At 71.4% G+C, this 51,137-nt stretch carries 46 protein-coding genes; 16 read left to right on the forward strand and 30 right to left on the reverse strand.

Annotated elements, in window-relative coordinates:
• Positions 1–196: 196 nt before the first annotated feature.
• The 5 genes from GRC12_RS08065 to GRC12_RS08085 all read left to right on the forward strand — a co-directional run bounded on the left by GRC12_RS08065 (position 197) and on the right by GRC12_RS08085 (position 5,014).
• On the forward strand, positions 197–1,720 hold the full coding sequence (locus tag GRC12_RS08065) for a helix-turn-helix domain-containing protein (RefSeq protein WP_208778484.1): 1,524 nt from the start codon (positions 197–199) through the stop codon (positions 1,718–1,720).
• Positions 1,721–2,000: 280 nt separating this feature from the next.
• Positions 2,001–3,350: a transaminase gene (locus tag GRC12_RS08070; protein ID WP_208778485.1), complete on the forward strand. Its 1,350-nt coding sequence runs from the start codon at positions 2,001–2,003 to the stop codon at positions 3,348–3,350.
• Between the two features lie 13 nt (positions 3,351–3,363).
• Positions 3,364–3,804 (forward strand): Lrp/AsnC family transcriptional regulator, encoded by a 441-nt coding sequence (locus GRC12_RS08075; protein ID WP_208778486.1) that lies wholly within the window; start codon positions 3,364–3,366, stop codon positions 3,802–3,804.
• Between the two features lie 62 nt (positions 3,805–3,866).
• On the forward strand, positions 3,867–4,103 hold the full coding sequence (locus GRC12_RS08080) for a hypothetical protein (RefSeq protein ID WP_133042569.1): 237 nt from the start codon (positions 3,867–3,869) through the stop codon (positions 4,101–4,103).
• A 134-nt stretch (positions 4,104–4,237) separates the two neighbouring features.
• Positions 4,238–5,014 (forward strand): alpha/beta fold hydrolase, encoded by a 777-nt coding sequence (locus tag GRC12_RS08085; protein ID WP_208778487.1) that lies wholly within the window; start codon positions 4,238–4,240, stop codon positions 5,012–5,014.
• A 5-nt stretch (positions 5,015–5,019) separates the two neighbouring features.
• On the opposite strand, the gene GRC12_RS08090 is transcribed toward GRC12_RS08085, so the two are convergent.
• Positions 5,020–5,553 carry a DoxX family protein gene (locus GRC12_RS08090; RefSeq protein ID WP_208778488.1) on the reverse strand — a complete coding sequence of 178 codons (534 nt, stop codon included), beginning with the start codon at positions 5,551–5,553 and terminating at the stop codon, positions 5,020–5,022.
• A gap of 172 nt (positions 5,554–5,725) precedes the next feature.
• Here GRC12_RS08090 and GRC12_RS08095 point away from each other — a divergent pair, with 172 nt between their 5' ends.
• Complete coding sequence (locus GRC12_RS08095) at positions 5,726–6,256, forward strand: hypothetical protein (protein ID WP_208778489.1); 531 nt, start codon at positions 5,726–5,728, stop codon at positions 6,254–6,256.
• A gap of 626 nt (positions 6,257–6,882) precedes the next feature.
• Here GRC12_RS08095 and GRC12_RS08100 read toward each other — a convergent pair.
• Both GRC12_RS08100 and GRC12_RS08105 read right to left on the reverse strand, forming a co-directional pair.
• On the reverse strand, positions 6,883–8,121 hold the full coding sequence (locus tag GRC12_RS08100; RefSeq protein ID WP_208778490.1) for an MFS transporter: 1,239 nt from the start codon (positions 8,119–8,121) through the stop codon (positions 6,883–6,885).
• A 350-nt stretch (positions 8,122–8,471) separates the two neighbouring features.
• Entirely contained in the window at positions 8,472–9,038 is a 567-nt protein-coding gene (locus tag GRC12_RS08105; RefSeq protein ID WP_208778491.1) for a hemerythrin domain-containing protein, read from the reverse strand.
• A gap of 177 nt (positions 9,039–9,215) precedes the next feature.
• On the opposite strand from GRC12_RS08105, the gene GRC12_RS08110 reads away from it, so the two are divergent.
• Entirely contained in the window at positions 9,216–10,412 is a 1,197-nt protein-coding gene (locus tag GRC12_RS08110; protein ID WP_208778492.1) for an amidohydrolase, read from the forward strand.
• Here GRC12_RS08110 and GRC12_RS08115 read toward each other — a convergent pair.
• The 7 genes from GRC12_RS08115 to GRC12_RS08145 form a co-directional block, all read right to left on the reverse strand.
• Positions 10,396–11,490: a M23 family metallopeptidase gene (locus GRC12_RS08115; protein WP_439959873.1), complete on the reverse strand. Its 1,095-nt coding sequence runs from the start codon at positions 11,488–11,490 to the stop codon at positions 10,396–10,398. The two genes, GRC12_RS08110 and GRC12_RS08115, sit on opposite strands and share 17 nt — an antisense overlap.
• A gap of 104 nt (positions 11,491–11,594) precedes the next feature.
• Positions 11,595–12,488 carry a peptidoglycan-binding domain-containing protein gene (locus GRC12_RS08120; protein ID WP_308286496.1) on the reverse strand — a complete coding sequence of 298 codons (894 nt, stop codon included), beginning with the start codon at positions 12,486–12,488 and terminating at the stop codon, positions 11,595–11,597.
• 109 nt (positions 12,489–12,597) lie between these two features.
• On the reverse strand, positions 12,598–13,491 hold the full coding sequence (locus GRC12_RS08125) for an oxygenase MpaB family protein (protein WP_308286497.1): 894 nt from the start codon (positions 13,489–13,491) through the stop codon (positions 12,598–12,600).
• Between the two features lie 101 nt (positions 13,492–13,592).
• Entirely contained in the window at positions 13,593–13,763 is a 171-nt protein-coding gene (locus tag GRC12_RS08130) for a hydrophobic protein (RefSeq protein ID WP_133042561.1), read from the reverse strand.
• A gap of 116 nt (positions 13,764–13,879) precedes the next feature.
• Positions 13,880–14,437, reverse strand: coding sequence for a Dps family protein (locus GRC12_RS08135; RefSeq protein ID WP_208778494.1), 558 nt, complete (start codon positions 14,435–14,437; stop codon positions 13,880–13,882).
• Positions 14,438–14,643: 206 nt separating this feature from the next.
• The gene (locus tag GRC12_RS08140) at positions 14,644–17,148 is read right to left on the reverse strand and encodes a SpoIIE family protein phosphatase (RefSeq protein ID WP_208778495.1); all 2,505 of its coding nucleotides are present in this window, start codon (positions 17,146–17,148) and stop codon (positions 14,644–14,646) included.
• Between the two features lie 76 nt (positions 17,149–17,224).
• Positions 17,225–21,496, reverse strand: a complete 4,272-nt coding sequence (locus tag GRC12_RS08145) for a HAMP domain-containing protein (protein WP_208778496.1) — start codon at positions 21,494–21,496, stop codon at positions 17,225–17,227.
• A gap of 398 nt (positions 21,497–21,894) precedes the next feature.
• On the opposite strand from GRC12_RS08145, the gene GRC12_RS08150 reads away from it, so the two are divergent.
• Positions 21,895–22,734, forward strand: coding sequence for a SigB/SigF/SigG family RNA polymerase sigma factor (locus GRC12_RS08150; protein ID WP_208778497.1), 840 nt, complete (start codon positions 21,895–21,897; stop codon positions 22,732–22,734).
• A gap of 571 nt (positions 22,735–23,305) precedes the next feature.
• Positions 23,306–24,667, forward strand: coding sequence for an alpha-lytic protease prodomain-containing protein (locus tag GRC12_RS08155; protein WP_208778498.1), 1,362 nt, complete (start codon positions 23,306–23,308; stop codon positions 24,665–24,667).
• A 58-nt stretch (positions 24,668–24,725) separates the two neighbouring features.
• On the opposite strand, the gene GRC12_RS08160 is transcribed toward GRC12_RS08155, so the two are convergent.
• The 8 genes from GRC12_RS08160 to GRC12_RS08195 all read right to left on the reverse strand — a co-directional run bounded on the left by GRC12_RS08160 (position 24,726) and on the right by GRC12_RS08195 (position 31,285).
• Complete coding sequence (locus GRC12_RS08160; RefSeq protein WP_208778499.1) at positions 24,726–25,799, reverse strand: serine hydrolase domain-containing protein; 1,074 nt, start codon at positions 25,797–25,799, stop codon at positions 24,726–24,728.
• Positions 25,796–26,713: a DUF6895 family protein gene (locus tag GRC12_RS08165; RefSeq protein WP_208778500.1), complete on the reverse strand. Its 918-nt coding sequence runs from the start codon at positions 26,711–26,713 to the stop codon at positions 25,796–25,798. The genes GRC12_RS08160 and GRC12_RS08165 overlap by 4 nt, the downstream gene beginning before the upstream one ends.
• Positions 26,710–27,609 carry a DUF6895 family protein gene (locus tag GRC12_RS08170; protein ID WP_208778501.1) on the reverse strand — a complete coding sequence of 300 codons (900 nt, stop codon included), beginning with the start codon at positions 27,607–27,609 and terminating at the stop codon, positions 26,710–26,712. Before GRC12_RS08170 ends, GRC12_RS08165 begins: the two co-directional genes overlap by 4 nt.
• A complete protein-coding gene (locus tag GRC12_RS08175; RefSeq protein WP_208778502.1) occupies positions 27,606–28,289 on the reverse strand; it encodes a hypothetical protein in 684 nt (227 codons plus the stop codon). The genes GRC12_RS08170 and GRC12_RS08175 overlap by 4 nt, the downstream gene beginning before the upstream one ends.
• Positions 28,290–28,311: 22 nt before the next feature.
• Positions 28,312–28,497 carry a hypothetical protein gene (locus GRC12_RS08180; RefSeq protein WP_208778503.1) on the reverse strand — a complete coding sequence of 62 codons (186 nt, stop codon included), beginning with the start codon at positions 28,495–28,497 and terminating at the stop codon, positions 28,312–28,314.
• 114 nt (positions 28,498–28,611) lie between these two features.
• Positions 28,612–29,730 carry an alpha/beta hydrolase family protein gene (locus tag GRC12_RS08185; protein ID WP_208778504.1) on the reverse strand — a complete coding sequence of 373 codons (1,119 nt, stop codon included), beginning with the start codon at positions 29,728–29,730 and terminating at the stop codon, positions 28,612–28,614.
• A 136-nt stretch (positions 29,731–29,866) separates the two neighbouring features.
• Complete coding sequence (locus GRC12_RS08190) at positions 29,867–30,757, reverse strand: SDR family oxidoreductase (RefSeq protein WP_208778505.1); 891 nt, start codon at positions 30,755–30,757, stop codon at positions 29,867–29,869.
• A gap of 99 nt (positions 30,758–30,856) precedes the next feature.
• Positions 30,857–31,285, reverse strand: coding sequence for an ANTAR domain-containing protein (locus GRC12_RS08195; protein ID WP_208778506.1), 429 nt, complete (start codon positions 31,283–31,285; stop codon positions 30,857–30,859).
• Between the two features lie 247 nt (positions 31,286–31,532).
• Between GRC12_RS08195 and GRC12_RS46675 the strand changes: the two genes are divergently transcribed.
• On the forward strand, positions 31,533–32,489 hold the full coding sequence (locus GRC12_RS46675) for a helix-turn-helix transcriptional regulator (RefSeq protein ID WP_208778507.1): 957 nt from the start codon (positions 31,533–31,535) through the stop codon (positions 32,487–32,489).
• A 34-nt stretch (positions 32,490–32,523) separates the two neighbouring features.
• Here GRC12_RS46675 and GRC12_RS08205 read toward each other — a convergent pair whose 3' ends face one another.
• Genes GRC12_RS08205 through GRC12_RS08215 form a run of 3 tightly spaced genes read right to left on the reverse strand, consistent with a single transcriptional unit; the run spans position 32,524 to position 34,058 of the window.
• On the reverse strand, positions 32,524–33,489 hold the full coding sequence (locus GRC12_RS08205; protein ID WP_208778508.1) for a YihY/virulence factor BrkB family protein: 966 nt from the start codon (positions 33,487–33,489) through the stop codon (positions 32,524–32,526).
• 14 nt (positions 33,490–33,503) lie between these two features.
• On the reverse strand, positions 33,504–33,677 hold the full coding sequence (locus tag GRC12_RS08210; RefSeq protein ID WP_165954784.1) for a hypothetical protein: 174 nt from the start codon (positions 33,675–33,677) through the stop codon (positions 33,504–33,506).
• Positions 33,678–33,701: 24 nt separating this feature from the next.
• On the reverse strand, positions 33,702–34,058 hold the full coding sequence (locus tag GRC12_RS08215; protein ID WP_208778525.1) for a PRC-barrel domain-containing protein: 357 nt from the start codon (positions 34,056–34,058) through the stop codon (positions 33,702–33,704).
• Positions 34,059–34,317: 259 nt separating this feature from the next.
• Here GRC12_RS08215 and msrA point away from each other — a divergent pair, with 259 nt between their 5' ends.
• Entirely contained in the window at positions 34,318–34,830 is a 513-nt protein-coding gene (gene msrA / locus GRC12_RS08220) for a peptide-methionine (S)-S-oxide reductase MsrA (RefSeq protein WP_208778509.1), read from the forward strand.
• 87 nt (positions 34,831–34,917) lie between these two features.
• Here the strand turns inward: msrA and GRC12_RS08225 are convergent, their stop codons facing one another.
• Both GRC12_RS08225 and GRC12_RS08230 read right to left on the reverse strand, forming a co-directional pair.
• The gene (locus GRC12_RS08225; protein WP_208778510.1) at positions 34,918–36,024 is read right to left on the reverse strand and encodes an epoxide hydrolase family protein; all 1,107 of its coding nucleotides are present in this window, start codon (positions 36,022–36,024) and stop codon (positions 34,918–34,920) included.
• Between the two features lie 120 nt (positions 36,025–36,144).
• Positions 36,145–37,011 carry an SCO6745 family protein gene (locus GRC12_RS08230; protein ID WP_208778511.1) on the reverse strand — a complete coding sequence of 289 codons (867 nt, stop codon included), beginning with the start codon at positions 37,009–37,011 and terminating at the stop codon, positions 36,145–36,147.
• Positions 37,012–37,215: 204 nt separating this feature from the next.
• On the opposite strand from GRC12_RS08230, the gene GRC12_RS08235 reads away from it, so the two are divergent.
• From GRC12_RS08235 to GRC12_RS08245, 3 genes are all read left to right on the forward strand, one after another.
• Positions 37,216–39,564: a glycosyl hydrolase family 95 catalytic domain-containing protein gene (locus GRC12_RS08235; RefSeq protein ID WP_208778512.1), complete on the forward strand. Its 2,349-nt coding sequence runs from the start codon at positions 37,216–37,218 to the stop codon at positions 39,562–39,564.
• A gap of 135 nt (positions 39,565–39,699) precedes the next feature.
• A complete protein-coding gene (locus tag GRC12_RS08240; protein ID WP_208778513.1) occupies positions 39,700–39,906 on the forward strand; it encodes a hypothetical protein in 207 nt (68 codons plus the stop codon).
• 101 nt (positions 39,907–40,007) lie between these two features.
• Positions 40,008–40,433, forward strand: coding sequence for a DUF6003 family protein (locus tag GRC12_RS08245; RefSeq protein WP_208778514.1), 426 nt, complete (start codon positions 40,008–40,010; stop codon positions 40,431–40,433).
• Positions 40,434–40,452: 19 nt separating this feature from the next.
• Here GRC12_RS08245 and GRC12_RS08250 read toward each other — a convergent pair whose 3' ends face one another.
• Together GRC12_RS08250 and GRC12_RS08255 are read right to left on the reverse strand one after the other, a co-directional pair.
• Positions 40,453–41,985, reverse strand: a complete 1,533-nt coding sequence (locus GRC12_RS08250; protein WP_208778526.1) for an MFS transporter — start codon at positions 41,983–41,985, stop codon at positions 40,453–40,455.
• 145 nt (positions 41,986–42,130) lie between these two features.
• Positions 42,131–42,985 carry a DMT family transporter gene (locus tag GRC12_RS08255; RefSeq protein ID WP_208778515.1) on the reverse strand — a complete coding sequence of 285 codons (855 nt, stop codon included), beginning with the start codon at positions 42,983–42,985 and terminating at the stop codon, positions 42,131–42,133.
• A gap of 149 nt (positions 42,986–43,134) precedes the next feature.
• Here GRC12_RS08255 and GRC12_RS08260 point away from each other — a divergent pair, with 149 nt between their 5' ends.
• Together GRC12_RS08260 and GRC12_RS08265 are read left to right on the forward strand one after the other, a co-directional pair.
• Positions 43,135–43,674, forward strand: a complete 540-nt coding sequence (locus GRC12_RS08260; protein WP_208778516.1) for an isochorismatase family cysteine hydrolase — start codon at positions 43,135–43,137, stop codon at positions 43,672–43,674.
• A gap of 254 nt (positions 43,675–43,928) precedes the next feature.
• On the forward strand, positions 43,929–45,848 hold the full coding sequence (locus GRC12_RS08265; protein ID WP_208778517.1) for an N-acetylmuramoyl-L-alanine amidase: 1,920 nt from the start codon (positions 43,929–43,931) through the stop codon (positions 45,846–45,848).
• 118 nt (positions 45,849–45,966) lie between these two features.
• Here the strand turns inward: GRC12_RS08265 and GRC12_RS08270 are convergent, their stop codons facing one another.
• From GRC12_RS08270 to GRC12_RS08290, 5 genes are all read right to left on the reverse strand, one after another.
• Entirely contained in the window at positions 45,967–46,980 is a 1,014-nt protein-coding gene (locus GRC12_RS08270; protein ID WP_208778518.1) for a Gfo/Idh/MocA family protein, read from the reverse strand.
• Positions 46,977–47,981 carry a Gfo/Idh/MocA family protein gene (locus GRC12_RS08275; RefSeq protein WP_208778519.1) on the reverse strand — a complete coding sequence of 335 codons (1,005 nt, stop codon included), beginning with the start codon at positions 47,979–47,981 and terminating at the stop codon, positions 46,977–46,979. The genes GRC12_RS08270 and GRC12_RS08275 overlap by 4 nt, the downstream gene beginning before the upstream one ends.
• Positions 47,982–47,995: 14 nt before the next feature.
• Complete coding sequence (locus GRC12_RS08280; RefSeq protein WP_208778520.1) at positions 47,996–48,823, reverse strand: carbohydrate ABC transporter permease; 828 nt, start codon at positions 48,821–48,823, stop codon at positions 47,996–47,998.
• The gene (locus GRC12_RS08285; RefSeq protein WP_208778521.1) at positions 48,820–49,764 is read right to left on the reverse strand and encodes a carbohydrate ABC transporter permease; all 945 of its coding nucleotides are present in this window, start codon (positions 49,762–49,764) and stop codon (positions 48,820–48,822) included. The genes GRC12_RS08280 and GRC12_RS08285 overlap by 4 nt, the downstream gene beginning before the upstream one ends.
• The coding region (locus tag GRC12_RS08290) for an ABC transporter substrate-binding protein (RefSeq protein WP_208778522.1) at positions 49,764–51,137 on the reverse strand (1,374 nt) is incomplete at its 5' end. The genes GRC12_RS08285 and GRC12_RS08290, both read right to left, overlap by 1 nt.

Raw genomic sequence — 51,137 nt, forward strand, 5'->3', positions numbered from 1 at the left:
CCTCCACCCCGACGGCCCCACCCACCGCCTCATCGCCGAGCGCTTCACGGAACTGGCCTTCGCGGCGGAAGGCCCGTTCACGGCCCGCTCCTGATGTCACGTCAGTCCGATCGTGTTCCTGCGGTCGCTGGGCACTCGTGGGGTAACGTCCCCGCGATACGCCGAGGCAGAAGCGACGCACGAGGAGAAGGGCGACATGGCAGGCCGAAGGGACGGAGGCCGTCCCGCGCAGACGACGGGTGCCGACGACGCGCTGTGGGCGCGACAACTGCTCGAACAGCTACGGCAGACCGGGCGCGACGTGCACCGGGTCGTCTCCTGGCTCGCCGGAGCCGTCCACGGTTCGGCCTGTCTGCAAGGCGCCGACGGCAGCCTCCTCGCCGGAACGCCTGTGGCGCTTGACGCCGGTCTGGTCGCGGACATCGCCGCCGGACGCATCTCCTCCGCCGCCTGGGACGACACGGGCCGCCATCTGCGGCTGGTCGGAGTGGAGCGGCCCGGGTCCGCGACGGCCTGCGTGCTCGCGGTCAGCCGTGAAACGCCCTTCGACCGGCGCGCCTCCGACATCGTCGGTCACACCGCCCAGGTCCTCGAACTGCTACTGCGGGCCAACGGGTCCACCGAGGCCGCCCACCGCCTGAAACGCGCGACCTCCGATCTGCGCCTGGCGATCCTGCAGTTGCTGATGGTGGAGGACACCGTCGCCGCGCGCCGGGTCGCCGCCGGACTGTGGCCCGGCCTGCTGGACACCGACACCGCCTGCGTCTACGTCCTGGAAGGGTGCCCGCAGGACCGTGACCGCATCGCCGAGGACTGCCTGGACGTGACACGGGAACAGGCGCTGGTCGTGCGCTGCCCGGCGGTCGACGCGCACGTCATCGTCGTGGCACCGCGGGACACCGCCGCCGTACAACTGCGCGACCTCGTCGGCCGGCGGCCCGGCATCCTGCTCGGCGGCAGCGCCCCGCAGAGCCTGGCCAGCACCGCGACCGCCTACGGACAGGCCGTCAGCGCCCTCGCCGTCGCCCGGTTCCGCCCGGACAAGCAGGCCGTGTACGCCGAACGCACCCATCCCGAGCGCCTGATGGACCCGGCCGCACTGCACGCCTGGACCGCCCGGCTGCTGCGCCCGCTCGACACCCTGGCCCATCACACCCGCGGCGAACTCCTCGCCACCACCCGCCTCGGCCTGGAGTTCACCGCCGTCAGCGCCGCGAAGATCCTCGGCGTCAGCCGCAACACCGTGCGCGCCCGCATGGAACGCGTGGAGGCCCTGCTCCGCGCCGATTTCTCCGACCTCACCGTCCGCGCCGTCGTCCATCTCGCCCTCAACACCCAGGTCGGCCTGGCCGTCGACGCCGGTGAGCCCACCACACCGCATGCCCCGCTCGCCGACCTGCTGACCGGCCCCGCGCTGGGCACCTGGGCCCAGGACCTCATCGGCCGGCTGGACTCCGACACGCGCGACCTGCGCCGCACCCTGCGCACCTGGATCGCCGCCGGAGGCAACGCCGAACGCGCCGCGCAGAGCCTGGGCATGCACCCGCAGACCGTCCGTGACCACGTCCGTAGCGCGGAACCGGTCCTCGAACGGCAACTCCTGGCCGCCGGCAGCGACCTCTACGAGGTCGTCCTCGCGCACCTCGCCCTCGGTGACCTGCGGACACCCGTCTTCCACGGGGCGAAACCGGACCATCCGGACTCACCTGTGCACGGGTGAGTCCTTCGGCCATGGCAGCGGGCATCGACGCGGTACCGAACCCCTCGGCAGGCACGTAAGTTCGACCCTCCTAGGGGCGCGACCGGAGCGGGGGACCGGTCGGGCCCCTTTTGTTTTCTCACGGTGCGAGTGGCTTCCACGGTCCGAGCCGCGTCGAGCGCGCTCGAATCGATCGCCAGGACACTCGATTCTGTCGCGAACTCTTGATGTCGCCGTTATTTCCGTCGTACCGTCCCCCTGTTCGCCCGCCACCACCCGGATCGACGCACAGAGGTGAGCCATGGACCGCCCCCGGCTTCAGGAGCTGCTGGCTCGCGAGAGCGCGGAGGCCGCGCGTCGCTGCCCGCGCTCGCGGGACGCCTACGCCCGCGCCGACCACCTCTTCGGCCGGGTGCCGATGACCTGGATGAACAAGACGGCGGGCCCCTTCCCGCGCTATCTGTCCACTGCCCGCGGGGCACGCGTCACGGACATCGACGGGCACGAGTACGTCGACTTCTGCCTCGGTGACACCGGAGCGATGACCGGCCACTCGCCGGCGGCCGTGGCCGAGACGGTCAACCGGCGCTTCACCGAGCTGGGCGGTTCCACCGCGATGCTGCCGACGGAGGACGCCGAATGGGTCGGCGCCGAGCTGACCCGGCGCTTCGGTCTGGCCCGCTGGAGCTTCTCGCTGACCGCGACGGACGCCAACCGGTGGGCGATCCGGCTCGCGCGGGCCGTCACCGGTCGCTCGAAGATCCTCTTCAACAGCTACAGCTATCACGGCAGCGTGGACGAATCCCTCATCGTGGTCGGACCGGACGGCCAGGGAGTGGCCCGGCCCGGCAACGTCGGCGCCCCCTGCGACGTGACACTGACCAGCCGGGTCGCCGAGTTCAACGACCTGCAGCAGCTGGAGCGCGAACTCGCCCACGGCGACGTGGCCGCCGTCCTGATGGAACCGGCGCTCACCAACATCGGCATCGTGCTGCCCGAACCCGCCTACCTGGAGGGCGTACGCGAGCTGACCCGCCGTCACGGCACCCTGCTCATCAACGACGAGACCCACACCTTCTCGGCCGGCCCCGGCGGCTGCACCGCCGCCTGGGACCTGGAGCCCGACCTGCTCACCATCGGCAAGGCGATCGGCGGCGGCATCCCGGCCGGCGCCTACGGCCTGTCCGCCGATCTCGCCGACCGGCTCCTGGACCGCGCCGACCTCGATCTGGTCGACATGGGCGGCGTCGGCGGCACCCTCGCCGGCAACGCCCTCTCGGTCGCCGCCATGCGCGCCACCCTCGAACACGTCCTGACCGACGAGGCGTTCGCCCACATGGCCAAGCTCTCGGAACGCTTCGAGGCCGGCGTCCGCGCAGGCATCGACGCCCACGCCCTGCCCTGGTCCGTCAGCCGCCTGGGTGCCCGCACCGAATACCGCTTCGCCTCCCCGGCCCCGCGCACCGGCACCGAGTCGGCGGCCGCCGCCGACACCGAGCTGGAGGACTTCCTGCATCTGTACCTGGCCAACCGGGGCATCCTGCTGACCCCCTTCCACAACATGGCCCTGATGTGCCCCGACACCACCGAGCAGGACGTCGACCTGCACACCGAGGTCTTCGCCGCCGCACTGTCCGAACTGACCGCCTGAACCGGGGGCACCCGTGGACGAGATCGACCGGGCCATCCTGCGCGAACTGCAGGCCGACGGCCGGATCGCCTACGCCGACCTCGGCCCCAAGGTCGGGCTGTCCGCCTCGGCGGCACGCCAGCGTCTGCAGCGGCTGCTGGACTCCAGGGCCGTCCAGGTCGTCGGCGTCACCGACCCGATGGCCATGGGCGGCCAGGCCATGGCCCTGCTCGGCATCACCGTCGACGGTGACGTGCGCACGGTCGCCGACGAACTGGCCCGGCACCCGGAGGTCGTCTACGCGGTGCTGACCTCCGGCGGCTTCGACCTCTTCGCCGAGGTGGTCGCACCCGGCCCGCGCGAACTCCTCGACTTCGTCAACGACGTCGTACGCCCGGTCGACGGGGTCGAGCGGATCCAGTCGTTCCCGTATTTCGGCATCCACACCCACCGCTTCCTCTGGGATGTCGGCTGATTGCCCAGCGTGAGACGGGTACTCGTACGACTCCGGAACGACAACCGCTGGAGGAGGCCCGCATGACCAGCAGCACGGAGACCGGCGGCGTGACCGGTACGCCGGACAAGGACTACAACCTGATCTGGTACGTCGAGGCGTGTCTGAACAACGCCCTGCGCCTGGAGTCCTACATCCAGGACGCGGAGCGCGAGAAGGACTCCGAGGTCGCGGACCTTTTCCGCAAGGCCCAGGCGGACAGCCGCAAGGGCGCGGAACTGGGCAAGGACCTCCTGAGGGCACGTCTCAACGGCGGCTGAGTACCGCTCACGCCGGGGCCCGGCACCGTGCACGCCACGGTGCCGGGCTTTTCGACGTCCGCGGACCCGGTGACGGCAGGCTCGCCTCCCGCTACCCTACTCGCCAGTAACCGGAGTGCATCCAGGAGGCGACCATGCCGCAGCTCGACGTCGACGGCGCGACCCTGACCTACGACGACGAGGGCCCCCGCGACGGCGAGCCCACGCCCCTGGTGCTCGTGCACGGCTGGACGGCGAACCGGCACCGCTGGGACCACCAGATGACCCACTTCGCCGACGCACGCCGGGTGATCCGCCTCGACCTGCGCGGCCACGGAGAAAGCACCGGGGGAGGCGTACGGACGATCGCGGAGCTGGCCCGGGACGTCCTGGCGCTGCTGGACCACCTCAAGGTCCAGCGGGCCGTCCTCGTCGGCCACTCGATGGGCGGCATGATCGCCCAGACCATCGCCCTGGACCACCCCGAGCGCGTCGAACGCCTGGTCCTGGTCAACTCCATCGGACGCATGGCCTACAGCCGGGGCCGGGGACTGCTGATGGCGGCCTCCACCCTCGTGCCCTTCAAGCTGTTCGTCGCCGCCAACATCCAGCGCGCCTTCGCCCCGGGACACCCCCGCGAAGAGATCCGCGCCCACGTCAGGGCCTCGGCGGATACCCCGCGCGAAGTCGTCATGACCCTCTACAACGCCATGCGTGCCTTCGACGTCCTGGACCGGGCCGGCGAGATCCAGGTGCCGACCCTGATGATCCACGGCTACCACGACATCCAGCTGCCCGTGCGGCAGATGCTGCGCATGGCCAAGGCCTACCCTGACGCGGTGGTCCGCATCATCGACGCCGGCCACGAACTGCCCGTCGAGCGGCCCGCCGAACTCACCACCGCCCTCGACCGGTTCCTGACCGCCGCCTGAGGTGATCAGCGCGCCAGCTTGGCCCTGACCCCGCCCGCCGCCACCGCCGGGCGCGCCGTCGCCCGCACCGAGCGCCGCACCAGATGTGCCTCCCGCCGCAGGTCATGGGCGGCGTGCCGGCCACGCCACACCAGGGAGGGGGACCCGGCGGTGTCGTCGGCCGCGATCAGCAGTCCGCCCAGCATCGAGAGGTTCTTCAGAAAGTGGATGCGCTGCTGGGCCCGCTCATCGGGATCCTGCGCCTCCCAGAAGCGGTGTCCCGCCAGCGTGGTGGGCACCAGCGTGCCCGCGATGGCGAGCGCGGCCAGTCGCGGCACTCGGCCGGTGCCCAGCAGCAGGCCCGCGGCCACCTGTACGGCACCGCTGAGCCGTACGGCCTGTTCGGTGCGGTCCGGCAGGGCGTCGACGCGTTCCGTGATCGGCTGGACGACGGGTTCGGCCGCGGGCGCGACCTTCTCCGGAGCGCGCAGGGAGTTCAGTCCGCCGGCCAGGAACATCGAGGCGAGCATGGGGCGGCCGACCAGTCGCAGGACACTCATTACTGTCTCCAAAAAGGGTGAGGACACGGGTACGGAGACCGACCGGGTTCCCGCGCTCATGTGGTCGATGCCACGCCCTGTGACCGGTCGCAGGCATGTTCACCGGCCATCGCCGCCCGCTACCGTTTTCCGCACATTCCCTGTCACACCCCGCAGTACGGACGGCCCCGCAGTGCTCACAGATCTCTCCCCGCTCATCGCGGCGACCGCCCAGTGGCTGACCCGCGCCTACCCCTCCGGTGGCGGCGCGCTGGCCTCGGTCCTGTGCGAGGTGCAGGCACGCCAGGCCGTGACGGTCGCGGCGTGGCTGCGCTACCCGACCCCGATGGACGCCGCGCTCGTCGGCATCGCGGGCCCCGGCGGATCAGCCCGGCTGGACTGGATCACCGGCGCGGAACCCGCCGACGACCCGGACGACGAGGACGCCCACGCCTGGCGCACCTGGGTCGACGAGGTCGTGGCGAGCTGGGCGGCCGCCCTGCTGAGCGACCCCGGCCTGGCCGCGACGGCGGTCGCCGCCCTCGCCACCGGCAGCCACACGACCGGTACGCCCGTCGAGTTCCGCCGCCTGCTCGCCCCCGACGACGCCGACCGCCGCGCCGCCGCCCTCCTGCGCCACCCCGACCTGCTCGCCCCCGTGGCGACACTCCACCAGGCCCAACTCCTGAACCGCCTCGACCCGGGCCAGGCCCTGACCGCCTGAGCGACGACCGAGCCGCTGTTCACCCAGACCGCCGGTCGACCTGCCGACGTCCTGAGCCTGCCCGCCCCTCGGGCCACCTCCGCCGGGGCCGGGCTCTCATCGCCACAGTGGCGACCGGACCGCCGTTCACCCATACCGCCGGTCGGCCTGCCGACGCCCTGAGCCTGCCCGCCCCTCGGGCCACCTCCGCCGGGGGCCGGGCTCTCATCGCCACAGCGGCGACCGGACCGCTGTTCACCCAGGCCGCCGGTCGGCCTGCCGACGCCCTGAGCCTGCCCGCCCCTCGGGCCACCTAGGCCGGGGGCCGGGCTCTCATCGCCACAGCGGCGACCGGACCGCCGTTCAGCCAGGCCGCCGGTTGGTCTGTCGGCGTCCTGAATCTGCTCGCCGCTCGGGCGACCTTCGGCCGGGGCCGGGCTTTCATCGCCTCAGGGGCGGCTGGGCTGCTGTTCAGCCAGGTCGCAGGTTCGCCTGGAGGCCTCCTCTGAGCAGGGTCGCTTTTCTCGTAGCGCTCGGGACCGGCTCCGGCCAGCCCCGGCCTCACCGCTTCAGCGAGGTGGTTCGCCGACAGGCCTGGTGCGTCTGCTCGGACCGGCTCGGGCCGGGCTCGGGTGTCGTTCGGACGCTCAGGCTGCCGTGCTCAGCGCGTCACGGTCGGTGACGTCGCCCTCCTCCTCGCGCACCATGACCGGCTGCGGAACCCGGCGTGTGCGGAGCAGGATGCCGGCCGCGATGGTGCCGGTGATGAGCAGGCCTCCGGCGATCAGGGCGCCGCGGACCCCGGCCAGTTCCATCAGCAGGCCCAGCGCGGGCGGTCCGCCCAGGCTCCACACCGTGCCGATGCTGCCCCACACGCCCAGCACCCGGCCGCGCAGATGGACGGGCGGGTCGGTCTGCAGTACGGCGGTGCCCGCGGTGTCGGAGACGGACTCCACCACGGCCATCGGCAGCACCAGGACCAGCAGCATCCCCAGCGACGGCGACAGCCCAGCCGCCACCTGCAGCAGCCCCCCGGCGGCGGCCAGCACGCCCACCAGCCGCACCGACGGCCGGCGTAGCCGCCCACCGAGTACGGCCCCCACGATGCCGCCCACGGCGAGCACCGTGGACACCGTGCCGAACGCCCCGGCCCCGCCCGCGAGCGGCCCGGTGACCAGCACCGCCAGCGTCAGCCCGTAGTTGCGGCCGAAGACCGCGCTGACGGCCGTGACACCGGCCAGCGCCACCAGCCGCGGTCGCCGGGCGAAGTAGCCCAGTCCCTCCCGGACCGTCATCGCGGAAGGCTCACCCGCGGGCCCCCCGACGACACGGTCGGCCCCGCGCACGGGACGCAGGAAGGGGATCACCGAGGCGACGAACAGGAACGACAGCCCGTTCGCCGCGTAGGCGGAGGCCGTGCCGAGGAAGCCGATGGCGACCCCGGCCAGGGCGGCGCCCACCAGCCGGCCCGCGCTGTGCACGAGGGCGCCCACCCCGATGGCGGAGGGAACGTCCTCGGCCGGGACGAGGTCGTTGCCCAGCAGGGCGCAGGCGGGCCCGTCGACCGTGGCGACGACGCCGGTCACGGCGGCCAGCACCATCAGCACCGTCATGTCGAGCCGGTCCAGGGCCACCAGCACGGCCATCACGAAGGCGACGGCACCGAGCAGCGCCTGGCTGACGGCGGCCGTCAGCTTCCGCGGCCAGCGGTCCACCGCCGCTCCGCCCAGCAGGCTCATCAGCAGGGCCGGCGCGGCCTGCACGGACATGGACAGTCCGGTCGCGGCGGCGGACCCGGTGATCTGCAGGACCAGCAGGTTCTGCACGGTCAGCTGCATCCACGTGCCGGCGTTGGACACGAAGTTGGCGACGGACCACCAGCGCATGCTCCGGTAGCGGAGCGAGCGCCAGGGCGAGCGCGAAGGAGTGATGGAGGAAGACACAGTGCGGTACTCGAAGAGGAGTCGGACGACTCAGCGAACGGACGACGAGGGAGTACCTTGCTGCGCTGCACGGGTCTCCATGAGCCGGGATACGGCGCGGCCCATGGTGGCAGAAGAGATGAGCGGGTCGGTGCGGAAGGCATCGCCCCGGGCGAGCGGTGTCGATCAAGTCAGATGGCGTGCAGGGGACTTGATGCCCGGAGTGCCGTTGCTCACAGATGCGCTGGTGGGGACGTGCGGGAGCCCGCCGCCTGAGGGCGACGGGCTCCTGTGTACCGGGGGGTCGGCTCGGCTCAGTCGTCCATCTTGCCGCGGCCGCTGAGCGCGTCCCGCAGCCGGTCGACCAGCCCGGCCCCGGGCGCCAGCATCTTGTTGGCCGGAGGCTTGTCCGGCGCGGAGGGGTGCGGCCGGGTCGGCGCCATCTTCTTCGCCTGGCGCACCTTGTCGCCCAGCTTGTCCAGCGCCTCCGGGGAACACGCCGCACGCAGCCGGGGGAAGAGGTTCTCCTCCTCGTCGGCGATGTGCGAGCGGATCTCCGTCATCAGCAGGCCGATGAGCCGGTCGAACTCCATGTGGTGCGCGTCGCAGCTTTCCAGATCCTTCATGATCTGCTCTGCCTTGGCGTGGTCCTCGAGTTCCCTGTCCGCGATGGCGTCCCCGCCGGTGACGTGCTCACGCACCGCCGGGTAGAGATAGGCCTCCTCGGCTACCGAGTGCCGTACCAGTTCCATCGTGGCCTGGTCCGCGTACACCTTGCGGTTCTTGTCGCCGGGCGGCAGTGCCTCGATCCGGCCGAAGATCTCCTCGACCTCTCGGTGATCGGTCATCAACTCGTCAATGACGTTCCCACCGTGTCCCATGCTCCTCACCTCCAGCCAGGAAGCGGCGTCTCCCCGTCCGGATCCGCCACGCACTCCGAGTGCCCTGGCCTTCGGCTCGCTAACGCCCCGCCCCTCCCGCGGCCCACGGGGTGTACGACGCGTGCTCATTGGAACTCGCCTCCGTGAACACCGACAGGACTGACCGGGGAGGCCGAGGTGTCCGATGCCGTCGACGAGGTGCTCGGGAGGGTGGGCGGCGAGGTGGCCGTCCGGGCGGAGCGACTGTGGCAGACGGCGCTGGCGCTGCACGCGGACCCGGAATGCTCGTTCGCGGAACACCACGCGGCCGAGCTGCTGAGCGGGGAGCTGGAACGCGAGGGCTTCACCGTCGAACGCGACCTCGCCGGACTCCCCACCGCCTTCGCCGCCAGGGCGGGCACGGGCGGCCCGCGTCCCGCGGTGGCCCTGCTGCTCGAGTACGACGCCCTGCCGGGCCTGGGTCACGCCTGCGGCCACAACCTGATCGCCGCGGCCGGACTCGGCGCCGCCCTCGCCGCGCGGGCCGCGCTGGGCGACGCACCCGGGACCGTGTGGGCCGTGGGGACGCCGGCCGAGGAGGGCGGCGGCGGGAAGGTCATCGAGACCGAGGCCGGCGTCTTCGACGACCTCGACGCCGCGCTCATGTTCCACCCCGGGGTCCACGACTGGCAGTGGGCGCCGCTGACCGCGCAGACCCAGTACCGCGTCGGCTTCCATGGCCGCGCCGCGCACCCCACCGGGAACCCCACCGAGGGCATCGACGCGCTGGCCGCCCTCATCCAGTTGTTCAACACCCTCGCTGTCGTCGAGCGGCGGCTGCCGGCCGGCTCGCACATCCAGGGCATCGTCACCGACGGGGGGCGGGCGACGAACATCGTTCCTGAGTACGCCGAAGGCCTCTTCGGCCTGCGCGCGGCGACCACCGTCGGTCTGGAGGACCTGGCCGGCGAGCTGCTGACCTGCGCCCATGGCGTCGCCCGGGCGACGGACACGACCGTGACGGTCGAGCGCGCCACACCCCGCTACGAGCACTTCCGTGACAGCCGTGTGCTGTCCGCACGCTTCGCCCACCATCTGGCCCATGCGGGCATCGAGCTCACCCCGCCCGAACCGGGTGTGTTCCTGGGCTCCTCCGACATCGGCAACGTCAGCGGCCGCGTACCCGCCATCCACCCCTTCGTGGCGATCATGACGTCGGAAGGTTCCGATCACACCCCCGAGTTCGCCACCGCGGCCTCCTCCGAGCGCGGTCGCCGGGTGATGCTCGCGGCGACGGAGGCCCTGGCCCGCACGACGGTGGAGACGCTGCTGTCGGCCGACCTGAGGGACCGTGCGTGGAGCGAGCACGAGCTCAACGTCAGTGTGCGGGCGTGAGCCAGGGCAGGGGATCGGTGTACTGCCCGTCGATCAGCACCTCGAAGTGCAGATGCGGCCCGGTCGACAGCCCCGTGGAGCCCACGAGCCCGACCGGGGTGCCCGTCGTGACGCTCTGTCCGACGGTGACCCGCAGCGCGGAGAGATGACTGTACGTCGTCTCCAGCCGCTTGCCCCCGATGGTGCCGTGGTCGATCACGACCCGGTTGCCGTACGCCGTGGTCGTTCCGGCGAACTCCACCCGCCCTTCCCGTGCGGCGGACACCTGCGCTCCCTGCGGCGCACCGAAGTCGACCCCGGTGTGCAGCTTCGTCACCCCGGTCAGCGGGTGCTTGCGGGAGCCGAAGGGTGAGGTGACGGTGAGCGTGGTGACCGGTGGGGCCAGGACGGCGGTCGGTGCCTGGTTCGCGTTCTGCTCGGGGTTCTGCCGTACGAGCGCCTCGTACTGCGGCAGCCTGGCCTTGACCTGGTGCACGAAGTCCTCGGCCGCTGCGGGCACACGCCCCGCCTTCTCCACCGCGCCGGTGCTGGCCCGGTAGGCGGCGAGGGTGAGATCGACCAGGTCACCGTTGACGGTTCCCTTGGTCCTCAGCGTGGTCACCTGGCGCACGAGGGAACAGTCCTGCCGCCCCAGCGCCATGATCGCGTCCACCGCGTCGTGCGGGGAGGAGTGCCCGTTGCCGTCCTCGTCGCGCCCCCAGGTGCGCCACTGGGCGGCGGTGAAGCGGGCGATGCCCTGCTGGGACAGGCTCGCGGTGTCGTCGCTCCATCCGGACAGCTGATCGATCTGCGCGGCGAGCACGGACGGGGTGACGACGGTGCAGGAGTGGGTCGCCTTGCGGAGCCACGGCACGTAGGAGCCGTCGACCTTGCTCGTGGCGGAGTCGGCCGCGTCCGACCCCTGGGGCAGTACGGAGGACAGCCCTCCGGTGGAGGCCAGGAACACCGAGACCCCGGTCATCGCGACCAGCCCGGGCATGACGATCAGCAGGAAAGGACCGGGCCCCTTCCGCGGTGGACGGCCTTTCACACTCGTGCTGTCCTGAACGACCGGAGTGTCCTGCGTCTGCTGGGGCACGCGACTCACGCTCGCAGGCTAGCCATCCCCTGACATGACGTCACCGGACTCCGGGTCAAAGGGAGTTGCCCGAAAGGGCAGGCCTGCCGCGGGACATGCGCGGATCAGGGTTTCTTGGTCTCCGACTCCAGCGAGGCTCGGGTCGCCCTGCCGTACACGCCCGATTCGTCCTGCAGGATGAGACGGGTGAACTGGTAACTGCGGACCGCGCTCTGCACGTCGCTGTCGTAGACGCCGTCGGCGTCCTGGCTGTACAGGCCCACCTGGCGCAGCCGCAGCTGGAGTTCGACGACTTCCGGGCCGGTGTCGCCCAGCCGCAGGACGGGCGGCTGTCCGCTGGAGGCGCTGGGGGAGGGGGTCGCCGAGGCGGTGGCGGACGGGGTGCCTTCCGTGGGCGCCGGGTCCGTCGGGGTAGCCGTCCGGCTGGGCGTCGCGCCGGCCGACTCCGACGGCGTCGGTGACGGCGAGGCGGACGACGCGCTCGCGGACGGCCGTACGGCTGCCGTGCTCGTGGAGGTGCCGGGATCCGGCAGGGGTGCCCGGATGCCGTCGGACCGCGAGGTGTCGTGGGAGGGCCCCTCGTACAACAGCCCGCCCACCGTGCCCCCCACGGCGAGGACGGCGACGGCGGCTCCCGCGAACAGGAGCCCGACGCGGCGACGGGGCGCGACCGGCTCGGCGACGGACGGGAAGGGTGTCGCCGGGGTGTCGTCCTCGGGCGGTGTCGAGGCGTCCGGGGTGTTCGCGGTCGGTGTGAGGATGTCATCAACGGCTGTCACCGCGACAGGAGTTGTGGAGTCGGCGGAATCGCCCTCGTCCTCCAGTTCCACGAAGGGCCGGATCCGCACCGGGTCGAAATCCTCGGCGGCCGCGGCCGCCGCCGTACGGCTGTGGCGGTGGGCGGCGGAGACACGTCGTCCGCAGGCGCAGGACGGAGTGCCGTCCTCTGCCCTGGGAGCGCCGCATAACGGGCAGACATGGGGGGTGTGTTCAGTCACGCCGGATCCCTCTCCGTGAAGAATCCAGAGTTTATTCATATGTTCAACACGCAATCTCCCGTGGTGGGAGATTGCGTGTGTCGTTCCTTTTGTCGGGAGGCGGGACCCCTCAGCTCGCGGTCGGCGCGGTGCCCGGGCGGGACGGGGCCAGGACCCAGCGCACCGCCGACGTCATGGCGGACCCCAGGGGCCGTACACACCACTCGTCGACCACCGGCAGCCGGGGCAGGCGCAGTTCGCGGGCGGCCCAGGAGGGCAGGAGGGAGACCGCGTTGGCGGCGAGCACGCCGTAGGGGAGCCGGGCGGCCAGCGGCACGGGGGGATTGAGCAGCAGGAAGCGTGCGGCCTCGCGTGCCTGCGCCGAGGCGCGCAGCTCGGGACGGTAGGCCTCGAGGACCCGCGCGAGCTCCTCGCGATTGGTGGGCGGGTCGATGACGCCGAGTTCGGCGGCGATCCGCGCGGCGTCGGCGACGTACGCGTCACAGCCGTCCTCCGGCAGCGGCCGCGCGCCGTAGCGCTGGTGCGCGCGCAGGAAGCTGTCGACCTCGGCGGCGTGCACCCAGGCGAGCAGGTGCGGGTCGGCGGCGTGGTAGCTCTCGCCCTCGGGGGTCCTGCCGCGCACCCGCTCGTGCACCGCCCGAACCTGGGCGCACGCCTCCTGGGCGTGGGCTGCGGTGCCGAACGTGGTGGTGGCCAGGAAGGTGCTCGTGCGCTGCAGCCGGCCCCAGGGGTCCCCGCGGTAACCGGAGTGCGCCGCCACGGCCGCCATGGCCAGCGGGTGCAGGGACTGCAGGAGCAGCGCCGACAGACCGCCGATGAACATCGAGGCGTCCGAGTGCACCCGGCGTATCGGGCGGTCGGGGCCGAACCAGCGCGGGCCGGGAGTGCCGTGGATCCGGGCCCGGTTGCGCGGGCCGTCCGGGCCGGCGACACGGGCGATGAGGCCTTTGCCCAGTTGCTCACGCAGACCGAGTGCGCCGGATCCGGCGATTTTCGTCAGCACCTGGTCCTCCTCCCGATCACCTGATCACGGCTGTGACCACGTGTACGCGAACAGGTCCCGTCGGCTTCCTGCCCACGGGACCCGCTCATCACCCCGATGTCCTACCAGCGATACCAGCGGCCCCTGCGGCCACCATGCCCGGCGGGCCGCGCCACGAATCCCAGCAGCCACAGCACCAGAACCGCGATGGCGACCCACCACAGCGCCTTCAGCGCGAATCCGGCACCGAAAAGAACAACAGCCAGCAGCAGTACGAGAAGCAAGGGAACCATGTTTGTCTACCTCCGCAGTTTCTGGTGCCCCGGGAAAAGCGCGTCACGCACGTCAATTTCCCTTTGTTTGTTTCCGTCGGGAGCGGGAATTCGGTCCGCTTCGCGAAACGCCTGGCTCAGCTCTTGGCGGCCTTCGCCGCTTCCGCCTCCGTGTCGGCGCGGGACGTCGAAAGGGTGCCGCCCGCGTTCTCCAGATGGGCGCGGACGAACCACTGGAACTGCTCGAGGTCCCGCAGCTGCTCGATGAGCAGGTCCTCCGTCGCCGGGTCGATCTCCCCGACGGTCTTGACGGCGGCGCGTACGTCCTCGATGAGGCCGGTGTAGACGACGTCGAGCGCTCCCAGGTGCGCGATGGCGTCCTCGCGGCCGATCGAGTAGTCGTCCCAGGTGCGCTCCTTGACCAGGGAGCCGGGCGTGCCCTGGGCGACTCCGCCGAGGGCCGCGATGCGCTCGGCGACGTCGTCGGCCATGTCGCGTACGCGGTCGACCTGGGGGTCGATCATCTGGTGCACGGCGATGAAATGCGGTCCCACGACGTTCCAGTGCACGTGCTTGAGGGTGAGGTGGAGATCGTTGAGGGCGTGCAGGCGCAGCCGCAGGACGTCGATGAGCCGGCCGGCCGCCTCGCGCTCGATGCCCGGGACCGTGTACTTGGGGGTGAAAGCCTTCGCCATCTCGAAACTCCTTTGTCCGTGGGGTGACGGTAGAAGTCCGGATGCCCCGCCATCGAGTTCCCAGGCCGTTCAGGCCGGCGCTGTCGAGGTATGGAGGCGGCGTTGCAGAAGAGGGTGAGGGCCGGGCCCCAGGTCATCCACCTGGAGAATCGCGACGACAGTTCCATCGCGACCCTCTCGGCGGATGCGCCGCCCTCGAAACGACGCTAGGCCACCCGGACGCCCACGATGCACGTGTCGTCGTCGGTGTCGGACCGGCTGTAGGTCAGCAGCCGGTCCAACTGCTGGTCGAGCGTCGGCGGGACCGTGCGGGCCGCCGTCAGCAGCTGCGCCAGGGACTCCTCCACGGAGCGGTCGCGGCGCTCGATCAGACCGTCGGTGTACATCAGCAGGGTGTCGTCCACCGCCAGCTGGACCTCGTGCTCCTCATACCCCGCTTCGGGTACGGCACCCAGCAGCATCCCCTTGACCAGGGGCAGCGGAGCGGCCTCGCCGGCGCGCACCAGGACGGGCGGCAGATGACCCGCCCGGGCCCAGCGCAGGGTGCGCCGCTCGGGATCGTAGAGACCGCAGACCGCGGTGGCGGTGACGGCGCCGTTGAGATGGTGGGCCACCATGTTCAGCCAGGACAGCAGCTGTCCCGGCCCGGCGCCCGTCACGGCCAGTCCGCGCAGCGCGTTGCGCAGGACGACCATGCTGGTGGCCGCCTCGATGCCGTGTCCGGCGACATCGCCCACGCACAGCAGTACCAGCCCGGAGGGCAGCACGACCGCGTCGTACCAGTCGCCGCCGACGAGGTTCTGCGTCTCGGCTGGGCGATAGCGCACGGCCACCCGCAGGCCGGGAGCCTCCAGCGGCGCCTGCGCGGGCGGCATGATCGCGTGCTGCAGCTGGAGGGTGAGCCGGGCGCGTTCGCTGGCCTGCTGCTCGGTGTGGACGAGCTGGTCGCGGGTGGCGGCCAGGGCGACCTCCGTCCAGTGCTGGGCGGAGATGTCCTGGTAGGCGCCCCGGACGACGAACAGGCGGCCGTCGGAGTCCAGCACCGGCTCGGCCACCACGCGGATGTGCCGGGTGACGCCGTCGGGCCGCTGCAGCCGGAACGCGGTGGACGCCGGCCGGCGGTGGTGCAGCAGGGTGCGCAGGAACCGGCCGATGGCGACGGCGTCGTCGGGGTGGGCGTGGACGGGCAGGTCCTCCAGGGGGACCGGGCCGCTGGAGTCGGGCTTGCCGTAGAGGCTGTAGAGCTGGCCGTTCCAGGTGATCTCACCGGTGAGGAGGTTCTCCTCGAAGCCGCCGATGCGGCCGAGCCGCTGGGCGTGCTGGAGCAGGCTCGCCAGCCGGGCCGTCTCGTCCTCTATGCGCCAGATCAGCAGGACGCTGCCACCGTGCCGGGTGATGTTGATGTCGGCGACGGCGGCCAGCGGGACGTCGTCCACCAGCGCGGTCAGCCGCATGCGATGGGTGCGGTACGGCTCACCGGTGGCGTAGACCCGTTCCACCTGCTCGAACAGCTCGCTCTGGCCGGCGGCCATGGGGTAGGCCTCCAGCAGCAGCGCACCGCTGACGACGCCCCGCGGCCGGCCGGCGGGGTCGAGGAAACGGCTGTTGACGTGCTGGATGCGGAAGTCTACGAGGTCGCCGCCGGCGTCCAGGTACGGCACGAGGACCAGGGCCGGGTCGTGCAGTCCGTCGGCCAGGTCCATCAGTTCGGCCACGTCCGGCAGGATCCGGGGTTTGTGCTCGTCCTCCGGGTGCTGGTGGGCGTAGGTCTCCAGGGTGTGCGCGCACAGTTCGCCGAGCGCCTCGATCTGCCGGACGATCTGCGGCGGCTGCGGCTCCAGCGGCGTCGGCCAGACGATCTCCAGTACGCCGTGGATCCGGCCGCCGGCTCCGGCGGGTACGGCGACGCGGCCGCCGTCCGGGTACTGGTGCTGGCCGAGGGAGGGCAGGCCGGTCTTGGACAGGGAGCCGATCCACTGGTCCTCGCGGTCGCCGAGCCCGCGCCGGGCCACCGTCGCCACCCCCGGCGGCACGTACCGCCAGCGTTCCGCCTCGGTGGCGGAGAAGCCGGCGCTGCCGGCCAGGGTGAGCGCGCCGTCGGGGCTCAGCGCCCAGATGGCCACCGCCACCGCGCCCAGCGGCACGAGGGCGTGGTCCAGCAGGGAGTCGGCCACGGCCTGGGCGTCGCGGGCGGCCAGAGCGCCGCTCTCGGCGGCCCGCAGCCGTACGGCGGAGGAACCCTCGCCCTCCGCGCGGCCGGTCGCCGCGGCCAGGAAGGCCGTGGTGACCTCGGACAGCCGGTCGCGCGATGCCTGGTTGATGACGTCCACGGCGAACTCCAGCGGGGTCACGCCCGCCTGTTCGGCCAGTTCCTCCAGCTGCCGCGCCGCCTGTGTGGGCCCGCAGCCCAGCCGTTCCACCAGGATGCCCTTGGCCAGTTCGATCAGGGCGCGCCCGTCCGCCTCGGCCTGGGCGGCCCGCACTTCCTGCCGCAGCCTTTCCACGGTCGCGGCCAGCCGTCCGACGGGGGAGGTGTGCCCGTCCTCCCCGGTCGTCGTCGTGCCGGGCGCCTCCTCGCCGGTGCGGGCGGCGGGCGCCACGGCCCCCGGATCGGCGCCGGCGAGGTCGATGCCCGGTGCGGAGGGTGCCGGCTGGCCGTCCGTGCCGGAGGCGCTGCCGTCCGGCTCGGGCGGCTGGTGGAGATTGCTCACGGTTGACCTGTTCCTCGGCTCGGGCGTCCAGGGACGCCGCACGATCGGCGGATGGGCACGCTGGTGGGGGTACCCCTCACTCCGCCAGCCAGTGTCGGACGCGGCCGATGAGGTCGTTGGTGTCGACGGGCTTGGTGACGTAGTCGTTGGCGCCCGAGGCGAGGCTCTTCTCCTGGTCGCCCGGCATCGCCTTGGCGGTGACGGCGATGATGGGCAGCTGCGCGTACTGGGGCATGGCCCGGATCTCGGCGGTGGCGGCGTAGCCGTCCATCTCCGGCATCATCACGTCCATCAGGACCAGCGCGATGTCGGGGTGGGCGAGCAGCATCTCGATGCCCTTGCGGCCGTTGTCGGCGTGCAGGACCTGGAAGCCGTGCAGCTCCAGCACCCCGCTGAGGGCGAAGAGGTTGCGCGCGTCGTCGTCGACGACCAGCAGCGTACGGCCGACGAAGGCGTCGTCCACGACATGGGCGGCCGGACGGTGCGGTTCCTCGGAGCGGACCAGCGACAGTACGTCTCCCGGCTCCTCGGCGGACAGGTGCAGGGTGATGCGTTCGCGCAGCTCGTCGAGGCTGGAGAGGAAGTCCAGCGGCCGGCCGTCCGCGCCGGCGCGCAGCCGCTGCTCGTGGGCCAGGTCGACCCGGTGCCCGGTGTGCACCAGCACCGGCACGCTGGCCAGTGCCGAGTCGCCCCGCATGGCCTCCAGCAGGCGGGCGCCCTCGTCGTCGGGCATGCCGAGTTCCAGGACGACGCAGTGGCAGGGCTCGGCGGCCAGTGTGCTCGCCGCCTCCTGCGCCCCGACCGCCGTGATGATGTCGATCGGCCCGTGAGGGTCGTCGGGATCGGGCGCGAGGTCGGCGACCGCCCGCTCGGCGACGAGGGTCAGCAGCCCGCGGGGACGCTCCTCGACCACCAACAGGCGCCTGCGGCGCTGCTCGGGTCCCTGGGCAACGGGGGTTTCCGTCCCCTGCGCCGGCGGAAGCTCCGCGGTGGTCGTGGCGTGGGGCTGCTCCAGCGGCCTGCCGCCGTCCAGCAGATCCTCGAAGTCGTCACGGGCGACGGGCAGATACAGCGTGAAGGTGCTGCCCTGACCGGGCGTGCTGTCGACGGTGACGGCGCCGCCGAGCAGATGGGCGATCTCCCGGGTGATGGACAGGCCCAGGCCGGTGCCGCCGTACTTGCGGCTGGTGGTGCCGTCCGCCTGCTGGAACGCCCCGAAGATCGTCTCCAGTTGCTGCTGGGGGATGCCGATGCCGGTGTCCTTCACGCGGAAGGCCACCACCGGGCCGCCGCGGTGGACGCCCGCGGGCACCTCCCGGTCCGCGGCGGGCTCGATGCGCAGCTCCACGCCGCCCTGCTCGGTGAACTTCACCGCGTTCGACAGCAGGTTGCGCAGGATCTGCCGCAGCCGGGAGTCGTCGGTGAGCAGGTCGGCGGGGGTGCCCGGGGCGGTGGCCACCGTGAACTCCAGGCTCTTCTGTGTCGTCATCGGCCGGAACGTCGCCTCGACGTACTCCAGCAGCTGGCGCAGCGGGACCCGCTCGGGAGCGACGTCCATCTTGCCGGCCTCGACCTTCGACAGGTCCAGGATGTCGTTGATCAGCTGGAGCAGGTCCGAGCCGGCGGAGTGGATGATGCCCGCGTACTCGACCTGCTTGGGGGTGAGGTTGCGGGAGGGGTTCTGTGCCAGCAACTGGGCGAGGATCAGCAGGCTGTTGAGCGGGGTGCGCAGCTCGTGGCTCATGTTGGCCAGGAACTCCGACTTGTACTTGGAGGCCAGCGCCAGCTCCTGGGCGCGGGTCTCGAGTTCCTGGCGCGCCTGCTCGATCTGCAGGTTCTTCGCCTCGATGTCGCGGTTCTGCGAGGCCAGCAGGGACGCCTTCTCCTCCAGCTCGGCGTTGGAGCGCTGCAGTTCGTCCTGCTGGACCTGCAACTCCTCCGAGCGGGCCTGGAGTTCGGCGGTCAGCCGCTGGGACTCGTCCAGCAGCTCGTCGGTGCGGGCGTTGGCGACGATGGTGTTGAGGTTGACGCCGATGGTCGGCATCAGCTGGCTGAGGAAGTCCTGGTGGATCTTTGTGAAGCGAGTGACGGAGGCCAGTTCGATGACGCCGAGAACCTGGTCCTCCACGACGATCGGGAGCACGACCAGGGCGCTGGGCACGGTGTGCCCGAGTCCGGAGGAGATGGTGACGTAGCCCGGCGGCAGTTCCTCGACGCTGATGGGCTTGTGGTTGCGCGCGGCCTGTCCGACCAGTGAGCGTCCGACGGGGATGCGCTCGGGCCGGTCGGTGTCGTCGGGGTAGCCGTAGGAGCCCACCAGCCGCAGTTCGTGGCCGCGTGCGCTCTCCTCCGCCAGGTAGAAGGCGCCGAACTGGGCGCTGACCAGCGGCGTGAGCTCGTCCATGATGAGCTCGGCGACCACGGGCAGGTCGCGGTGGCCCTGCATCAGGCCGGAGATGCGGGCGAGATTGGTCTTGAGCCAGTCCTGTTCCTGGTTGGCCCGGGTGGTCTGCCGCAGGGACTCCACCATGGAGTTGATGTTGTCCTTGAGCTCGGCGACCTCGCCGGAGGCCTCCACCGTGATCGAGCGGGTCAGGTCGCCCTCGGCGACGGCGCTGGCGACCTCGGCGATCGCACGGACCTGCCGGGTGAGGTTGCCGGCCAGTTCGTTGACGTTCTCCGTCAGCCGCTTCCAGGTGCCCTCGACGCCCTCGACCTCGGCCTGTCCGCCGAGCCGGCCCTCGCTGCCGACCTCGCGGGCCACGCGGGTGACCTCGGCCGCGAACGACGACAGCTGGTCGACCATCGTGTTGATGGTCGTCTTCAGCTCCAGGATCTCGCCGCGGGCGTCGACGTCGATCTTCTTCGACAGGTCACCGTTGGCCACGGCGGTCGTCACCAGGGCGATGTTGCGCACCTGCCCGGTGAGGTTGTTGGCCATGGAGTTGACGTTGTCGGTGAGGTCCTTCCAGGTGCCGGCCACGTTCGGCACGTGCGCCTGTCCGCCCAGGCGGCCCTCGGTCCCGACCTCGCGGGCGACGCGGGTGACCTCGTCGGCGAACGCGGACAGCGTGTCGACCATGGTGTTGATGACGTCCGCGAGGGCGGCGACCTCGCCCTTGGCCTCCACGGTGATCTTCTGCGAGAGGTCACCGCGGGCGACGGCCGTGGCGACCTGGGCGATCGAGCGGACCTGACCCGTCAGGTTCGACGCCATCACGTTGACGTTGTCGGTGAGGTCCTTCCAGGTGCCCGACACGCCCCGCACGATGGCCTGTCCACCCAGGTTGCCCTCGGTGCCGACCTCGCGGGCGACGCGGGTGACCTCGTCGGCGAAGGCGGAGAGCTGGTCGACCATCGTGTTGATGGTGTTCTTCAGTTCGAGGATCTCACCGCGGGCGTCCACGGTGATCTTCTGGGACAGGTCGCCCTGCGCCACCGCGGTGGCCACCTGGGCGACGTTGCGGACCTGCGCGGTGAGGTTGCCCGCCATGAAGTTCACGGAGTCCGTCAGGTCGCGCCAGGTGCCCTTGACGCCCTTGACGTCCGCCTGACCGCCGAGCCGCCCCTCGGTGCCGACCTCGCGGGCGACGCGGGTGACCTCGTCGCCGAAGGCGGAGAGCTGGTCGACCATCGTGTTGATGGTGTTCTTCAGTTCGAGGATCTCGCCACGGGCGTCCACGGTGATCTTCTGGGACAGGTCGCCCTGTGCCACGGCGGTCGTCACCTGGGCGATGTTGCGGACCTGGGAGGTGAGGTTGCCCGCCATGAAGTTGACCGAGTCGGTCAGGTCACGCCAGACCCCGCCGACCCCGGGCACCTGGGCCTGTCCGCCGAGCCGGCCCTCGCTGCCGACCTCGCGGGCGACGCGGGTGACCTCGTCGGCGAAGGCGGAGAGCTGGTCGACCATCGTGTTGACGGTCTCTTTGAGCTGCAGGATCTCGCCGCGCGCGGGCACGTCGATCTTCTGCGACAGATCGCCCTTGGCGACCGCCGTGGCCACCTGGGCGATGTCGCGCACCTGCGTGGTCAGATTGCCCGCCATGGCGTTGACCGAGTCGGTCAGATCGGCCCAGGTTCCCGAGACGCCCGGCACCTCCGCCTGACCGCCCAGTGTGCCCTCGGTGCCCACCTCGCGCGCCACCCGCGTCACTTCGGACGTGAACACCGACAGCTGGTCCACCATGCCGTTGAAGACCGTGGCGATGTCGCCCAGCAGGCCCTCGCCGTCCGACGGCAGGCGGGTGCCGAAGTCACCGTCCCGCACGGCGGTCAGCCCGGCCAGCAGCTGCCGCAGCTCCTGCTCACCCGGGGCCCGCTCGACGGCCTCGGTCGTCCTGCTCGCCATGCGCACCCCTTGTTCCGCTCCCCAAGAGCCCTCACCCCGAGGACCCGGAACCGCGCCGAGGCCGCGTACGACCCCGCCTCACCGTCCGCGTTTACGCAGTTCACGGAGCGGCTCGATGAGAAAATCCGGTGAAGATTAACGCAGTTGTCGTGCGACAACCAAAGCCTCAGAAGAACATCGCAGGCTGCTCGAAATTCCGCGACCCGAGGTGCATGAAGGGTGTCTTCCCGGGTACACGGGCAGATTTGCCGACGGGGTCGCACCGGGCCGGGCGAGGGATCAAAATCGGCCACTTGTCCGTCCGTGGCGCAAGAATGTGGTGAGAAGCAGAATCCGGGGTATCCGCCAGCCCGAGCGGCTGGCAGGCCGCGAGTCGATACGAGGGAGAGGCATCCATCATGACGGCGGCGTTGACGACCGAAGCCGGGACGGACCAGCTGCCGGAGGTAGCCGACCCCATCAACGTCACCCCTCGCGACGCCCGCGAGCTGACCCGGCACTTCCTGGCCCGGCTGGCGGAGCTGGAAGAGGGCACCCCGGAATACCAGTACGCGCGCAACACGCTGATCGAGATGAACATCTCACTGGTGCGCTACGCCGCCGCGCGGTTCCGCAGCCGCGGCCCGGCGGAGATGGAGGACATCGTCCAGGTCGGCGTGATCGGCCTGATCAAGGCGATCGACCGGTTCGAGGTCTCCCGCGAGGTGGAGTTCACCTCCTTCTCCATCCCCTACATCGTCGGCGAGATCAAGCGGTTCTTCCGCGACACCTCCTGGGCCGTCCACGTGCCCCGCCGACTGCAGGAGGCCCGGGTCCAGCTGGCCCACGCCACCGAGGAGCTCAGCAGCCGCCTGGGCCGCACGCCCACGGTCTCGGAGCTGTCGCAGCTGATGAGCCTGTCGGAGGAGGAGGTCATCGAGGCCCGCGTCGCCTCCAACGGCTACAACTCCTCCTCGCTCGACGCCGCCGTCTCCACCGGTGAGGACGGCGAGGGCGTGCTCGCGGACTTCATCGGCACCGAGGACGCCGCTCTGGAGCTGGTGGAGGACTTCCACTCCCTGGCGCCCCTGATCGCCGAACTCGACGAGCGGGAGCGGTTGATCCTGCACATGCGCTTCGTGGAGGAGTGCACGCAGGCCGAGATCGGCAAGCGTCTGGGCATCTCGCAGATGCATGTCTCCCGCCTGCTCAACCGTCTTCTGGCCCGGCTGCGAGCGGCCCTGCTCACCACGGGCTGAGCCGCAGGCGGCCAGCGCATCCCGGCGGCCCGAAGTCGGCCAGACATCGCAGATCCTCGGGCACGCCGGGAAACAGCTCGCCGTAGTCTGTGCCCCCCGCTCCCTGGAGGGGGTGGCCCTGGGGCGATCACCAGGCAGTGATCGCCCCAGGGCCGCAGCTCGATCGCGATCCGGGCCGTGCCCAGGGGCCCGGCGTGCGCCTCCAGCTCGAGCCGTGTCCTCCTCGCAGTACCGCACGACGGTCTCGTCGGCCAGCCGCAGCGGCCCCGACCTTGGTGCCGTCGGCGAGTACCGCCCACACGGCGCTGGGGCTCACCTTGATCAGACGATGGCCAACGGCCACCCAGGCCTCCCGCGCTCGCGGCCGATATGATCATCAGCCCCCGCCGAGTGTCCCGCACGACGAAGCCCAACCCGAACGATGGTTCACCCGCCGGGCCGCTACTGCACATGCTCTCCCGGGTGTCCCCCGAACTGTGCAAAAGGGCGGCGGTTGACATCTCCCACGCCAGGGGCGGCTAGGCCTTTGGGGCTACCCGAACCCGCGCCCCACCGTAGGAGGTACGCCCCCATGGCAGGCAGATCCCGTGCGCTCGCCCGCAACGCCGCCCTGGTCACGCTCGGCACACTCGTCCTGACCGCGCTCCACCCGGCCGCGTCGGCCCAGCCGCCGTCCGGCCCCGCCCCCAGTGCCGCCCAGACCCTCGGCGCCGACAAGCCGTCCGCCCAGGTCCTGCGCGCGCTCGAGCGAGATCTGCGCCTGACGCCGACTCAGGCGTCCGCCCGCCTGGTCAACGAGGCGGAGGCCGGAACCCGGGCCGGCGTCCTGCACAACGCCCTGGGCACCCGCTTCGCCGGCGCCTGGGTCAAGGGCGCGACCTCCACCCAGCTGAGCGTCGCCACCACCTCCCGTGCCGACTTCCCGGCCATCCGGGCCCAGGGCGCCAAACCGGCCCTCGTCCGCTGGACCCTGAACGACCTGCGCACGGCCCAGAGCAAGCTGGACAAGGCGGCCGCCCACCGGATCACCGCGAACACCCCCGTGTGGTACACGGACGCCCGCACCAACCGGGTGGTCGTGGAGGCCAGAAGCCGTTCGGCGGCGGCCGCGTTCGTCAAGGCCGCCGGCGTCGGGGCCGACCGCATCCGCGTTCGCGTCACGGCCGACCGCCCGCGCCTGCTGAAGGACCTCGTCGGCGGGGACCCCTACTACATCGACGCCACCGCCCGCTGCTCCATCGGATTCTCCGTCACCAAGGGAACGCAGCAGGGCTTCGCCACCGCCGGCCACTGCGGCAGGCCCGGGGCGAAGACCACCGGTTTCGACCAGACCGACCAGGGCACCTTCCAGGCCTCCACCTTCCCCGGCAAGGACATGGCCTGGGTGGGCGTCAACGCCAACTGGACCGCCACCCCCGACGTCAAGGCGGACAACGGGCAGACGGTGCAGGTCGCCGGCTCGGCCGAGGCACTGGTCGGCGCGTCCGTGTGCCGCTCCGGTTCCACCAGCGGCTGGCACTGCGGCACCATCCAGCAGACGGACGCGACCGTCAACTACGCCGAGGGCACCGTCAACGGCCTGACCCAGACGAACGTGTGCGCCGAACCCGGTGACTCCGGCGGCCCCTACATCTCCGGCGCGCAGGCGCAGGGCACCACCTCGGGCGGCTCCGGCGACTGCACCAGGGGCGGCACCACCTTCTTCCAGCCCATCAACGCGACGCTCGGCGACTTCGGTCTCACCCTCAAGACCACCGGCCAGACCGCCGCCTCGCAGACCCCCGGCACGACCGACGCGTGGAGCGCGGGACGCGTCTACCGGGTGGGCACCACGGTGACGCACGGACTGGCCCGCTACCGCTGCCTGCAGACCCACCAGGCGCAGACCGCCTGGGCCCCCGACGCCACGCCGGCCCTCTGGCAGCGTCTGTGACACCCGCTCTCCGCCCGGGCACGGCACCACGTTGCGCCCGGGCGGAGCCGGTACGGCGCTAAGCGTCCGCCAGCAGTCCGTACGCGGTCGCCACGAACGGGTCGTTGGCGCGGAACCGCCGCGTGCACACCGCCACCAGCGCGGTGGCGGTGTCCGGTCGAAACCCCAGGAACGCCTGTTGGCCGAGCGTGGCCCCGCTGTGGAAGTACAGCGGCCCACCAGCGGTCGGATGCCGGAACCAGCCCACCGTGTGCACATGCCGGTGCCCCAGCCCGCGCCGCAGCACGGGACGCCGTACCGCACCGAGAGCGCCCTCCAACGGCGAACCGGCGGGCCGGAGGTGGGCTTCGAGGAAGGTGAGCAGGTCCTGCGGGGTGGCGCGCACGGCACCCGCGGCCTGGAAGCCGCCCGCGTCGAAGGCCAGAGTCGGCGTACAGCCGTCCTTGCGGTGCCCCACCGCGTCGGCGCCCGGCTCGTCCGGCCGCATGGCCGTCTCGCCGAGGCCGAGGGGACGCAGCAGCCGCGTGGACAGCAGGTCCTCCCACGAGGTGTTCGTGGCCGTGGCGAGCGCGTGCCCGAGGACGGCCACCCCGAAGTTGGAGTAGTGCCAACGCGTTCCGGGGCGGTGTCGGCCGCGATGCCGCAGGAACGCCTCCACGACCCGCCCGGAGGGATACCGGCCGTAGGGGTTGGTGTGCCAGGCGGGCAGGGCACGTACGTAGAAGTCCGACGGCAGCGCGGGCAGCCCGGCCGTGTGGGTGACGAGGTGCGCCAGAGTGACGGGCGACCTCGGAGCCGGCCGTCCCGGGGCCAGGAGCTCGCCCGCCGGCTCGGCTCCGGTCACGACACCTCGCTGGATCAGTTCGGTCAGCAGCAAGGCGGTGAACGTCTTGGTGGCCGAGCCGATTTCGTACCGCAGCTCCTCGCGGGGGCGCGCGGGGGGAGGGGCGGTGCCGCCGCAGCGCACCAGGCGCTGCCCGCGCCGGGACGCCGCGAAGACGACATCGGGTGCGTCGACCGCTTCGACGGCCGCCGCCAACTGTCCGCCGAGGTCTCCATCGTCGGCTGCCTCGGCCGAGGGCGGACCGAGGTCGAGGTCCTGGCCCGGCCACAACACCGTACGGCCGCTCATGACGCCTGCGCGAGCGCGGTCAGGGAGCGGGAGGTGGCCAGTGCGGAGGCGAAGGCGGCGACCAGTGTCGGGTGGTAGACGAGGTCGAACAGTTCGTCGCCGTCGGCGGCCGGCGTCTCGCGTACCGCGGGCATGGCACCGTCCGCCCGCTGCGCGGCGGCGAAAGCCGCCCAGGCGCGTCCGTCCAGCGTGGGAGCGGGCAGACAGGCGTCCACGACGAGGAGTTCGCCCAGCAGGTCCCAGCGGCGCAGATCCAGCCAGTCGTCGATCCAGACCGGCAGCCATGCTGCGAGGTAGTCGGCGAGGCGGGGCGGCAGCCCCTCCGGGCTCTCGCCCCAGTCGGTGAGATGGAACACGGCGTGGGTGACGTCGTAGGCGATGTGCCCCTCCACCGTCCACGGCTCGGGCGTCCGGGCCAGCCATGTCGCCGCCAGCGCCTCGCCTTCGGGCGGGCGCGGATCCAGTCCGAAGCGGCGCTGGAAGGCGGAGAGGCCGAGCCTTCGGGTCGGGGTGGTCTCGAACGCCGTCCAGCTGTGCAGACGATGGTTGAGTACGGCGGCCTCCTCCACCTCTGGCCGGCTGTAGCCCAGTTCGCGGAAGGGCAGGTACACCTCGAAGGGGATCGGCGAGATCGGTTCGGTGCGCTGGCCGCGGACCAGCATCCGTCCGCCGTCCAGCGTCTCGCGCCAGACGTGGTCGAGCAGTCGGCGGGCGAGCTCGGCCTGCCGTGAGCCGGCCACGCCTTCACGGAACAACACCTTGCAGACCAGGGCGAGTTCCCCGATCGGTTTGAACCGTTCGAGGAAACCGATCTCCGGATCCACCTCCGGCTCGAGCCGGAAGCCGTCACGGTGGGCCCACAGCCATTCCATGGCGCGAACTCCCACGGTGTGCAGCAGACGCGTGTCGGTCATCCATATTCTCCTTGCCCGCGGTGCGCCGTGAGACCGGCCGCGAAGGCGGCCATCAGGGTGGAGTGGTAGGTGTGGGCGAAGTCGCCGGCACCGGACGCTTCTTCCGGCAGGCCTCCGGAGGGCAGCTGCGCGGCGGCGATCCGCGTCCAGCCCTCGTGCGTCGTCGCTTCGTCGGGCGGATGCGGCAGGCTTGCCGCCACGGCCAGCAACTCGCAGCTCAGATCCCACATCCCGGCCTCCAGACAGGTGGCCAGCCAGGCCGGCAGCCAGTCCCTCACGTATTCCGCCAGTTCGGCCGGCAGACCCGGTCCGCCGCGCCCCCAGTCGGTGAGGTGGAAGACGACGTGGGTGAGGGCGTAGCCGGAGTGGCGCTCGAACGTCCACGGCTCGGGCAGTCCGCCCAGCCACGTCCGTTCCACCACCCGCTCCAGCGGTGCGCGGCCGGGAATGCCGCTGTGCCGTTCGGCCAGTACGACGCCGAGGCGCCGGGTGGGGTCCTGTTCGGCGAGCTGCCAGCCTCGGGTGCGGGCGACGGTGGCCGCCCGCGGTTCGTAGTCGGGATGACGTAGTCCCGCCGCGGCGAACGCGGCGTAGACCTCCAGCGGGTAGGTGGCGAACGGCTCGGCCTGCTGCAGGCGTACGAACAGTGCGCCGTCGTCGGTCTGGTGCCAGGCGAAGGTGAGGAGGTCCTGCACGCGCGCGTGGAGCGGGTCGGAGGGCGGGGTGTGCAGGGAGAGAGTGGCGCACACCTGTGCCAGTTCGCCCAGGGGTTTCCAACTGGCGTTGACCGGGCCCTCGGGGGAGAGGGCGTCGGCGCCCAGGGCGAAGTGGTGCTGATGCTCGGTCAGCCAGCTCAGCGCGGTCTCCTCCACCCGCCTGACCGGGTGCGCGGTCACACGAGTACTCCCGTGCCCAGCAGCCGCGCGGCACGCACCTGAAGCAGCACGCGCGCGTCGCTGCCGCCCATCAGCTCCACGAAGTCGAGCCCGGTGCCCAGTCCCAGGGTGTCGGGCACCTTCTCCAGCGTGGCCAGCCAGCGTCCCGCTCCGGCCGCCTGCAGCCAGTCGCGGCGGCGGACGGCCCGTACGAATCCGCGGGCGACGTCGAGTGTCCTGTCGCGTGCCGCTCTGGTCACCGCGCACTCCAGCCCCGGTAGTGCGAGGGGTGCCAGGACGGCGAGTTGGTGGGTCAGAAAGGGCCAGGGAACGCCGTCGATCCAGGCGGCGTCGGGTGCTTCCGGTGCGGCGCCGGACACGTCGATGAGCCCCGCCGCGCGGGCCATCGCCCAATGGCTCCACAGGACGGTGGGCGCGGCCTGCGGACGTGGCGGAAAGGCGTCCAGTGTGCCGGTGACGAGGCCGATCCGGTCCTGGGTGAGCGGCGCGCGGTGCAGCAGGGCCGGCATCAGCAGGTCCGCGCCGAGGACGCGGGCCGCGGCGAGCTCCAGGTCGCGGCCGGGGCCGCCCGCCGGGTCGGCCGGCGGGGCGTGGCCTCCGCCGTGAAGGTCGGAGACCACGCTCGAAGCGAGGTCCTGCACCGCGCCCTGCAGGAGGGCGGTAGTACCTGACTGCTTCATGGGGTTGCTCCCGTCGCTGTGCTCAGCCCTTCTTGGGCCGCGGCGTCGGCGGCGACAGCAGGAGGGATGTCGTGCCGGACGAGAGCGCCAGTGCGGCGCATTCCCTGCTGTCCCGGTACACGCCGTCCGGCTCGGTGGGGTCGAGCACCGCCTCAAGGTCGACGTCACGCACGCGGACCTCGTCGGTGATCTTCTGTGGCGAAGCCATACCACCATCTCCTCATGTGGTTGTGGGTTCGGCTCACACCCCTAGTGTCCCATTCGCCCCATATGACACGGAAAGAATGGAAAAATAGCACTTCCATGTTCAACTTCCAGCGAGTCAGCGACCGCCGACCGGTCGCACCACGCGCGTCGTGGAGACCGCGCCCGGCAACGCTTGCCGGCCCGTGAGCAGGCCCTCGCCGGAAGGATCGCCCTCGAGGTGCTTGTCGAAGAAGGCGAGGGCGTAGGCGGTCAGCGCGTCCTGCTGTGTCCGGGGGCCGAGTTCGTGGTCGGCGCACGTGCTGTCGTCCTCACCCAAGGGGGCGGGAGGGGTCCACTGCGTGTTGAAGAAGTTGTGGTTGCCGTCGCGCAGGGAGACGGAGTAGGCCGGTTGACCGGTGAGGCCCTCCACGTCGTCCAGGTACTGCTGCCCGCGCTCCCCGACGGCGCCGTCACACCCGGAGGTCACCACGGCGACCGGAGTCCGCGTGATGAGCGTGTCGCTGTTGTCCCCCTCCGGGACGTCGAACTTCACCGGCGCCAGGGCCAGTACGGCGCCGATGCGCACACCGCCGGGAACCTCGCTCCGGTGCTTGTCCGAGGCCTCCCACATCACGCCCTTGCCGGCGCGCGAATGCCCCAGCGTCCCGACCCGCTTCATGTCCAGATGCCCGCGCAGCACGGGGAGTTGCCGGGCCAGCGGACCGCCGCCCAGGTCGAGTCGCCGTAGCAGGCGCAGATGCTCGTTGATCAGACGCGCCCGGTCCCCGTAGTCGAACGACGTCATGTTGATGCCGTCGGCGCTCAGGGAGACGACGACGAAACCGCGCGCCGCGAGCGCCTGCCCGAGATAGTCGTAGCCCCGGTAACTGGGGTACGGCTCACCCTTCTCGCACGGCCAGCTCTGGGCGCCGGTGTCCGTGCACGCGGACCAGGAGCCGTGCGACATCACCACCACCGGCAGCCGCCCCCGCAGCCGGCCCGGATAGTGCACCACGGCGCGTACCTCGCTGACCGTGCCGCTCTGCGGATCGGTGAAGGCGCTGTCGCCCAGGTCGTACGAGGCCGTCAGCACCCGCGTGCCGGCGTCCGCGTCGACGGCGGCCGGCGCCGCCACGGCGTTCGCGGCGGCCGCCGTGGCCGAGGACGTGAGCCCGGCCAGCAGCAGCACGGCGGCCATCAGTGCCCCGCCCACCGGCAGACGTAATCCGGCGGGCCTGCTCGCTCGTCTCGTCATCTTCGTGACTCCTTGTCGTCCAGCCGCACAGGGAGGCGCCCCAGTGCTCGTCCCGCGGCGCCTGCTTGCCGCCGCACTTCTGGAGACGAACCAGGAGCCTCATGGGTTGGACCGACTTCCTTGCGTCACACGGGAGTTACGGCAGCGGTGTGCCGCCGGTCGCGTTGAGGATCTCCGCGGTGATGAAGCTCGCTTCCTGGGAGGCGAGATAGACGTACGCCGGGGCCAGTTCGGCGGGCTGCGCGGGACGGCCCATGGGGGCCTGTTTGCCGAACTCCGCCGTGTCCGGCATCGTGGCCGGGATCAACGGTGTCCAAACCGGCCCGGGCGCAACGGCGTTGACGCGGATGCCGCGCTCCGCGACCATCTGGGCCAGCCCCTGCGTGAAGGTGACGATCGCGCCCTTGGTCATCGCGTAGTCCAGCAGATGCGGACTGGGCTTGTACGCCTGTACGGACGTGGAGTTGATGACGCTGCCGCCTTCCGGGATGTGCGGCAGGGCGAACTTGGTCAGCCAGAACATCCCGTACAGGTTCGTTCGCATGACGCGGTCGAACTGCTCGGTGGTGATGGCCTCGATGCCGTCGGGCTGCGACATCTGGAAGGCCGCGTTGTTCACCAGGACGTCGATGTGCCCGAACTCCGCGACGGCCCGGTCGATCAGCCCCCGGCAGTTGTCCTCCTCGCGGATGTCGCACGCGACGGCGACCGCCTTGCGGCCCGCGTCCTCCACCAGCCGCGCCGTCTCCCGCGCGTCGTCCGCTTCCTCCTCCAGATGCGTGAACAGTACGTCCGCACCCTCACGCGCGAAGGCCAGGGCCACGGCCCGTCCGATACCGGAGTCCCCGCCGGTGATCACCGTCTTGCGGCCGGACAGACGGCCGGTGCCGCGGTAGGACTCCTCACCGTGGTCGGGCGGCGGGTCCATCGGCCCGGTCCAGCCCGGATGCGGCTGGTCCTGGGAGGGGAACTCGGGCTGGGGATGCTGGGTGGTCGGGTCCTGCTGCGTGTTCTGCTCGTCGCTCATGCCGGCCTCCTGTTCGTCCGGGCGGTACGCACAGGCCACTGGGTTCCCGGATCCCCGGCCCCGAAAAGCCGCCCGGCCGCCTACGACCGCCCAGGCCGGCTACCCGCCGCAGTCGCAGATCTCGGCGGTCCCGCCGGACCACAACGAGGTGCCCCTGCGCGAGTCGGCAGCCGAACGCGGGCGGTGCCGTCCGCCTCTCCCGCCCTGCCCGGAACGGGAAGAGGGCCGCAGCCGCTGCCGCCGGGTCCTGATCACCGCGGTGTGAAGGGTGGTACGGACCGTGTCGGGAAGCTCACCGTCCTCGGCCCACCGCAGGACGTGCTGGGCGATCTCCCTGAGCTTGATGTTGGTGTGCTGAGAGACGAACTGCAGTACCTCCCAGCCCTCCTGGGAACGCAGACGCGCCGCGGCCATCAGCACCCCGATCGCCTGGTCGACGGCGGCGTGCGAGACCAGCGCCTGCCGCAGCTGGTCGACCTCCTCCTGCAGCGCGGCGATCTTGTCGGCCGCATCATCTGCTGGGGCCATGTGAGGCTGCCTTCCCGTTCCCTGCTCACAGAGCCGCACCGGCGGCGAACGTCAGCACTGAGTCACTCCTGTCCACCCTCTGTTGCACTGATCACGGGTGCCAGCCGTATAACGAAGACTCGCGGGGGCAGTAGCCAGAAAACGAAACCTGCCCGCCGCCGTCGGTGCACGGACGGCGCAGGCGCCCCGCGAAACCGTCCTGACCTGCGGTGACGGGTCGTTCAACCAGTGAGGGGAGAAGGCCGACGTGCAGACGCTCACCTTCGACAGCGACGACCTCGCCCGGACCGAGGAGTTCCTCAGCCGCGCCTACGCGAAAATGCGCATCGGCAACGGCAGCCAGGACAGAAGCCGCGCCCGGATCAGCCGCGGCACCCTCGGCCCCGTCACGGTCGACGAACTCGACCTCGACTTCGACATGAGCTACTCGGTCACCCCGCTGGGCCGGATCTGCCTCTGCCTGGTCCACGAGGGCACCATCCAGGACCACCGCTACCAGGGCGTCGAGGACGCCTTCGGCCCCGGTGACGTGGTGTCCTTCGCCCCGCCCGAGCTGCCGTACGCCGGACGCATCTGCAGCGCCCGCTACAACATCACGATGCTCGATCCGGACGTGCTGTCGCAGGTGGCCGCCGGCGGCGGGTCCGGTGGTGCGCCGGTACGGCTGACCGGTCACCGGCCGTACTCCCCGGCCGCCGCGCAGCGGCTCGCGCACACGATCGCCTACCTGCGCGACCACGTCCTGGCGGACTCCGGGGACGGCGAGCATCCGCTGATCGTCTCCACGGCCGCACAACACCTGGCAGCGACGGTGCTGGCCACCTTCCCCAACACCGCCGTCACCGATCCGACCCCCTCCGACCGCCTGGACGCCCACCCGGTGGCCCTGCGCCGGGCGCTGTCCTACATGGACGACCACGCGGACGAGCCCCTCACGGTCGCCGACATCGCCGCCGCCGCCCATGTCACCGTCCGCGCGCTCCAGTACGCCTTCCGCCGCCACCTGGACACCACCCCCCTGGCCCACCTGCGCCGGATCCGCCTCGCCCACGCCCACCAGGAGCTCACCGACGCCGACCCCACCCGCGGAGCCACGGTCACCGACGTCGCCGCCCGCTGGGGCTTCCACCACCCCGGCCGCTTCGCGACCCTGTACCGCCAGGCCTACGGCCGCTCGCCGCAGCGGACGCTGCGGGACGGGTGACGCCTGAAGGGCCGGGGTCGGCCGACCGGCGAGGTCAGGGTCCGGGCCCCGGGTCGGGGTGCACGGCCGACTTGATCCCGGCGCGCGCCGCTTCCAGCTGGGCGGCGAAGGCGATACCGAGAAACAGGGCGATCCCGGTGACGTTCGCCCACAGCAGCAGGGCGATGAACGCGGTCAACGGGCCGTACACGGCGCCGAACGCCGCGCTCTCGCCGATGTACAGGGACAGCAGCAGGGTGGCCGCGACCCACAGCACGAGATGGACAGCGCTGCCGAAGGCGAGCCACGTGTAGCCCGGCTGCCTGCGCCGCGGCGACCATCGGAAGATCACCGCCGACGCGATCCACGCGAGCGCCAGCCCCACCGGTATCTCCAGTACGTCCCACCACCGGCCGCTCGCCCCCGGTGCGCCCAGGACCTCGGCGACGGCCTCTCCGACCGCCTCGCCCGCCACGAGCACCACGAACCCGAGCACCAACGGCAGGCCGGCAGCCACAGAAAGCAGCAGGGCACGGCCGTACTTGCGCGGGAAGGGGCGGTCGCGTTCGATGCCGTAGATGCGGTTGGCGCCCCGCTCGATCTGCCCCATCGCCGAGGTGAGGTTCAGCAGGGCGAAGGCCAGTCCCAGCCACAGCGCGAGGGTGCTCCAGACACCGCCGTGCGCGGTGCGCCGCGTTCCGGCGAACGCCTCGTGCAGCACCTGGGCGCCGGTACCGGGCACGATGTCACCGAGGGCACGTTCGACGACCCGGCCCACGGCGTCGGTGTGCACGGACGTGGCCAGACCTACGAGGGCCAGCGTGAGGGGGACCAGTCCCAGCACGATCTGGAAGGCCAACGCCCGGGCGTTGGTGAAACCGTCGGCATAGCGGAACCGGGCGAAGGAGTCCAGCAGCAGGCGATGACCGCCGTAGTGCCGCAGCGCGGTCAGCGCCTCGTCACCGGAGAGCTCCTCCCCGATCATGTCCTTCGTCTGGGGGACATGGACGGCGGTTCCCATCGCGCACAGACTCGTCAGCGGGCGATGCGGTGCCTGCGTCCTCCGCGGCGGAAGCGCATGGCCCCGTACGCGAGGTCGGCGAGCAGCAGGACGGCGCCGATGATCAGCAGGTAGAAGAGGCCATGCGCGGCGAATCCGATGATGCCCAGAACGAGGGCCACGAGGATGAGGAGCAGGAACAGACTCATCGGCGCTCCCGGCGCTTTCAGGGGTCAGCGGCGGGCGAGACGGCGTTCGCCGCCCGCCCCGGTCGAGTAGTCGAGCTCGTAGTGCGCGAAGATGTCCGGCTCGTCGGTGGCCGGCAGTTCGCCGTCGGTGTCGATGGTGGGGGCCTTCTTCACCACGTCCTTGGAATAGGTGATCTTGAGGTACCCCGGGCCGACGGTCGCGCCGGACAACGGAACGAACACCAGGCGGCGGCGGGTGGGCAGACCCACGGTGACCGTCGCGAAGAAGGGTAGGTCGGTCCCGGTGTCCACGTAGACCGCTTCCAGCGTGCCGATCTTGTGGCCACCGGGGTCGACCACGTCGTGTCCGCGCCATTCGCGGATGTCGCCTGCCTCGAACATCATCAGCCTCCGAAGCTGGGGGTACCCCCGATCGTGGCATTGATGTCTGCGCGCCACCGCCCCGGAAAGGCCGTCAGCGCATCACCCGCGGGCCCTGTTCGCCGGCCGGCGCCTCGGGTCCTGCGGCTCGCGCGGTCGCCACAGCCCGCGAGGAATTGTTCACGCCCTCCGTGCGCTGTTGTATGCGCAAGGACGGGACGCCGACGGCATGGGCGATCAGCGCGAGTGACCGAGGCGACAGACAATGGGAGGAGCCGACATGGCGGCACAGACGCAGCGGGCCGTGCTGGCGGGCGGATGCTTCTGGGGAATGCAGGACCTGATCCGCCGGCTCCCGGGCGTGACCGCGACCCGGGTCGGATACACCGGGGGAGACGTGCCGAACGCGACGTACCGCAACCACGGCACCCACGCGGAGGCCATCGAGATCCTCTACGACCCCGAGGTGACCGACTACCGCACGCTCCTGGAGTTCTTCTTCCAGATCCACGACCCGAGCACCAAGAACCGCCAGGGCAACGACATCGGCCTCAGCTACCGCTCCGCGATCTACTACGTCGACGACGAGCAGAAGCGCATCGCCGAGGACACCATCGCCGACGTGGACGCCTCCGGCCTGTGGCCGGGCAAGGTCGTCACCGAGGTCGAGCCGGTCGGCCCCTTCTGGGAGGCCGAGCCCGAGCACCAGGACTACCTGGAGCGCTACCCCGACGGCTACACCTGCCACTTCCCCCGCCCGGGTTGGCGCCTGCCCGCCCGCACCGAAGGCTGAGCCCTCCGCCCCGGTCGTCGGGCGGGCCCCGTAGGACGGACTGGCCATCAGCGGTGCACGCACCCGCTGTGGCCAGTCCACGCGGGTTCAGCGGCCGCCGGAGAGATCAATGGCTGTGCGTACGCCCGCGGCGTACCGTCCGGGCAGTTCCCATGCCGCGAAGTGACCGCCCACGGGCTCCTCGCTCCAGGAGCGGACGTCGAAGAAGCGGGCCGCGAACTCGCGGGGGGCGTTGACGAGGTCCCGCGGGAAGATCGTGAAGGCGGTCGGGACCTCGATACGGCGGGTCGCCCTCGGCCCGCTGTCGACGTACGGCGTGAAGGAGGTGCCGATCGCGCCGCTGACCCAGTACGCCGTGATCCAGGTGAGCAGTTCGTCCCGGGTGAACACCTTCTCCACGTCGCCGTCGCAGTCCGTCCAGGAGCGCAGCTTCTCGAGGATCCAGGCGGCCAGGCCGGCCGGGGAGTCGCCCAGGGCGACGGCCAGGGTGTGGGGCTTGGTCGCCTGCACGTGCATGTAGCCGCCCTCCGCCCGCAGCCACGCGTGCCCGCGGGCGACGTAGGCCCGCTCGGTGGCGGACAGATCCTGCGGAGGATCGTCCCGATACCGGTGCTGGGACACGTCGGTCAGATGCAGGGCCGCGACCCGGTCGGGGTACTCGGTGGCCAGCACGTCGGCGACGTCACAGCCGACGTCACCGGCCGAGACGACGTACCGCTCATATCCGAACTCGGACATGGCGTGCGCGACCGCATCGGCCATGCGTGCCGAGGAGATGCCCCGCTCCGCGACGGGCGCGGCGAACGGGAAACCGGGCAGGGCCGGGACGACCACATGGACGTCCGGCAGTAGCGGCAGGACCTTTTCGAACCGCAGGACCGAGTCGGGCCAGCCGTGCAACAGCAGGACTGCGACGGCGTCGTCGCGCGCCGCACGCCGGTGAACCGCCCGCACGGGAGCGAGGTCGTGCTCGGCCAGTGCCCAGGGCTGGGCGAGCAGCCGGGCTTCGTGCTCCCGCCAGTCATAGCCGTCGGCCCAGTGGGCGAGCAGGGAGTCGAGGTAGTCGGGGTCCACACCGCGCTGCCACCCGTGGCCCTCGGGCACGTCGACGCGCCGGCGGGCACGCAGGCGCGCGCGGAGGTCGTCCAGCAGGGATTGCTCGACGGGTGGGGGAGCGGCCGTGACGCCGGTCATTCCTGATCCTTCCTGCCGGTTACGACTCGTGCGGTCCTCCCTCGCGACTACCGCGCTTCCCTCCAGCCACACCTGCGCTCCTGACCGGAACGCCGAGAGCGACGTGACCGGTCGCCCGCCTCAGACGGTGGTGTCGGTGAGCCCGACCGGATTGCCGGAAGGCAGCAGTCCCGACGTCCGTACGGCTGCGGCCAACGGAGTGAGCAACTCGGCGAGACGCGCGGTGTCTTCCCGGCCGAGGGCCTGCCAGGGCTGTTCGGCGAGGGAATCGGTCTGCGCCTCGACGGCGTCATGGGCGGCGAGGCCTTCCGCGGTCAGCGCCCCGTCTTCCGTGAGCAGGCCGCGCTCCCGCAGCTCCGCCTCGGCCGCCGCCCAGTCACTCACATCCCACTTGCGGCCCTCGCGCAGCAGCGCGGCGTCGGAATCGCCCGTCGCCGCCTTCAGGGCCATGGCTGTGACGGGGGAGAGGCGATGGGCGACGAGCGTGGCGACGTGTCCGTCACCGCGGTGTTCGCGCAAGGTGGTCAGGGCCTGCCAAAGGCGGGTGTGCGGCTGCCGGGGGCGGTCGAGGGCCTGGTTGGCGGCGGCCAGCGGTCGTCCGGCGGTGTCGGCGGCTTCCGCGGCGTTCCACGCCAGGTCCGCGGCCTCGGCCATGTCCGCCGAGGTGATGACTTCGGGGCCGAACAGGCGCGTCATGGCCGCCTCCATGGCGCGTTCGCGCGCCGCCAGGACGTCGGGTGGGGCGGCGTACCGCCAGGCGTCCGGGAGCGCCCGTGCCACGCGGTCGGGGTGGAAGACGTAGAAGCACGCGGTGACGACGGAGGCGGGTACGGCGCCGAGCGGAGCCGCCCGCAGGGCGAAGTAACCCATCCAGAACCCGCGCATCCCGAGCTCGTCGGCGGCCCGGCGGGCTTCGGGCGCGAAGTAGACGAGATCGTGAACCGGTTCAAGCCGTTCCCACATCGCCCGTGCCGTGCTCGTCCCCATGCCGCATACTCCTGCCGGTCGATCCGGACACGCGTCCCTCAGTGCGCTGCCGACAGCAAGCATGGGTTATGACCGCGGTCATAACAAGCTCCGCGGCCCCTTCAATACATCGGGCCTCTCCCGCTCTGTTGACACCCTCCAGTCGCAACCCTATGTTCCATCGCGAGATAGATCCGATGAATCACAGAGCCGTCTGGAGGCGCCGTGTCCCATCCCTCCGTGCCCGATCCGTCCAGACGCTCCGTCCTCGCCACCGGATCAGCCCTGAGCGGCGCGCTACTGACGGCGGGTCTCGGCGTCCCCCGGGCGTCGGCCGACGAGAGCGGGGCAATGGCGTCCACAGCGCATCCCCCGCACACCTCCGATCCCTGGCGCTCCGTGCTCGAGGACGCGGACATGGTGTGGCAGCGGATGCCGACGGCCTGGTACGAAGGCCCCTTCCTCGGCAACGGCTTCCTCGGCTCCGGCATCTACGCCGAGCCGGGCGCCACCGCGACGGCCGTGCGCTTCAACGTCCAGCACTCCGAAGTCCAGGACCACCGCCCCGAGTTCGGTTCCCTCTTCGGCCTGGCCCGGCTGCCGATCGGCCACTTCACCCTCGAGCCGGTGGGAGCGATCACCGGCGTCGACTGGCGGTTGTCCCTGCGTGACGCCGAGTTGACCGGCACGCTGACCACTGACAAGGGCACCTTGGCGCTGCGCGCCCTGGTCCACAACGACCGTTCTGTCCTGGCGGTGGAAGTGACGCCGAGCGAGGGCGAGCGCGGCTTTCGCTGGGTCTTCCGTCCCGCCGAGGCGATCAGCCCACGAGCCGCCTTCAAACCGCTCCCGGACGGCTACCAGGGCAACCCTCCCGCCCAGGTCGCCGACCACGACGGAGTCAGCGCCGCCGTCCAGCCACTGCTGTCGGGCGGGCAGCACGTCACCGCGTGGCGCCAGCGCTCCACCGGCCGGAGCCGGACCCTGTACGTGCACGTCGCCCACTCCTATCCGCAGACCACGGCCCTGGACCGGGCGCTCAGGACGATCCGCACCACCGCCCGACTTCCCTACGACGCCCTCGCCCTCACCCACCGCGCCTGGTGGCACGCGTACTACCGCAAGAGCTTCCTGTCCCTGCCCGACGCCCGCATCCAGCGTTTCTACTGGATCCAGCTGTACAAGGCCGCCTCCGCCGCCCGCCGCGACGCCCCCGTGATGGCCACCAGCGGCCCCTGGCTGGAGCCGACCCCGTGGCCCAACACCTGGTGGAACCTCAACGCCCAGCTCGAGTACTGGCTCATCCACGGCTCCAACCATCTCGAACTCGACGCCATCACACGGGCGTTGAGCGAGTACCGGGACAACCTCGCCGCCGAGGTGGCGCAGCCGTACCGCGGCGACTCGCTCGGCATCCCCCGCACCACCGATCCCCATCTGGTCAACGGGGCGGCCAGCCCGCTCACGGGATACGGCGTCGGCGTCCCGGGCCAGGACCCGCCCACTCCCGAAGTGGGCGATCTGACCTGGGCGTTGCACAACGTGTGGCTCAGCTACCGGCACACCATGGACACCTCCGTCCTGCGAGACGTCCTCTTCCCCCTCCTCCGCAAGGCGGTCAACTACTACCTGCACTTCCTCGAGCCAGGCCCGGACGGCAGACTCCACCTGCCCGCCACCTTCTCCCCGGAGTACGGCGGCGACTCCCGGGACTGCAACTACGACCTGATGCTGCTGACCTGGGGCTGCCGCACCCTCGTCGAATCGGCCGAACTCCTGGGCGTCGACGACCCCTTGGCGCCCCGATGGCGGGAGGTGCTGGCCAAACGGGTGCCGTATCCCACGGATGCGAACGGCTTCATGATCGGTGCGGACATCCCGTTCGCGAAGTCGCACCGCCACTACTCGCATCTGCTCGCGGTCTACCCGCTCTACGAGGTGACCGGCCGGAGTCCGGACGAACGCGCCCTGATCGAGAAGTCACTGGCCCACTGGGTCGGCTTCGAAGGCGCCCTGCAGGGCTACACCTTCACGGGCGCGGCCTCGATGTCGGCCCTGCTGGGCAAGGGCGACGACGCCCTGCACTACCTCGACGAACTCATGACCCGCTTCATCCAGCCCAACACCATGTACCAGGAGTCGGGCCCGGTGATCGAGACGCCCCTGTCGGCGGCCCAGTCGCTGCACGACATGATCTGCCAGTCCTGGGGCGGCACCATCCGGGTCTTCCCCGCGCTGCCCGCCGCCTGGGCGGACCTGGTCGTGCACGACTTCCGCACCCAGGGCGCCTTCCTGCTCGGCGCCCGCCGTCAGTCCGGCACCACCCGCTGGGTCCGGCTGCACAGCGAGGCCGGCGCCCCCTGCGTCGTACGGCACGGCATCGACGGGCCGGTCGAGGTGCGCGACGAACGGGGTCGCCCGCTCCGGTACACGCAAGCCGGCGACGGAGCGATCAGGATCGCGCTGCACAAGGGCGAGACCGCGCTCATCACCGCGCGCGGTGACCACCCCGACCTGACCATCACCCCCGTACGACCGAATCAGGACGCACCGCGCTGGGGGCTTCCCGCGTAGGGGGGCCACATCCTGGCAGACGATCACAGCTGCCGACCCGCGAGCCAACTTCACCGCACCTTCACATCGCGTCGACGGGTGTGCTGCTGTGCGCCGGGCACCCGGGGTTCACGGAAGGCGATGGAGGGTGGCGTCGTGATCGTCGTGGCGGTGTTGGTGGTTCCCCTGCTGGGTGGGCTGTTGGTCTTGATGGACCGTGTCGAGGACTGGCTGGCCGCGGCGCCCGGCCCCCCGCGGCACGCGCACGCGCGGCGTCATCTGAAGCTGATCCCCGGCGGCTTGCAGAAGTCTCGTGACGTGCCGGAGCGGGAGTCGGCTCGGCGTGAGACGGACGCGGCCTGAGGTGCCGGCACCCGCGTTCACTCGATGCGGTGAGCCGGCGGTAATCCGGGCGCGGCGGGGTAATGGGACGTCGATCAGCCCCCGTTGAGAAGGAGCCGACGATGACTGATGACGCCTACCTGTTCCTGCTCGGCGACGTCTCCGCGCCGCTCGGGGTGCCCCCCGCCGCCGTCGGCGACCTCGCCTGCATGGAGACGCCCGCCGTACGCGCGTGGCTGGAGGCACAGAAGAGCACGCCGACCTCTCCGCGTCTGCGGCTGCTGCCGCCGGAGGAGACCGGGGCCATTCCGGAGGGGGCCGAGCGGCTGCCCGTCCCGCTCAGCGACGAGGAACTCAGCCGCGTCCGCCACCACTTGACACCCGAGCCGCTCGCCCAGGTCGAGCAGAAGCTGCTCGCCTACCGCGACTGCTCCGACGGCCGCGACAGCCTCATCGGCCGCGCCCTCGCCGCCGGCGTCCCGCCGCACCGCATCGTCGAACTGACCGGAGTGGATCCCGCGACCGTCACGGAGGCGGCGCGCGGCTGACGACACGCCTCCACCCGGATCAGTGGTGGACCGGCGTCGCCGTGGACGGCTGCTCCGTCTCGGCCCGGGCGGTGCCTCCGGGGTGGCGCAGCGCGCAGAAGAAGCCGATGCCCAGGGCGATGGCCATGCCGTAGAACACCCACTGGTTGGCCTCGGCGAAGTCCGTGCGGATCGTCGACATCGCATCCCGCATCATCGTCGCCGCCGGACCGGAACCGGTGGGCTGCCGGGCGTCACCGTTGCCCGCGATCGCTTCCGCGACGTCCTGCGCCACGGAGTGCGCGGCGGTCGAGGACAGGCCGCGGGCGGTGAGGCTGTGCACGACGTTGTCGGTCATGGCGTGGTTCAGCACGGTTCCGAAGACGGCGAGGCCGATGCTGGCGGCGTAGTTGCGGACGGTCTGGGTGATGCCGGTGACCTCGCCGTAGGTTGCGTCGATGGAGCGGTTGACGGCGTCCGTCGAGGCGGGGGCGAGGATGAAGCCGATGCCGGCGCCCGCGAGTGCCGCGTAGGGCCACTGGTCGTGCATGGACAGGTCGGTGAGTTTGCCCGCCCACAGGGCGAAGCCGACGGCGCCGACCACGCAACCGATCTTCATGGCCGGTCGTGCGCCCTGCTTGTCCAGGATGCGGCCGCCCCACTGGGAGGCGATCGCGAACCCGGCGAAGAAGTAGAGCAGGAACAGGGCGGCCTGGTTGGGGGAGGCGCTGAGGGAGACCTGGGCGTAGACGGAGGCGAAGAAGAACAGCGGGACGAACGCCAGCATCGCGAAGAACAGCACCAGCGAGTCGACCGTGAAGGCGCGGTCGCGGAAGACCGCCAGGTTGATCAGCGGATGACGGGTTCTCAGCTCGTAGCGGCAGAACACGGCCAGTACGGCCAGACCGCCGATGACGCACCCCCAGGTCGCGGCGCTGTCCCAGCCCCAGGCCGACGCCTGCTGGAAGCCGAGCACGCTCAGACCCATGCCGGCCGCGACCAGTACGGCGCCGACGACATCGAGTGTCTCGTCGCGGCGGCGGTCGGAGATGTGGGCGAGGGCGGTCAGGATCAGGGCGACGACGGCGACCGGCACGTTGACCCAGAAGATCGCGCGCCAGGTCCAGGACGTCAGCCAGCCGCCGAGCAGCGGGCCCAGCGCGGTGAGGGCGCCGGTCAGCCCGAAGAACAGGGCGAGGGCCCGGCCGCGGCGCTGGACGGGGAAGACCGCCACGACCACCGCCAGCGCCGCGGGAAAGAGCAGCGCGGCGCCCAGCCCCTGCGTGGCCCGGAAGACGATCAGCCAGGTCAGCGCGTAGTCGCCCCGGGGGACACAGCCGCACAGCACCGAGGAGACGACGAAGACCAGGGTGCCGATGACCACGACACGGCGCGGGCCGAACAGGTCGGCGAGGCGTCCGCCGAGGGCGAAGAAGGCGGCCAGGGCCAGCAGATAGGCGTTGACCACCCATCGCATACCCGACGCGGTCAGGTGCAGCTCGTAGACGATGTCGGGTGCCGCGATGGACACGATCGTCTGGTCGATGAAGGTCATCGCCACCGCGAACATCATGGCGGCGAGAGCAAGTGACTGGGAGGGCGCGGGAGCGGCGTGAGCTGCCCTGCTCCCGGCGCGTTCGGTGTTTCTACCGATCACCCGACCAGGATGCGCCCACGGTCCCGATGCCGCATCCGATACGGTCTCGACCTGCGTATCTTCACTGTTCCAGGACGACGATCCCCTGCACCGCGCGGCTCAGCACCACCACGCCCGTGACGATCAGCAGGGCGCCCAGCGCGGCCGGCGCCAGCCACCAGCCCGTGCGGATCTCCTCGTCGAACAGCACGACGCCGAGCGCGAGGCTCACCGTCGCGTCGCCGATGGTCAGTGCCGGCTGGGACGCGGCCAGCGGGCCGACCTGCAGGGCGTTCTCCAGCAGGAGCACCGCCATGACTCCGGCCAGGGCGAAGCCGTAGGTCTGCCAGGAGGTGAGGAAGGCCGTGAGGCCGTGGTCGGCGAAGGTGCCCGTCGCCGATTTGAGCAGGGCGGCCGTGACGGCGTTGGCGATCGCGGCGGCGGCCCCCAGGAGGGCGGCCCGCACCGCTGCGGGGCGGCCTTGGCCGGACAGCAGGACGGCGGCGGTCACCGCCCCCAGGCAGGGGCCGAGGCCGAGGATCCATCGTGCCGGCGAGGCCTGGTCGGTGGCCCCGTGCGGGGCGGCCGAGGCCAGGACCAGCGCCAGGCCCGCGACCACGGCGCTCACTCCCCACCAGCCCCAGGCCGGCAGCCGTCGGTGCATCAGCGGCGCGGCGATCATGAGGGCGAAGGGCAGCTCCAGGATGAACAGCGGCTGGACCAGGGCCAGGGGGCCGTTGACCAGGGCCAGGCTCTGGAAGAGCGCGGCGCCGATCACGCCGGCCATGCCGATCACCCAGGCGGGCCGACGGACCAGTTCTCCCAGCAGGCGCAGTCCCCGTTTGTCGGCGGTGGAGGCCGCCTTGCGCTGGAAGGCGGTGCCCATGGCATTGCTCGCGGCGCCCGCGACGGCGAAGACAGCGGCGAACTCGATCATGCGGCGCCTCGGCTGGGAGGTACAGGGCTCTGTCCGGTTTCCCCTTCCGGCCCCAAGCAGCCCCCAGCCTACGAGGCGGGCGGTGCTCGGGCATGCGGGATCTTGGTCGAGGTCTGCATGGCTTCCGCCAGCGGGGCACTCTGGTGGGTATGGGCAAGAGCGCACTGATCGTCATCGACATGATCAACACCTATGATCACGCCGACGCCGACCTGCTGCTGCCCTCGGTCACGGAGGTCGTCCCACGGGTGGCCGCGCTGTTGGAACGAGCCCGCGACAACGACGTACCCGTCATCTACGTCAACGACAACTTCGGCGAATGGCGCTCGCACCACGGCGAACTCCTCGACAAGGCCCTGTCCGGTCCGCACGCGGCACTCGTGGAACCGCTCGTGCCCGACGACCGCTCCCTCTTCGTCGTCAAGGCACGCCACTCGGTCTTCTTCGAGACCCCGTTGAACTATCTGCTCTCCCAACAGGGCATCGACCACCTGGTGTTGTGCGGGCAGGTCACCGAGCAGTGCATCCTCTACTCGGCGCTGGACGCCCACATCCGCCACTTCGACGTGACCGTTCCCCGGGACGCGGTGGCCCACATCCACGGCGACCTCGCCCAGGCCGCGCTGCGCATGATGGAACGCAACATGGGCGCCCAGGTGCGTGACGGCGACGATCTGTGGCGCGGCTGAGCACAGCCCACCGGATGCGCGTTCCTGGACCGTGATGGCTGCAGGACCCTCTGTAGTGGTGAACTGCCCGTCCCGCGACCGAGGTTGACGCGAGTTCCCCCTGAGGTGGATCATCCCCTTCGCAGAAGCCGACGGACAGCGGCGCAGAGTTCGTGCAGTGGTGCGCGCACTCGTCGTCGGTCGACCACCTGACGCGCCGTCATATGTGCTGTCCGCCCGGCCATTTCGATCTCTCTCAGGTCCGGGGGACCTTCATGACCACAAGCAGTACCAGGCGCGGACACGCGTCGAAGCGCCGTCGCGTGAGCCTGTTGGCCGCCCTCGCGGCGCTCGTCGTCGGGGGCGGAATCGCGGTACCGGTGACGGCACTGGCCACCGGTGATGCCGCGCCCGCGGCGAGCGGTCTGCAGCAGGACTTCAAGGACGCCGCAGACGCGTATCACGTCCCGCGCCAGGTGCTGCTCGCGGTGGCGTACCAGGAGTCCGCCTGGGAAACCCACCCCGGGCAGCACAGCACGGACGGCGGCTACGGGCCGATGCACCTGACCGACGTCACCCCCGCCATGATGGCCGGCGGCGACGCGGGCGCGGCGGGCCGCGGCGACCTGACCAAGCTGGCCGCCGACCCGGCCCTGCACACCGTGCAGGCCGCCGCGAAGCTGACCGGCGTGCCGGCGCGGAAGCTGCGCACCGACCCGGCCGCCAACATCCGTGGCGGCGCGGCCCTGCTCGCCTCGTACCAGAAGGCCGCGACCGGCTCCACCTCCGCACAGCCCGGCAACTGGTACGCGGCCGTGGCCCGTTACAGCCAGTCCACCCGGCGCCAGGGCGCCGAGGCCTTCGCCGACCGCGTCTTCGCCACCATGAAGAAGGGCGCGCACCGCACCACGACCGACGGCACACGCGTCTCCCTGTCGGCCGACACCGATGTCCGCCCGGCCACCGGCCAGTTGGCGTCGCTGCACCTGAAGGCCGCGGCGGACTCCGCCACCGAGTGCCCCACCACCGTCGCCTGCACCTTCGTCCCGGCGTCGCCGTCCAACGGCCAGGTCTCCAACCGCCCCGCCAACGGCATCCGGATCGACACCATCGTCATCCACGACACCGAGAGCTCCTACGACGCCGCCATCACCACCTTCGAGCAGGCGGGCGGCGCCGCGGCGCACTACGTGATGCGCTCCTCCGACGGCGCGGTCACGCAGATGGTCCCGACGAAGGACCTCGCCTTCCACGCGGGCAACTACTCCACCAACATGCACTCGATCGGCATCGAGCACGAGGGCTACGCCGCCCACGGCGCGACCTGGTACACCGAGGCGCAGTACGAGGCCACGGCCGACCTGGTGAAGTACCTCGCCGCCCGCTTCGGCATACCGCTGGACCGCGAGCACATCATCGGCCACGACAACGTCGCCGGCCCCAGGTCCTCCCTCGTCTCCGGCATGCACTGGGACCCGGGCCCGGGCTGGGACTGGAACCACTTCATGGACCTGCTCGGGGTGCACACCGGGCCTCACGGCGTCGGCCCCGTCGGCTCGGTCGTCACCATCGCCCCGCGCTTCGACGCCAACCTGCAGACCGTCCAGATCTGCCCCTCCGACGACCCGACCGGCGCCACCACCGCCTGCACCGAGACGCAGCAGAAGGCGAACTTCGTCTACCTGCGCACCGAGCCCAGCGACACCGCCCCGCTCTTTGGCGACCAGGCCATCCACCCCGGCGCGGCCGGCACCGACCGCATCAACGACTGGGGCAGCACGGCCGTGGCCGGTCAGCAGTTCGTCGTCGCCGACCAGGACGGCGACTGGACCGCCATCTGGTACAGCGGCGCCAAGGTGTGGTTCCACAACCCGGACGGCTGCAACACCGCGCCGGGCCACGGCGTGAAGGTGATCACGGCGGCCGGCAGCTCCCCGGTGGCGGTGTACGGCTCCAGCTACCCCGACGCCTCCGAGTACCCCTCGGGTCTGTCGCCCTCCACGCAGGCCCCGCTGAGCATGTACACCGTCCCCGCCGGCCAGGCCTACGTGGCGACCACCGCACCGTCCCTCACGGACGACTTCTTCCCCTCCAGCGGGCGGGTCGTCACCGGCGGCAAGGCGATGTACACCATCCAGTACAACCACCGCGTCGTGCTCGTGTACGCGGCGGACGTCACGGCCACGGACGCCTGACACCCGGCTGAGAGCACACCGACGGACAACCCCGGTGCCCAGGAGGTTCCCGCCTCCTGGGCACCGGCCGTTCCCCGCCCCCGGGAGGACCGTCCCCATGCGACCCAGGAGGCCGCCATCAGCCCGGCAGCGCCACCGGCTGGCCCGTGCGCAGTGACTCGTACGCCGCCAGTACCACCCGCAGGGACCGCAGGCCCGCCTCCCCGTCCGGGGCCGGGCGTCGGCCGGTGCGGGCGGTGTCGAGGAAGGCGTCCAGCATCGCCGTGTCCAGGTCGTCGCCGCCCGGCTCCCAGCGGGCGCGGGCGGTGGTGGTGTCGAAGCCGTCCAACAGCCGCGGGAAGGCGTCGAGTTCGACGATCGCCCGCTCGCCCACGCAGGTCAGCGTCAGACCGCCCCAGGTCGGATGGTCCCGCGGGTGGCTCCAGCTGCAGTCCACGGCGGCCACCGTGCCGCCGGGGTAGCAGATGGTGACCAGCCCCGCGGTCTCCACGTCCAGGCCGAGGTCGGCGTCCAGGACGGCGTTGGCCTGGGCGTACACCTCCGCGGCCTGTTCGCCGTCCAGGAGCACGTCCAGCAGGTCGGCGATGTGCACGGTGTGATCCATCAGCGCGCCGCCGCCCGCGAGTTCGCGGCTGCCGAACCACGGGCTCGAACGGGCCGGATTGCGGCCGTTGTTGGTGCCGTGAACGCTGATCAGCCGGCCCAGCGAGCCGTCTGCCACGGCCCGCCGCAGCGCGGCGAAGGCGGAGCCGAAACGGACCGGGTAGGCGGTCATCAGGCCGACCCCCGCGCGGGCGCAGGCGTCGATGACGGCGCGGGCGTCGGCCTCGGTGGTGGCCAGCGGCTTCTCGCACAGCACATGGGCACCGGCCGCCGCGGCGCGTTCCACGAGGGGGCGGTGGCGGGCGTTCTCGCTGGTGACGACGACCGCGTCGAGCGGCTGGGCGAACACCTCGTCCCAGGTGGCGGCGTACGGCACGCCGAGCCGCTCGGCGAGGGCCGGGCCGCGGTCCGGGTCGCCGGGCGGGGCGTCGGGGTCGGCGGCGAGGAGATCGACGTCCTCGCGGTCGCGCAGCAGGGTGAGGTACGTGGCGGCGTGGACGTGGGCGAAGGACAGAACGGCGACTTTCACGCGGGGCTCCCCTCGAGACGCACGGCCCGCCCGGTGCGCGCGGACACGGCGGCGGCTTCGGCGATGCGGACCGCCGCCACACCGTCCCCCGCGGTCACCCGCGGCTCGGGCCCGCGCCCGGTGAAGGCGGCGGCGAACTCGGCTATCTGAAGGGCGTACGGGGACTGGCCGAAGTCGCCCGACGGGATGCCGTCGGCCCCGGCGGCGTCCCGGTCGCTGCCGGTGACCCGCAGACCGGGGGAGGCCAGCGAGTCGTGGCTGAGGGTGCCACCGGTACCGGCGACGTGGAACGTGGTGCGGAACGGAGTGGCGGGCGGCGCCCACACACCCACCACCTGGGTGATCACCCCGCTCTCGTGGGTGAGGACGGCGGTACCGGAGGCCACGGCCCCCTCGGGGGCGGGGGAGGTGAGATGGCCGCGCTGGTCGGCGTGGACCCGGACCACCTCGCCGAACAGCCAGCGCGCGATGTCGAAGTCATGGATCATCTGGTCGACGAGGATCCCCCCGGAGCGCTCCGGGTCGGCGAACCAGGGGCTCCAGGTGGGATAACGGCCGGTGCGGGTGAACCGGGCCACCGCGACGCGGCCCGGCGCACCGCCCGCGACCAGCTCGTGCAGCCGGGCGTAGGCGGGGAAGAACCGCACCACGTGGCCGGGGTAGAGGCGCAGTCGGGCGGACCGGGCGGTGTCGGCGATCAGTTCGGCGTCGGCGGTGGTGAGGGCCAGCGGCTTCTCGCACAGCACGTGCGCGCCGGCGGCCAGCGCGGCGAGCGCGATCTCGCGGTGCGTGTCGGTCGGGCTGCACACGTCCACCACGTTCGCCCCGGCGATCGCCTCCTCACGCGTGCCGACGGCGGTGGCGCCGAAGTCGCGGGCCAGGCCGGGGGCGTGGCCGTCGGGGGCGTAGATGCGGACCCGGGCGCCGAGCGCGGTCCAGGCGGGCAGATGGGTACGGGCGATGCCGCCCGCGCCGATCAGCGCCACGTCGAGTTCTGCCATCTGCTGCGAGCCTCCTAGCCCTTGAGGGCGCCGCTGAGCACGCCGTTGATGAAGTGCCGCTGGAAGAAGAGGTAGACCAGGACGACAGGCGTGATGACGATGAGCGTCGCCGCGGCCAGCAGAGGCACGTCGACGTCGAACTGCCCGGTGAAGAAACCGAGTCCGGCGGGGGCCGTCCGTCTGCTCGGGTCCTGGATCAGGATCAGCGGCAGCAGGAACTGGTTCCAGCTCCACACGAAGTACAGCACGCCGAGCGTGGTGACGGCAGGACGGGAACTGGGCATGAGCACCCGCCACAACGTCGTCCAGGACGAGGCCCCGTCCAGCCGGGCGGCCTCGATGAGGCTGCGCGGCATGGTCGCGAAGTGCGCCCGCATCCAGAACACGCCGAAGGGCATGAAGGCGGCGATCTCCGCCAGCGCCAGCCCCGGCACGGTGTTGGTCAGTCCGAGTGCCCGCAGGTCGTAGTAGAGCGGGATGACGGTGACCTCGGTCGGGATGGACAGGCCGAGCAGCAGGTAGGCGTAGAGCTTTCCGCCGCCGGGGACGTCCATGGTGGCCAGCGCGTAACCGGCGAGCGTGGCGCACAGCACGGCCGCCGGGACGACCGCGAGCGCGATCACCGTGCTGGAACGCAGCAGCGGCCCGAACCCGGCACGGGACCAGGCGTGGACGAAGTTCTCCAGATGGATGCCGTGGGTCGGCAGCGCCAGCCCGGTCAGCGGTGTCCCGGCGGGCTGCACCGAGGCCAGCAGGAGTGACAGGAACGGTACGAGGACGGCGGCGCAGAAGAGTGCCAGTACGGCCGGTGCGGCGAGCCCTCTCGGCCTGTGGGTCCTCACGGGGCCTCCCGGGCAAGGCGGTTGATGACGAGGACGGCGACGGAGATGACCGCCGTCAGGACGACCGCGAGCGCGCTGGCCAGGCCCACCTGCCCGCCGCCGAAGGCGAGCCGGTAGATGAGGATGCCGGGCACGACGGTGCTGTTGCCGGGGCCGCCGCCGGTGGTGATGTAGATGAGGTCGAAGCTGGACAGCGCCGCGATCACGGTGATGGACAGGGCGACGGCGATCTCCGGTCGCAGCAGCGGCACCGTGATGGACCAGAACTCCCGCACCGGGCCCGCGCCGTCGACCCGGGCGGCCTCGTGGATCTCCTGGTCGATGCGCTGCGTGCCGGAGAGGAACAGCACCATGCACAGTCCGGCCACCACCCAGGTGCCGATCAGCCCCACGGCCGGAAGCGACCAGCTGAAGCTGCCCAGCCACGAGTCGGCGTACCGGCCCAGGCCCACTGCGCGCAGCACCTGGTTGACGGTGCCGTCCTCGGCGTACACCCATCGCCAGATGATGGCGACCGCGACCAGCGGCACGACCTGCGGCAGGAACAGCAGCGTGCGGACGGCCACCGTGCCGCGGCGGCCGGAGCGGCGGGCGACGATGGCCGCCGAGACCAGGCCGACGCAGATGGGCAGGACGGAGAAGAACAGGATGAGCGCGCCGGCGTGCCAGGCCGCCGCGCGCAGCTGTGGATCGCTGACGACCTTGCGGTAGTTGGCGATCCCGGTGAAGGACGGCAGGGTCACTCCGTCCCAGTCGAACAGGGACAGGTAGGCGGTGTGCAGGGCGGGCAGGACGGCGAACAGCGTGTACGGCAGCAGGGCGGGCAGCACGTACAGCAGGGCCGCGGCACGGCGCCGTCGCCGGGCGCCGGTCCGCCGGCCGGCCCGGGTGCGGGCGTGGCCGGTGGGCGCGGGCCGGGGACGGTGGGTGGTGACGGCCATCAGCTGTGGTACTGGTCGAAGTCGGACTGGAGGTTGGCCAGGAACTTCTCCACGCTCACCTTGCCGCCGGCCAGCAGCTGCAGCTGTGTGGTGAGGGTGTCGGGCATGGTCGGGCTGGAGGCGTTCTGGACGAACGGTTCCAGGCCGGAGTCCTTCGCGATGCCCTGCCAGCTGGTGGCGACGTCGCCGAGCAGTCCGCTCTGCTGCGGCATGGAGGAGGCGTCGGGTGCCATGAAGCCTGACTTGGCGATGATGGGCGCGGCTTCGGTGCTGGCGCAGAAGTTGAGGAAGGCGGTGGCCGCGGCGGCGTGTTTGGTGTTGCTGGAGACGCAGTAGTAGACGCCTGCGCCGGTGGTGTGCAGGGTGCCGCCCTTGTCGGCGGGTGGCGCGTTGAACATGCCCGCGTCGTCGCCGAGGCCCTTGGCGACGGCGGCCGCGGCCCAGTTGCCGCTGATGCGGAAGACGCCGGTGCCCTTGGCGAAGGCCGCGGTGGCGTCGTTGTCGCTGACGCCGTTGACCTTCGGTGTCACATAGCCCTTGTCCACCCAGCGTTTGAGGGTCGTGGCCGCGGCGACGGCCTCCGCTCCGGTGATCTTGGCTCCCTGGTGGCCGTAGGCCCAGGCCTGGCGGTCGGCCGGCTTCATGTAGACGGAGAGGAGCACGTTGAAGGGATGGTTGAGGCCGCCGTCGAGGTTGCCGGCGACGAGCGCGGTCTCCCCGGCCGCCTCGGCCTTGGCGAACATCGCCTCCAGGTCGGCGATCGAGGCCGCCGGTAGGGTGATGCCGAGCTTCTCGGCCTTGGCCTTGTTGTAGTAGACGCCCTCGAAGGACAGCCCACCGGACACGCCGTACAGGGCGCCGGTTCCGGTGGTCCGGCCGTCGGCGGTGAACGTGATCTGGTCGAGGCCGGGGAACTTGCCGGGCCAGCCGTACGCCTTGCTGTAGGCGCCGACGTCGAGCAGGAGCCGTCCCTTGACCAGGTTGTTCATGCCGGAGACGAACTGGGCGATGTCGGGGGCGCTGTCCGCGGACATCGTGGTGTTGATGCTCTTGAGGTAGTCGTCCCAGCCCGTGTACTGGCGCTTGAAGGTGATGTTGGGGTACTTGGCGTGGAAGGCCGCCATCAGTCCGGGCGTCATGGTGGTGTCGTCCGCGTCGGCGATGACCAGGGTGATCTTCTCGGTCGGGACGGCGGTGGCGGCGGGTCCGGACGCGCTGCTGCTCGCGGACGACTTGGCCCCGGGGGTGAGGGAACTGCCGCAGGCGGCGAGCAGGGTGGTCCCGGCGGCGGCGAGGAAGACGCGTCTGGGCAGATGGGTCGGGGGATGCGGGCGGCTGTGGCTCATGGCGGTGTCTCCTGGAAAGGCGGAGAG

It is taken from the genome of Streptomyces griseorubiginosus, from assembly GCF_017614965.1.
Classification (GTDB): Bacteria; Actinomycetota; Actinomycetes; order Streptomycetales; family Streptomycetaceae; genus Streptomyces; species Streptomyces griseorubiginosus_B.

Coding starts and splice junctions, on each gene's coding strand:
- GRC12_RS08165 (WP_208778500.1), bottom strand. CDS start 26,713: ATGACCGACACGCGTCTGCTGCACACCGTGGGAGTTCGCGCCATGGAA.
- GRC12_RS08180 (WP_208778503.1), bottom strand. CDS start 28,497: ATGGCTTCGCCACAGAAGATCACCGACGAGGTCCGCGTGCGTGACGTC.
- GRC12_RS08100 (WP_208778490.1), bottom strand. CDS start 8,121: ATGCGCTGGTGGTCCGTCGCCAACTTCGTGTCCAACGCCGGCACGTGG.
- GRC12_RS08210 (WP_165954784.1), bottom strand. CDS start 33,677: ATGAGTCTGTTCCTGCTCCTCATCCTCGTGGCCCTCGTTCTGGGCATC.
- GRC12_RS08260 (WP_208778516.1), top strand. CDS start 43,135: ATGGGCAAGAGCGCACTGATCGTCATCGACATGATCAACACCTATGAT.
- GRC12_RS08285 (WP_208778521.1), bottom strand. CDS start 49,764: ATGGCCGTCACCACCCACCGTCCCCGGCCCGCGCCCACCGGCCACGCC.
- GRC12_RS08175 (WP_208778502.1), bottom strand. CDS start 28,289: ATGAAGCAGTCAGGTACTACCGCCCTCCTGCAGGGCGCGGTGCAGGAC.
- GRC12_RS08160 (WP_208778499.1), bottom strand. CDS start 25,799: ATGAGCGGCCGTACGGTGTTGTGGCCGGGCCAGGACCTCGACCTCGGT.
- GRC12_RS08130 (WP_133042561.1), bottom strand. CDS start 13,763: ATGGTTCCCTTGCTTCTCGTACTGCTGCTGGCTGTTGTTCTTTTCGGT.
- GRC12_RS08195 (WP_208778506.1), bottom strand. CDS start 31,285: ATGGCCCCAGCAGATGATGCGGCCGACAAGATCGCCGCGCTGCAGGAG.
- GRC12_RS08135 (WP_208778494.1), bottom strand. CDS start 14,437: ATGGCGAAGGCTTTCACCCCCAAGTACACGGTCCCGGGCATCGAGCGC.
- GRC12_RS08255 (WP_208778515.1), bottom strand. CDS start 42,985: ATGATCGAGTTCGCCGCTGTCTTCGCCGTCGCGGGCGCCGCGAGCAAT.
- GRC12_RS08265 (WP_208778517.1), top strand. CDS start 43,929: ATGACCACAAGCAGTACCAGGCGCGGACACGCGTCGAAGCGCCGTCGC.
- GRC12_RS08090 (WP_208778488.1), bottom strand. CDS start 5,553: ATGAGTGTCCTGCGACTGGTCGGCCGCCCCATGCTCGCCTCGATGTTC.
- GRC12_RS08145 (WP_208778496.1), bottom strand. CDS start 21,496: ATGGCGAGCAGGACGACCGAGGCCGTCGAGCGGGCCCCGGGTGAGCAG.
- GRC12_RS08070 (WP_208778485.1), top strand. CDS start 2,001: ATGGACCGCCCCCGGCTTCAGGAGCTGCTGGCTCGCGAGAGCGCGGAG.
- GRC12_RS08250 (WP_208778526.1), bottom strand. CDS start 41,985: ATGATGTTCGCGGTGGCGATGACCTTCATCGACCAGACGATCGTGTCC.
- msrA (WP_208778509.1), top strand. CDS start 34,318: ATGGCGGCACAGACGCAGCGGGCCGTGCTGGCGGGCGGATGCTTCTGG.
- GRC12_RS08155 (WP_208778498.1), top strand. CDS start 23,306: ATGGCAGGCAGATCCCGTGCGCTCGCCCGCAACGCCGCCCTGGTCACG.
- GRC12_RS08190 (WP_208778505.1), bottom strand. CDS start 30,757: ATGAGCGACGAGCAGAACACGCAGCAGGACCCGACCACCCAGCATCCC.
- GRC12_RS08105 (WP_208778491.1), bottom strand. CDS start 9,038: ATGGGACACGGTGGGAACGTCATTGACGAGTTGATGACCGATCACCGA.
- GRC12_RS08080 (WP_133042569.1), top strand. CDS start 3,867: ATGACCAGCAGCACGGAGACCGGCGGCGTGACCGGTACGCCGGACAAG.
- GRC12_RS08275 (WP_208778519.1), bottom strand. CDS start 47,981: ATGGCAGAACTCGACGTGGCGCTGATCGGCGCGGGCGGCATCGCCCGT.
- GRC12_RS08205 (WP_208778508.1), bottom strand. CDS start 33,489: ATGGGAACCGCCGTCCATGTCCCCCAGACGAAGGACATGATCGGGGAG.
- GRC12_RS08065 (WP_208778484.1), top strand. CDS start 197: ATGGCAGGCCGAAGGGACGGAGGCCGTCCCGCGCAGACGACGGGTGCC.
- GRC12_RS08085 (WP_208778487.1), top strand. CDS start 4,238: ATGCCGCAGCTCGACGTCGACGGCGCGACCCTGACCTACGACGACGAG.
- GRC12_RS08215 (WP_208778525.1), bottom strand. CDS start 34,058: ATGTTCGAGGCAGGCGACATCCGCGAATGGCGCGGACACGACGTGGTC.
- GRC12_RS08245 (WP_208778514.1), top strand. CDS start 40,008: ATGACTGATGACGCCTACCTGTTCCTGCTCGGCGACGTCTCCGCGCCG.
- GRC12_RS08225 (WP_208778510.1), bottom strand. CDS start 36,024: ATGACCGGCGTCACGGCCGCTCCCCCACCCGTCGAGCAATCCCTGCTG.
- GRC12_RS08150 (WP_208778497.1), top strand. CDS start 21,895: ATGACGGCGGCGTTGACGACCGAAGCCGGGACGGACCAGCTGCCGGAG.
- GRC12_RS08230 (WP_208778511.1), bottom strand. CDS start 37,011: ATGGGGACGAGCACGGCACGGGCGATGTGGGAACGGCTTGAACCGGTT.
- GRC12_RS08185 (WP_208778504.1), bottom strand. CDS start 29,730: ATGACGAGACGAGCGAGCAGGCCCGCCGGATTACGTCTGCCGGTGGGC.